A 48,509-nucleotide genomic window follows, 5' to 3' on the forward strand; every position below is an offset into this window, starting at 1 on the left:
GAATTATATAATGTATTGCAAATAGAAATAATAGAAGTAATGCGGAAAGGCGGTGGGGGGAAATGAAATATCCAGACCATTTAGTAAAACAAGTGCAAGAGCGCAGTGCTCCTTATCAACTAGAAGGTTTTTTAAGTGGACAAGGTCCTGAAAATCCCAAATTTATGTTGTTAGGAGAAGCACCTGGTGAAACAGAAATTCATAATGGGATTCCGTTTAGCGGGAGGGCGGGAAAACAATTAATGGATTTTTTAGAGCGTATTGATGTTACAAGGGAAGAAGTATATATTACGAGCGCTGTTCGAAGTAGACCTTATAAATGGCGAGAGAAAAAAGAAAGAAATGGTGAAATCATACAAAAAAAGTATAATAGAACGCCAAATCAGGGAGAAATAGTTGCCCATGCGCCTTTGTTAGATTATGAATTAGAGAAAATACATCCGAAGCTTATCGTCACGCTTGGAAATATCGGTCTTCAACGTTTAACAGGAAAAAATAAAAAAATCACAGATGTACACGGGCAATTATTAAAACAGCCCATTCAAAAATTAAAGGATATGCAAAGTGCAGAGTTTACATGGTCAGAGAAAGAATATCATGTTTTTCCGACTTTTCATCCAGCTTCCATTTTTTATAATCGGAGTTTATTGGAGCTTATTCATGAGGATTTTGAGAAGCTTAAAAGACTTGTAATAAAAAACTAGAAAAGCTAAGGCGCTTTTCTAGTTACATTTAATTATGTAAAGGGTTTTTATTTTCATCTAACGTAAATCCTTCACCAACTACATCATGTACATCACTTACAGCGACAAAAGCATGAGGATCTACAGAAGTAATGATATTCTTTAATTTCACGATTTCATTTTTAGCAACAACGCAATACAATACGTTACGTTCCACTTTTGTATACGATCCAACAGCTTTTAAAAAGGTTGCTCCGCGCTCCATTTCAGATAAAATTTTGGCAGCAATTTCATCGTTTTTCTCTGAGATAATAGTCGCTCCTTTGGCAGCATAAGCTCCTTCTTGCATAAAATCAATGACTTTAGCACCGATAAAAACAGCAACTAGCGTATACATGCCCTCGCGGTATGATAAATAGGTAAGAATAGAGACTACGATAACGACAGCATCAAACATAAACATTGTTTTCCCCATACTCCAGCCAACATATTTGTGAGCTAGTCGTGCGATAATATCTACACCGCCAGTAGTCCCGCCATATTTAAATATTATTCCAAGGCCGATACCGATAAATGCCCCGGCGAATAAAGCTGCGAGTGTCATATCATTTTGCAAGTTTAAATGTAAGTTGAGTACTTCGTAACGCTGGAAAATCCATAGAAATAAAGATACGCTAAAGGTGCCAATTAATGTATATAAAAATGTTGTTCTGCCAAGTAACCTCCAACCAATAAAAAATATAGGGATATTTAAAATTAAGTTTGAGTAGGAAGGATCAAACTTAAATAAAAAATACACTAATAGTGTAATACCAGTAAACCCACCCTCTGCAAGGTGGTTTTCAATATTGATATTGACAATACCGAAAGAAAATATAGCGGAACCGATTAAAATAAAAATAATATTTCGCATCTTCAATTTTGATGTCATATAGAAATCCCCCTAATTATGTAATGATTGCATTGCTCCGCTGAAACAGTAAAACATAATAATAAGTAATTTCTAGTTGCTAGTGAAAATAGTAAGAACTTGATTGATGTGGGCTGATCTTTTGTGAAAAGCACAAAAGAAGGTTTCACTTTATCCCGCTCTAACGGCTGATAGGAGATGAAGCAAAGAAGAGGGGCAAACCAGCCGTAGGAACCCGATTAGTTCAACTAATCTTTTGCAAAAAAACGCAAAAGAAGTTTCACTTTATTATAGTCTATCCAAAAATGGGTCGCAAATAGGTGTTTGACGGGGAATAATATTTGTCAAATCGCGATGAATTGGCTAACATGAAAGAGGAAGGATTAGAGGTGAATAGTATGGAAGCAAAAACGATGAAAGATATGCAGAAAGAAGTAGATGCATATATTGGTCAGTTTAAAGAAGGTTATTTCAGTCCGCTTGCAATGATGGCTCGTTTAACGGAAGAAATGGGAGAGCTTGCAAGAGAGGTAAATCATTATTATGGTGAGAAACCGAAGAAAACAACTGAAAAAGAAAGAAGTATTGAAGAAGAGCTTGGAGATGTATTATTTGTTATGATTTGTATGGCAAATAGTTTAAATATTGATTTAGAGACAGCACATAACATTGTAATGAATAAATTTAATACACGTGATAAAGATCGCTGGACACGTATTGATGAGGGAGAGAAAGAATAATGAAAGAAATTAAAGTAATTATCGCCGGACCAAGAGGACGTATGGGACATGAAGCAGTTCTTCTTATGGAAAGAACGGAACATTTTAATTTAGTAGCAGCAGTGGATTATAAGCATGGTGGTGAGAAGATTTCTGATTTACCTGGCATGCCAGCATTACATGCACCGATTTACGCTGATTTACATACTTGTTTAGATGAAGTAGAAGCAGATGTGTTGTTAGATTTAACAACACCAGAAGTGGGGAAACAACACGTTACACTTGCAGTTGAGCGTGGACTTCGTTCGGTTATTGGTACAACTGGATTTACAGAAGAAGAATTGGCACGTTTAACAGAGAATGCAAAAGAAAAAGCAGTAGGAACAATTATTGCTCCAAACTTTGCAATTGGTGCAGTTCTTATGATGAAATTCTCACAAATGGCAGCGAAATATTTCCAAGATGTTGAGGTAATTGAATTACATCATGATCAAAAATTAGACGCACCATCTGGTACAGCTGTAAAAACGGTAGAGTTAATTCGTCAAAATCGTGAATCAAAGCAGCAAGGTCATCCAAAAGAAGTAGAGCAACTAGCAGGTGCACGTGGTGCAAATGTAGACGGTATTCACATTCATAGTGTACGTTTGCCAGGGCTTATTGCACACCAAGAAGTAATGTTCGGTGGAGATGGACAAATGTTAACAGTTCGTCATGATTCATTCAATCGTGCATCATTTATGTCAGGTGTAAAACTATCAATTGAGACAGTAATGAACCTTGATCATCTTGTGTACGGTTTAGAAAATATTATCGACTAAAGGGGAGACAACGGATGAAAATTGCCTTAATCGCACATGACAAAAAGAAAAATGATATGGTTTCGTTTGCATACGCATATAAACCAATTTTTGAACAACATGAATTATTTGCAACAGGAACGACAGGGCTTCGTATTATGGAAGCGACTGGATTAGTTGTAACAAGATATCAATCTGGCCCTCTTGGTGGAGATCAAGAAATTGGTGCAATGATTGCAAAGAACGACTTAGATATGGTGATTTTCTTCCGCGATCCATTAACAGCACAGCCGCATGAACCGGATGTGAATGCATTGCTTCGTTTATGTGATGTATATGCGATTCCACTTGCAACGAATATGGCAAGTGCTGAAATGTTAATGCACGCATTAGAGCGAGGAGATTTAGATTATCGTAAGTTAAGAAAATGAGGGGAACAATTATGAGTGGATTACATATATTAGCGTTTGGTGCTCATGCCGATGATGTTGAAATCGGCATGGCTGGTACCATCGCTAAATATACAAAGCAAGGGTATGAAGTAGGTATTTGTGATTTAACAGAAGCTGATCTTTCTTCAAATGGAACGATAGAGTTGAGAAAAGAAGAAGCGAAGGTTGCAGCTCGTATAATGGGAGTAAAAACGAGGCTGAATTTAGCGATGCCAGACCGTGGTTTGTATATGAAAGAAGAGTATATACGTGAAATTGTCAAGGTGATCCGTACATATAAACCAAAACTAGTTTTTGCACCGTACTATGAAGATCGCCATCCAGATCATGCAAATTGTGCAAAGCTTGTGGAAGAGGCTATTTTTTCAGCAGGAATCCGTAAATATATGCCGGAACTTTCACCACATCGTGTGGAGTCTTTTTATAATTATATGATTAATGGTTTTCATAAACCGAATTTTTGTATAGATATAAGTGAGTACCTCTCTATAAAGGTGGAAGCATTAGAAGCGTATGAAAGTCAGTTTTCAACAGGGAGCGATGGTGTTAAGACACCGTTAACAGAAGGTTACGTTGAAACTGTAATCGCTCGTGAGAAGATGTTTGGAAAAGAAGTTGGAGTCTTGTATGCCGAGGGATTTATGAGTAAGAAACCGGTTTTATTACATGCTGATTTATTAGGGGGATGTAAATGAAATTAAAAATAGGTATTACATGTTATCCTTCTGTAGGTGGTTCTGGAGTTGTTGGAACAGAATTAGGAAAGCAATTGGCGGAACGTGGGCATGAAATTCACTTTATTACATCGGGTTTACCATTCCGGTTAAATAAAGTATATCCAAACATTTATTTTCATGAAGTGACGGTAAATCAATACTCTGTATTTCAATATCCACCATACGATTTAGCGTTAGCAAGTAAAATGGCCGAGGTTGCACAAAGAGAAAACTTAGACATTTTACATGTGCATTACGCAATACCACATGCAATTTGTGCATATTTAGCAAAACAAATGATCGGAGAGCGTATTAAAATTGTTACAACCTTACATGGAACAGATATTACTGTGTTAGGTTCCGACCCTTCGTTAAATAATTTAATTCGTTTTGGTATTGAGCAATCAGATGTTGTCACTGCTGTCTCGCATTCATTAATTAACGAAACACATGAGCTTGTAAAACCAAGTAAAGAAATTCAAACGGTATATAACTTTATAGACGAACGTGTATATTTCAAGCGTAATATGTCTCAATTAAAGAAAGAATACGGTATAAGTGAGAGTGAAAAAGTACTTATTCATATTTCGAATTTCCGTAAAGTGAAACGTGTGCAGGATGTTGTTCAGGCATTTGCTAAAATTGTTAAAGAAGTAGATGCGAAGTTGCTTCTTGTTGGAGACGGACCAGAATTCTGTACGATTTTACAGATAGTGAAGAATTTACATATTGAAGATCGCGTTTTATTCCTAGGGAAGCAAGATAATGTTGCAGAACTACTTGCGATGAGTGATTTAATGTTGCTTCTATCAGAGAAGGAAAGTTTTGGTCTTGTTTTATTAGAAGCAATGGCGTGTGGTGTACCTTGTATCGGAACGCGGGTTGGAGGTATTCCAGAGGTTATTCAACACGGGGAAACAGGATATTTATGTGAAGTTGGCGATACAACAGGAGTGGCAAATCAAGCTATTCAGCTATTAAAGGACGAGGAACTTCACCGTAATATGGGAGAACGAGCAAGAGAAAGTGTTTATGAGCAATTTCGCTCAGAAAAAATTGTTTCACAATATGAAACGATTTACTATGACGTACTAAGGGATGACAAAAATGGAAAGATTTAAAAAAGCTAGTTCTATTATTGAGACATTAAAGCAACAAGGACATGAGGCTTACTTTGTTGGTGGGAGCGTACGAGATCTTATTATCGATAGGCCGATTGGAGATATTGATATTGCGACATCTGCTCTACCAGAAGAAGTGATGGCTATATTCCCAAGAAATGTTCCTGTTGGTCTTGAGCATGGAACTGTAATTGTTGTAGAAAATGGTGAGCCTTATGAGGTAACTACTTTTCGAACAGAAAGCGAATATGAAGATTTTCGAAGACCTAGTAGTGTTCAATTTGTTCGTTCATTAGAAGAGGATTTAAAACGTCGTGATTTCACGATGAATGCAATTGCTATGACAGAAGAAGGCAAAATGGTTGATTTATTTGCTGGACAGGAAGCCATTCAACAGAGAAAAATTGTGACAGTTGGAAATGCTGCGGATCGTTTTCAAGAAGATGCCCTGCGAATGATGCGTGGTATTCGGTTTGTAAGCACGTTAGGTTTTTCATTAGAAATGAAAACGAAGCAAGCGATTGAAACGCATGGGCATTTGCTAGAACATATAGCAATTGAGCGTATTACAGTAGAGTTTGAGAAACTGTTAACTGGTACATATTGTGTGAAAGGTCTCAAAGAATTAGTAGAGACGAAGCTATTTTCTCATTTGCCATATTTACAAATGTCAGAAGAGAGACTGTTAAAAGCTACGCAGTATAAATGGGATTCTTTCGAAACGGATATTGAGGCGTGGGCATTTTTCTTATATTGTATCGGAGAAGAACATCCATCTGTCTTTTTACGTCAATGGAAGTTTTCGAATAAAAAAATAAAAGATATTGTTGCAGTTTTATTGGCAATTCGTACTAGAAAGGAGAAGGATTGGGATACAGTCCTTCTTTATAAAACGGGAATTCATATCGCTGAAATGGCAGAGAGAGTACATGAAGCGATGATTGAAAGCTATGACCCTACATCTGTTGAACGAGTACAATTAATGTTTCATGCATTGCCAATCCAGGAACGTCAAGAAATGAATGTGACTGGTAATGATTTATTAAACTGGGCAAACAAAAAGCCTGGTCCGTGGGTTGCTGAAATGCTTCAGAAAATCGAAGAAGCAATCGTACAAGGAAACGTAGTTAATGAGAAAGAGCGTATAAGGGAGTGGCTGCAAGGATGCAATCTACTATAAGAAAGCAGTTATTGCAAGTTTTTTCTGAAGCGGATGGCGAGTTTGTATCCGGCCAAACAATTAGTGATAAACTTGGTTGTTCAAGAACTGCTGTGTGGAAACATATGGAGGATCTCCGGAGTGAGGGATATGAACTTGAAGCTGTGCGCCGATTAGGTTACCGAATTGCAAGTAAGCCAGACAAAGTGACTGCTAATGAAATTCAGTTAGGGCTACAAACGAAGCGGATTGGTAGAACAGTGTATTTTGAAGAAACTGTTGAATCAACGCAGCACATTGCAGCAAAACTTGCTTATGAAGGTGCAGAAGAAGGAACTGTCGTTGTAGCAGAAGAACAAACAGCGGGAAGAGGTCGTTTAAGCAGAAAATGGCATTCACCAAAAGGAACAGGGATTTGGATGAGTATTATTTTACGCCCGTCAATCCCAGTTCATCATGCACCGCAACTTACTTTGTTAGCGGCTGTTAGTGTTGCACAGGCAATTGAAAAATGTACAGGTGTAAACGTAGGAATAAAATGGCCAAATGATATTTTAATTCAAGGTAAAAAGGCTGTAGGTATATTAACAGAAATGCAAGCGGATCCTGATAAAATTAATGCTGTCATTATGGGCATCGGTATTAATGCGAATCAAAAGCAAGAACATTTTGATGAAGAAATTCAGCACATCGCTACTTCATTAGCGATTGAATCAGGTAAGCCGATTGTTCGTGCAGAACTTATGCAACAAATCTATTTACAACTAGAAAAATTATATGAAGAATATTTACAAAATGGTTTCTCTGTCATTAAAATTCTTTGGGAAAGTTACGCTGTGAGCATCGGGAAAGAAATTACCGCTCGAACGATGAGAGAGACAATTACGGGGTTAGCAAAAGGAATCACAGAGGATGGTGTATTACTTCTGGAGGATCATGAGGGGAAAGTACATCATATTCATTCTGCAGATATCGAAATTAAGTAAAAGAAGTTCCTCTTTTGGAACTTCTTTTTATTTCAATAGTTTTGAGTTGAATTTGTAACATGATAATAAATTCTTTTCATATTTAAAGTTCATTTCAAAATAGCTTCCGTCGAGTTGACCTGGCATGTTATTTGACGATTACTTTGCCTGTCATTCCTTTAAGAAGATGGTATCGACATATTAATTCATATGTACCAGTATTTTTAGGTTTCACGGTAATATTCTTTTCTTTTCCTGACTGGACTACGACGTCAATACCGAGTTTTTTCACTGTAAAGGTGTGCTCGTTTTTACCTTTATTTTTCAATAGTAATGTTGTTGATCCTTCAAGCGGAATCGTGATGACATTTGGATTAAAGTAATCATCATTTAGTTCAACCTCAATCACTTTCGTTAAATCGGTGGGTTGTGTTACGACATGAACTGAGGCAAATACTTGGGAGGATCCTAAAGACATCCACCATACAATCATTACAAGCAAACTGCTGAATCGAAATAACCACCTGTTCATAGACATCTGCAATTCTCCTTTGTTAAGTACTTTCCTCAATTAACCTGCATCATTAGTTTAAGAGTTATACTATATAGTTAAATTGATTACAGAAAAAATTAACTTGGACTTTTTTAACATGCGTTGAAAAAACATGTATCTTTTCAGGATTGAATTATCCATAAAAACTGTATAGCATATATACTCTCTTGTTAAATTTCATATACCGTAATAAGAATAAAAAATTATTTTTTCGGAAAAATGTAGTAATTCCTTTTTGTAGTTTGCTATAATTAGTTCGAATGTGGGCAGTATCAGAGCGAACTGCACCATGATTCGAAGTCATACGAAAAATAATAACTTGGATTCTGCCTTGATCCAATAACGGACTGGGACAGAGGGATGAATAATGCCGACTAACACACAACCCTTCTGCCCTTTTATGGCCAGAGGGGTTTTTTTATATGATTTCGGCCATCTCCTCTCTCCTGCATAAAGGAGGAGTAGTTTTTGAAAACAAAAACAGATTTTTTGAAGATGAAAGAGCAAGGTGAGCCGATTACAATGCTAACGGCGTATGATTATCCATCTGCTAAATTAGCAGAAGAAGCTAAAGTTGATATGATTCTAGTTGGAGATTCTCTTGGAATGGTTGTACTCGGATACGATTCAACAGTACCTGTAACAGTAGAGGATATGATTCATCATACGAAAGCTGTACGCCGCGGAGCGAAAGAGACGTTTATTGTAACTGATATGCCATTTATGTCGTATCACGTATCATTACAAGAAACGATGGTGAATGCACGCCGCATCGTTCAAGAGAGCGGGGCACACGCACTGAAGGTAGAAGGTGCTGGAGAAGTTATATCGACGATTCAATATTTGACGAACGCAGGAATTCCTGTTGTAGCGCATTTAGGTTTAACCCCTCAATCTGTAGGAGTGTTGGGTGGATATAAAGTGCAAGGAAAAGATGCGGAGAGTGCAAAAAAATTAATAGAAGATGCAAAGAAATGTGAAGAAGCTGGTGCAATAGCGCTTGTGTTAGAATGTGTACCAATGCAGTTAGCAGAACTTATTTCAGAGCAACTAACAATACCGACAATTGGGATTGGTGCAGGACAAAAAGTAGATGGGCAAGTGCTTGTTTATCATGATCTTATCTCATACGGCGTAAATCGTGTTCCGAAATTTGTGAAGCAATATACGTCTGTTCAAGAGGAGATTGTGCGTGGGATTTCACAATATGTTACTGAAGTAAAGACAAGGCAATTTCCTGAAGAAAAACATTCGTTCACAATGAAAGAGGAAGAATGCTTAGCGTTATACGGAGGAAAACAATAATGAAAATCGTAACTACAGTGCAAGAGATGCAGCAAATTACGAGCGAACTTCGTGCAAGTGGAAAGAGTATTGGTTTTGTTCCAACAATGGGTTATTTACATGAAGGCCATGCTACTTTATTACGTAAGGCAAGAGAAGAAAATGAAATTGTAGTTTTAAGTGTATTTGTAAACCCACTACAATTTGGCCCAAATGAAGATTTAGATCGATATCCTCGTGATATTGATAGAGATGAAAATGTAGCAAAAGAAAACGGTGTAGATTATTTATTTTATCCGAGTGTAGAAGAAATGTATCCAGCAGAACAAACAACAACGGTAGAAGTTGTGAAGCGCACGGACGTATTATGCGGTCAACAAAGACCTGGTCATTTTGCTGGTGTTGCAACTGTACTAATGAAACTATTTAATATTACGCTGCCAAAGCGTGCTTATTTCGGTATGAAAGATGCTCAACAAGTTGCAGTAATTGAAGGGTTTGTAACTGATTTCAATATTCCAGTTACAATCGTACCAGTTGATATTGTAAGGGAAGAAGATGGTTTAGCGAAAAGTTCTCGTAACGTGTACCTATCACAAGATGAACGTGAAGAAGCTCTTCATTTATACCGCAGCCTATGTATAGCGAAAGAAAGAATTGAGGCAGGTGAACGTAATCCCGAAATCATTACAAATCTTGTGAAAGAGTATATTGAGACGCATACGAAAGGCACTGTAGATTATGCAGATTTATATGCATATCCGTCATTAACAATGGTAGAGAAAGTCAAAGGAAGAATCATTTTAGCTATTGCAGTTAAGTTTGAAAATGTAAGATTAATTGACAATATAACATTAACAGTTAAATAAGGGGGAGCATCTATGTTTCGCACAATGATGAGAGCAAAGTTACATCGTGCAACTGTAACGGAGGCAAATTTAAATTATGTAGGTAGTATTACAATTGATGAAGACTTAATGGATGCAGTAAATATTGTAGAAAACGAAAAAGTCCAAATTGTAAATAATAATAATGGTGCTCGCTTAGAGACATACGTTATTAAAGGGGAACGCGGTAGTGGTGTTGTTTGTTTAAACGGTGCTGCGGCAAGGCTTGTACAACCAGGGGACAAAGTAATTATTATTTGTTATGGGCTAGTTACGGAAGAAGAGATTCATAAACAAGAACCAAAAATTGCAGTATTAGACGATAATAATCAAATTATTGAAATGTTAGGTGCTGAAAAAGCGGGTACGATATTATAAGTAGAAAGGCTATCTCCATTGCGGAGATAGCTTTTTTGTGCATCTTTTCATTAAGATGAGATAAAACGTGGTATAGTAACATTATATAAATTATTGTTGTTTGAAAGGTAAGAAATTGAGGTGTTACATATATGAGTAAGCGTTATGTCGTTGTTGATTTAGAGACGACAGGGAACTCCTGGAAAGATGGGAAGGATAAAATTACCCAAATTGCAGCTGTTGTAGTAGAAGATGGAGAGATATTGGAGATTTTTTCGTCTTTTGTTAACCCAAAGAGAGAGATCCCACCATTTATTACAGAATTAACAGGGATTGATGAAAGTCTTGTAAAACAAGCCCCGTTATTTCAAGATGTAGCCCCGATGATTGTTGAGCTATTACAAGGTGCGGCTTTCGTTGCGCATAATGTTCACTTTGATTGGAATTTTTTAAATGAAGAATTAAGGCAAGCTGGATATACAGAAATACATTGTCCGAAAATCGACACGGTTGAATTGGCTCAAATTCTTTTGCCGACAGCCGATAGTTATAAATTACGTGATTTAGCTAAGAAGCATGAACTAGAGCACGATCAACCACATCGTGCGGATAGTGATGCTCTTGCAACAGCGGAATTATTTTTACAATTTTTAAATGAAATTGAAAAGTTACCACTTGTCACGTTGCAATCGCTTTATGAATTAAGTGATGTGTTCCAAAGCGATATAGCTGATGTGCTTTCTGAAAATATTTTAAAGAAAGTAATGCACGGTAAAGAAGATATAGCGGAGTATGAAATACATCGAAATATTGCGCTGAAAAAGCGGAACTATTCCTTAAACCTTGGAGAAACGTGTTCATCAAAGTTTGATGCTTTCTTGAATAAAACGATGGATAAATTGGAATCACATATGCCAAAATTTGAAAGAAGAGAAAGTCAACAACTGATGATGAAAGAGATATATACGGCGTTAAGAGATTCTCGTTTTTCACTAATTGAAGCGGGTACAGGAACAGGAAAGACTCTTGCTTATTTGCTTCCTAGTCTTTATTTTGCAAAGAGAAAAGAAGAACCTGTCATTATAAGTACACAAACGGTACAACTCCAACAACAAATATTAGAAAAAGAAATTCCGTTATTACAAAAAATAATGCCATTTTCATTTGAGGCAGCTCTTCTAAAAGGAAGAAAGCATTATTTATGCTTACATAAATTTGAGTATGCTTTGCAAGAGGAAGAAAAAAATTATGATATGGCACTTACGAAGGCGAAGATTTTAGTTTGGCTATTGCAAACTGAAACAGGTGATCGAGACGAATTAAATATTCCTGAGGGCGGAAAGTTACTTTGGAATCGTATTTGTAGCGATGCGTATAGTCCAGGCGGTATGCAAAGTAATTGGTTTAGTCGTTGTTTTTATCAGCGAGCGAAGAATAAAGCTTTATTTGCAGATATCGTTATTACAAATCATGCGTTATTATTTCAAGATTTTTCAAGTGAAGAACCGTTGTTTGCTTCATGCGAACATATTATTTTTGATGAAGCTCACCATATTGAAGAAGCTGCGAGTAGAACATTGGGTGAACAGTTCTCTTGTATGTATTTTCAATTGGTTATATCTCGTCTTGGGACGCTAGAAACAGAAGATGTACTCTCCAAAGTATATAAAATGATGAAAAAATCAGAGCAAGCATCTCGTTCAACTTTCCGTATGATAAGTTATAGTTTGAAGGAACTTAAGTTTGATGCGGATGAACTCTTCCAAATGTTACGTACTTTTATATTTAAACAAACAAAGCAAGAGCAAGGAACGAATAATATGCCGCTCATCTATAGGTATAACGCAGAACTAGAAAAAGGTAAGTTGTGGGATAGTATCGTCGAATTAACAAATCGTTTTATATATGAATTAAGAAGGGTAGTAACTGCTCTTGAGAAGCAAGTGGATATATTGCAAAGTAAGTTAGAATGGGAGATGCATGTTGTAACAGGTGAATTTATGCATTTAATTGAGTTGCTGAGAAAGATGGCAGAATCATTACAGTTACTCGTATTAGAAAAGAATTCGTATGTAACTTGGATGGAGACTGAAACGAAAGGGACGATTCATTCAACAGTTCTATACGCACAGCCTGTCCATATTGGTGAAAGATTTGCTGATGAATTTTTAACAGAAAAAAAGAGTGTTATTTTTACATCCGCAACACTAACAGTTAACGATACGTTTGATTATATAAAAGAGGAACTTGGTTTACATGATTTCGCTCCAAATACATTAAAGGTTCCGTCACCATTTCGTTATGATGAACAGATGAAATTAATGGTTTCAACGGATGTACCTTTTATTAAGCAAGTAAGTAATGAGCGATATATTGAATCTGTATCGGAACATATTGCAAAGATAGCAAAAGCCACAAAAGGCAGAATGCTCGTTTTATTCACTTCGTATGAAATGTTAAAAGAAGCGTATGTGAATTTAAAAAATAATGATGAATTAGAGGGTTATTTATTACTCACCCAAAGTGTGAATAATAGAAGTCGAAGCCGCTTAATTCGAAAGTTTCAAGAGTTCGACAAATCAATTTTATTAGGGACGAGCAGTTTCTGGGAAGGAATAGATATTCCTGGAGATGCCTTAAGTTGTCTTGTTATAGTCCGTCTACCATTTACACCTCCTCATCAGCCGATGATGGAAGCGAAAGGTGAGTGGCTAAAAAATCAAGGTGAAGATGTATTCGCTAAATTAGCGCTCCCACAAGCAATATTACGTTTCAAACAAGGATTCGGCCGCTTAATTCGAACGAATACAGATACAGGAACGGTAGTAGTGTTAGATCGTCGTTTGACGAGTTCTTCCTATGGAAAACGATTTCTACAATCGATTCCTAACGTACCTCTTTATGAAGGACCATTAGAAGAATTGTTAGTACAATTAGAAGAACCATCAAATGAATAAAAATGGAAGAAAAATACGCCTGAAGTACTTATAAACTTCAGGCGTAAAAAATGTGGGTAGGAGGAATTTTATTTTTCTTACTTCTTGTATACAAAATGTGTTGGTTTTCGACTTGAAACCTTTTTTTGCTGTACATGTCCTGCTATAATAGATGGGTGATGAAGCAGGGGTTGTAAAGAATGTACTCTTATTGTAACCGCATTGCGTTCTTCTATAATTAGAAATTTTTGTGTAACGGAGGAGTTTTTTCATGGATAAGAAAATCGAAGTACTATCAACGACGCGTATTAAATATTCGTCGGATTTGTATAAAATTGTTGATAGTTTAAATCGTACGTTAAAAGAGCAGGACCTCATGTTCGGACTAGCATTAGACGAAAAAGATAAAGAAACAGCTGTATTTACGATTTACAGAACGTAGTGATACAATGAAAAAGTGGATCTTTGCAATCATTATTGTTATCGTTGCTAGCGGAATATATGGGGCGTATGTTTATAATAAAGCGATGGGAAAGAAAATTCCAAAAGAGTCGAAATTTGTAGAAATTGCTAAAGAAAAAGCAAAGCTTACAAAGGTGAAATCTGTTGATTATTACAACGGAAAATCTGCATATATAGTCGTGCAAGGTACAGATGAAAAGGGAGAACAACTTATCGTTTGGGTGCCTGAGAAAAAAGGGGATACTGTAGTAAGGAAAAAGAGCGAAGGTATTTCTGAAAAAGAGGCTATACAAAGAACAATAGAGCAAGTCGGCAATGAAAGTAAGGAATCAAAAAGTAAGCCGAAAGAGATTATGAAAGTGAAATTAGGCTTTGAAAATGATGTACCACTATGGGAAGTTACATATATTGATGATGACAATCGTTATAGTTATTACTATCTTGAATTTAAAGATGGAAAATTTTTAAGACGATATAGCATTGAAAAATAGATGTAGGGGGAACTACAAATGAAATTAGCAAAGCGAGTAGCTGCTTTAACACCGTCTTCAACTTTAGAAATTACAGCAAAGGCACAAGCATTAAAAGCAGAGGGTCATGATGTAATTGCATTAGGGGCAGGGGAACCTGACTTTAATACACCAGAGCATATTATGGATGCTGCACATAAAGCGATGTTAGAAGGGCATACGAAGTATACACCAACAGGTGGATTACAATCGTTAAAACAAGAAATTGTGAAGAAATTTACTCGCGATCAAGGTATTGCGTATGATCCATCTGAAATTATTGTATGTAATGGTGCAAAGCATGCATTATATACATTATTCCAAGTATTACTTGATGAGGGAGATGAAGTTATCATCCCAACTCCTTACTGGGTAAGCTATCCAGAGCAAGTAAAGCTTGCTGGCGGTAAGCCGGTTTATGTAGAAGGTTTAGAAGACAATGAGTACAAAATTACAGCAAAGCAGCTGCGTGAGGCAATTACAGAGAAAACGAAAGCAGTTATTATTAATTCACCGAGCAATCCAACAGGAATGATTTATAGCAAAGAAGAATTACAACAGCTTGGAGAAGTATGTTTAGAACATGATATTTTAATCGTTTCTGATGAAATTTATGAAAAATTAATTTATGGTGGCGTAGAATATACTTCAATTGCCCAGCTTTCTAATGCATTAAAAGAACAAACACTTATTATTAATGGTGTATCTAAATCTCATTCTATGACAGGATGGCGTATTGGATATGCTGCAGGAAATAAGCAGCTTATTAAAGCAATGACGAATTTAGCGAGTCATAGTACGTCAAACCCTACTTCAATCGCTCAATACGGCGCAATTGCGGCATATGCAGGCTCACAAGAACCTGTGGAAACAATGCGTCAAGCCTTTGAAGAGAGATTAAACATCATTTATGATAAATTAATTCAAATCCCTGGCTTTACTTGTATTAAACCGCAAGGGGCATTTTACTTATTCCCTAACGTAAAAGAAGCTGTAGCTTTATCAGGATATGCAACAGTTGATGATTGGGCAAAAGCTCTATTAGAAGAGGAAAAAGTGGCTCTTGTACCAGGTACAGGATTTGGTGCTCCAAATAATGTTCGTTTATCATATGCGACATCTCTTGAACAAGTAGAGAAAGCATTAGAGCGCATCCATACATTTATGAAAAGTAAAGTGCAAGCTTAATTTTATATTTCATTCATGTAATATAAAAAACCTCCCTATTAATGGGGAGGTTTTTTTGACGGATTGTGGCAAAAAGAAATAGCTAAAGGTGTGTTATACTAGAGAGCGAGGTGTTTGGTGATGAAAAAGAAAATGATGTTACAGTGGTTTGAGCAGGGAAGCATTGCAATTCCAAAATTGCTTATGATGCATTATAAAAAATTAGGTTTAAATGAGACGGAATTTATGGTTGTACTTCATGTACACACATTTTTAGAATCAGGTAATTCGTTTCCGACTCCTTCAGAGATTTCTGAACGGATGACGATAACGGAAATGAAATGTATGGAAGTAATTCAGACGTTGATTCAAAAAGGTTTTTTATCACTAGAAGGTGGACAAAGATCAGAAGCGATGATGTGCGAAAGTTATTCTTTACAACCGTTATGGGAAAAAATATTACATTTCTTAATGGATGAATCAATAGAGGAAGAGCAAAAAGAAAAAAAACAGCTACAAGTAAATTTATATACAGTATTTGAAAAAGAATTTGGAAGACCACTTTCGCCGTTCGAATGTGAAACGTTAGGGATGTGGGAGGACCAAGATCAACATCATCCAAATTTAATTCAAGCGGCTCTTAGAGAAGCTGTAATGAGTGGAAAACTAAATTTCCGATATATTGATCGTATTTTATTTGAGTGGAAAAAGAATGGAATTAAAACGGTAGATCAGGCTCAAAATCAAGGTCAAAAATTTAGAGCGAATCAACAAAGGGCACAACAAATGACAAAACAAGAGACGAAATTTACTGGAAAAGTGCCTTTTTATAATTGGTTGGAGCAGTAATATAGGAGGAAAAATATGCTTAACAAAACGCAAATCCGTTATTGTTTAGACACAATGGCGGATATGTATCCAGAAGCACATTGTGAATTGGTTCATGATAATCCATTTGAACTTGTAATCGCGGTGGCGTTATCTGCACAATGTACGGATGTACTTGTAAATAAAGTGACAAGAAATTTATTTCAAAAATATAAAACACCAGAAGATTATTTAAGTGTTTCTCTAGAAGAATTACAACAAGATATACGCTCTATCGGATTGTATAGAAATAAAGCAAAAAACATTCAAAAATTATGCCGAATGTTATTAGATGACTATAATGGAGAAGTACCGAACGATCGAGATGAACTTACGAAATTACCAGGTGTAGGAAGGAAAACAGCGAATGTTGTAGTTTCCGTAGCGTTTGGAATTCCGGCAATTGCTGTTGATACACATGTGGAGCGAGTGAGTAAACGATTAGCTATGTGTAGATGGAAAGACTCTGTGTTAGAAGTAGAAAAAACATTAATGAAGAAAGTACCAATGGATGAGTGGGGAGTTACACATCATCGTATGATTTTCTTTGGACGTTATCATTGTAAAGCACAACGACCGCAATGTGAGGAATGCAGACTGTTAGAAGTATGTCGTGAAGGAAAGAAGCGAATGAAGGTGAAATAAAGGATGGAACGAGTTATAGAAATACCGAAAGAATTTCACTGTTTACCATTTTTTAAAGAAAGTGTAAATTTAATTAAGTATCATACAGACAATTCTTTTGAAGAAATAATACAAAATACTTACTTTATATTTGATATTGAAAGACAGTATGAGCCATGGAAGGAAATTGAAAACAGCATTCCAGTGATGTTGAATGTATGGAAAAATAAGCATGAAGACATTGCTATACTGTTTCGAAATAGAAATAAGCAAGAGGCTGAGGGACCAATGATTCTTTTTTCAGCTCACTTGTTATCGGTTGTCTATTGGCTAAATGAACAACCTGTTCATAGTTTGAATGAAATGCAAATAAATACGAATAAATTAAAAGTGCAACCTGTTAATTTTATGGAAAGATATTCATTCATTATAAAGAAACCGAGTAATTATCATTCTTATATTCAATTAGCGCAGTTGTATATCGAAATAGAAAAGCTGTATGTAAAGAAAATGATAACAAAAAAGAAGTCCGCTTCTCGTTAAGAGAAACGGACTTCTTTTTTTGTATATTAGGACTCTGTTGTAACAACAGCACCGTCTGCGTGAGGTGTATCTCCTCCGGGATTTTGGTGTTGCTGTTCTTGTTGTTTCTTAGCCTCTTCTTCAGCTTTTTTCTTGGCCTCTTCTTCAGCTTTCTTCTTAGCTTCTTCTTCAGCTTTTTTCTTAGCTTCTTCTTCAGCTTTCCTTCTAGCTTCCTCATCAGCTTTCTTTTGAGCTTCTTCTTGCTGTTTACGTTGTTGTTCTTGCTGTTGCTGTTCTTGTTGTTTCTTAGCCTCTTCTTCAGCCTTTTTCTTAGCTTCGTCTTGTTTTACTTTATCTTCATTAGCCTTTTTCTGGGCTTCCTCATCAGCTTTTTTCTTAGCTTCTTCATCGGCCTTTTTCTTAGCCTCTTCTTCAGCTTTTTTTGCATCTGGAGTTCCGCCAGGCGCAGTGAAGGATGCACCAACTGCTGGGCTTGTGCCAGTACCTTTTTTCGCTACTACAGAGAAGCTGTAAGTAACACCTGGTTTAATACCACCAAGAGTAGCTGTCGTACCACTTATTGATAGGCTACCACTTGAACCGTCAGTTGCTTTATAGCTGGCTGCATATGCATCAACTTCTGCTGGTCCAGACCAGTTTAGTGTAACTGTGCTAGCGCCATCAAAAGTGACATTCAGACCACTAGGGGCATCTACTTTAATTTGTTTAATTGCATCTTTTTTCGCACCTTTTACGTATAACTCTCCGTTTATTTCTTGTACAGAAGAAGGACGTTCAAAGCGTGATTTATCTGTAGCGAATTTGCTCATCATTACTTGGAACATTTGCTGTGCAATTCTAGTGGAGCGATCGCTAACATAATTTTTTGGACCATCTTTTTCGTAACCGGTCCAAACAGCCATTGTGTATTGTGGCGTATATCCAGCAAACCAGCTATCTCTGTTTGCATCAGCTGGGATGTCATATTTTTGAAGAACTGATTCATCAAAGTTTTGTGTTCCTGTTTTACCTGCTACGTCAACACCTGAAACGTATGCTGTTGGACCTGTACCACCAGAACCAGGTTTTACTACGTCACGAAGAACGTCAGTAACCATATATGCTGTATAGTCTTGCATTGCGCGATGTTCTTTCGGTTTAAAGCTTTTCTTTTTCCCGTCCGGGAAGGTTACTTCTTTTACGAAGTGTGGTTTATTATAGTTACCACTATTACCAAAGGTTGCATATGCACCTGCTACTTCTAATGGAGAACTATCGTTACTACCGATTGCTGTTGATTCATAGACTTTTCCTTCTTTAAAGGTCATGCCTAAACCTTCAGCAAATTCTTTTGACTTATTAAGACCAACTGTTTGTGCTGTCTTTAAAGCTGGAATGTTTAATGACTTTTTCAAAGCTTCACGTAGTGAAACGTCACCTTTGTAACTCTTTGTTGCATTTTGTATTTTCTTACCATTGGAATACGTATACTCTGAGTCGTTTAATTGATGGTATGTAGACCATTGTAAATTTTCAATTGCCGGACCGTAGTCGAAAATTGGTTTCATTGTTGAACCAACTTGGCGTTTTAAATCAGTTGCCATATTATGACCTTTGAAAGTAGACTTACTTTCTTTACGTCCAGCACCAATTGCTCGAACTTCTCCAGACTGTGTATCCATAAATACGAATGACCCTTGGAATTGATCGTCCGGATACTTAATAAGATTGCCATCCATAATTTTGTCGGCGTAATCTTGAGCATCTTGATCAAGTGTTGTATGAATCGTTAAACCATCTGAACCGATATTTACATCAGGATATTCTTTTTCAACTTCTTTTACAACCGCATCTAAAAATGCTTGATACTTCATCTCAGTTACTTCTGAAGACGGTTGAAGGCCCTCAGTTACTGGAATCTTAACGGCGTTATTCATTTCTTCTTTTGTTATATAACCATGTCGATTCATTAATGATAATACGACATTACGACGATTTGTTGCTCGTTCAACATTTTCCTTTTTTGTTGGATCATAAATGTTTGGACCTTGGGGTAAACCAGCGAGCATAGCAGCTTCATGTAATTGCAAGTCTTTTAAATCTTTACCATAATATTTTTGCGCTGCTGTCGCAATACCGTATGAACGGTTACCTAAATTAATCTTATTTAAGTACATTTCTAAAATCTCATGTTTAGAGTATTGTTGCTCTAATTTGTAAGATAAGTACCATTCTTGCACTTTTCTTTTAGCAGTTTTGTCCATCGTTAGAAAGTAGTTTTTAACGACTTGCTGTGTAATCGTACTACCACCTTGGGAACCGAAACCACCAGTGACATTTTCCATAACTGCTTTTGTAGTTCGTTTAAAATCAATTCCATTATGATCATAGAAACGCGAATCCTCAGTTGCAAGAAATGCATTTTCAACTACTTTTGGAATTTGATCATAAGTAACATGTGTTCGTTTTTCAGCACCGTATTCATAGAAGAAATTTCCGTTTTTATCGAGAAACTTTGTTGATAAAGGATTAACAAGTTTGGATTTGTCTAATTTTGGAGCGTCCTTTACCATAACAAAGAAAGCGGAAACGCCGGCTACAAGACCAACGATACCAAGAAGTAGACAACCTATAAGGAATTTCTTGAAAAAGGAGCCTTTTTTCTTTGGTTTTTCTTCTTTATGTGTTTTTTTCTCTTGATTTTTCACATGATTTCGTTCTGTACGAGAACGATAATTATCTGACATTATACTTTCTCCTACCTTTCATTCTCTCCCCCAAAAGTCGAAAAAAGAGCCTTAGTGATGACTCTATCACGAAAAATAAACCATGTCTAGTACACGGATATAGTCAATCCGAGGGTGATAACCGCATGATAATAAGGATCCATGCTCTTCTATTTCTTCTTTCGTAATCGACTTGCGTCCACCAGTATTTTGACGATTCCAAAATGCAATAATATGTTTTGCATCTAGTAAATAAAATTCATCAAAAAGTGTAAATTTAATAATAACAAATGCAATTCCATTATGAGCAACCACTTGCTTCATATGTTCAATTTGATGAAGGTGGAAGTTTTGAAGTGGGAAACTAGTTTTATTTTTGGTTTCCTTTGCTTCAAAATCGATGTATTTCCCTTTGTATACACCGTTGTAATCTGTTGTAGAAGGTTGTTTAAAATACGCTTCTTTTACCACTGCAGCACTTCGAGCGGGGTAATCTACTTTTACAATTTGAAGAGGTGTAGGCTTTTTATGTACACATGCAATATTATGGGTTAAGTAATATTGATTTGTTTCATTCAATTCCTCTTCAAGGGACATACCTCTATTACTATAAGTATGTGTTTTTATAGGTGTTTTTTGAGGTTGTGAAGCTTGATTATACCTTTTTCCATTTGGGTAACGAATGGTCATAGTGTGTCCACCCCCAACTTGCTAAGAATTACTTACAAAGGTGATTATATCAAAAAATGAAAAAAGATGTGACCTTTTTGATGAAAGGTATGATGACTTATTTATGTTTACATGGAATGATTATATGAAAATTAAACAAAATCGAGAAAAAAATTTTTGTACAGAGGAAGAAAAAGCAATCATTCACAATATTAAAAAGAAAACAGAAATAGCTAATGTGGACAATATTTCTCGGACACAATCTTATCAAGAATATTATTTAAGAAATAGTGAAATCAGGTGGGCCTTTTTAGCGAGTATGGTTTCGAGAAATGCGGGCTGGAATATGACTGATTTAGAAGGGAGATATTATGCTACTGTTTTACCTAGAACGGTAAAAAAACATTTATTTCTTCTGTACGAACAGGCTAATTGGATTATTTTTTTAGATGCATTTCCTCAGCTATTATTGTATGAGGAAAGTAAGAAGAGACATGCACCTCTCTTTCATTTGTTGCAATACTTCAATGTATCAATTTTTATGGAAAAAGAATGGTTACTTTTCTGGGAAAGAAGAGATATGAATAGACTTATGACAGCGCTTATTATAAATGAACAAAATAAAATTCAAAAACCAGTCATTGAGAACACATATTTTAAAAAACATGTATTCCATACTGCGCTTTTTAAAGTACAAGAAAGACTTCATATTAGTGCAGTTATCTTCCCAACAATTGAAGGGAGAATGTATGGGTTTTCGGTTTATCAATTTGAAACGTTACAAAAGCGTATAGAACTAGGAAAAAAATTAGCATGGTTATTGTTTCATCCAATTTATAATGGTTCGTTTTATAAGTTTGCACTGCAAACTACACATACTGGGTCTAGAGAAGATTATGAAGTTTACGCAAAGGAAACTCGAAAGTCTTATACGCCAACACTTAGAGATATTTATCCTGTTATTTTACATGAAGAAATAAAAATGAGAGATTGGTTTTGTGCAAATATGAAAATGAATGTGCTATTTGTACTTGAAGAACCTAAAGGGGAAGTTAATATAACAGAATGGTATAGAAGAAAGAGAGAACAAATCTATAGGCTATCTATCGTAAACCGTTTTGCTAAAAGAATCGATGAGTTCATGATATAATAAAAAAGAAGTCCCGTCTTCCATTTTGAAGACGGGACTTCTTAATTTGAAAAAATCCTGCTATGCGTGCTACAACTTTAATTTCAAAACGTAATGCTAGTAGGAGATTAAGGATGATTTGAAATTTAAATGTTCGTAATAAAGTCTCGCTTTATGTAGCAGGGAAGTTTGGACCATCTAGCTTTGGATTGCCAGTCTCGGGTTTATTTTGTTGTTTGTTTTGGTTTTTCTTTTTTTCATTTTTGTTCTTTGCCATTGTAATACACCTCCTTTTTGTATTGTTACCATTTCTATAAATGACATACGAAATGATTTCTTTGACGAATAACAACTAGTTTTGTCATGTGGGCAGGAGTGGTGAATCATTCGGCGAAATTACATGACAAAGGAAAAGCAAAGAAGGAGGCGTTTTGTATATGGCGATGGTTCAGAAAGAAGATGTAATGAAAAAAATGGATCAAATGTTAAGTTCTCTCGATTTGCTGGAAATGAATATAGGGATTAGAATGAATCATGCGTTAAAGGATGCGAGTGAAAAAATATGTAATAAGATAGAAATAACAGAAATGCATATTGAACATATGGAAAATAAATTAGTGCATCACGAAGAAAAAGGGAATTGGGTGAAGACATTTCAAAACGTCGTAGTGAGTGCATAATAAGGTGGGAAAGAAATGAAGAATGAAGCATTAATACAGTCTTCAGAAAAACTCATGCAGTATAATAATGAAGCGAATGTAAAAAAAAGAGAACTAACTGAATACGACTTTTATAAGGATATGAAACCGTTTGTAGATATAGTAGATGAGGAATTAAAGAAGTGGAAAGAACTAGCTTATAAGTGGATTAAAGAAGAAAAGCCAAAGTATATACATGTACAGCAAATTGATCAAGTATACGATAATTTACAAACGAATGTGTTGCAATGCTTTGTAAATAAAGGTAAAGGTAAACGATTCTTTGAAACACACCAAGCCATTTCGTATACTTTGCAAAATATAGTTGAGCAATGTAAATAACAAGAGGGAGAGCCCTCTTGTTATTTTTATGCTTCTGTCATTGTTGTAGGTTTTGTTGCGCCGTTTATTTCTAATTCTTTTATTAATGTTCGATAATCTGATATGCATATTTTTCCTTCGAGATACCAATGTCTCGCAAAGTCTAATAATTCATTTGCATTCTCTGTGCAATACCCCTTTTTTTGAGAAAACGCTTGTTTTAAATCCCCTAATACCATGTTGATTCCTCCCCCATGAGAATCTTCTTCTTAATTATCATAGCATGGAAGGGTTTTCTTTTTTAATTTTTTAAAAATTTAAACTTCCGACAAAAATAGACATATATTCCATCACACATATTATTTTATAGGTACATATTATATATGTAGAAACTTATGTGAAGGAGGAGAGAATGCATGTTTCAACAACCTAACGTATATCAGCAAACGAATCCATATGCACAGCAAAATATGTACCAATATAATACGGATACATATTTACGGTATAATATGTATCCTTTCGAGCCTTATTATGGAAATCAAAATTATTATCAACCGTTTGAAGTGTCCTTTATGAATCAAGCTCAACAACCACAACAGCAGCAACCTTATGTGAATCAAGCTCAACAACCACAACAGCAGCAACCTTATGTGAATCAAGCTCAACAACCACAACAGCAGCAACCTTATGTGAGTCAAGTTCAACAACCACAACAGCAGCAGCCTTATATGAATTCGCAATATTATATGCCACCACCATCGCCGTATGCTAATCAACAAGCGATGTTTTATCCACCAAAACAACCGTACCCGACGCAGGGTAAGCAAAAGCAACAACAGCCAAGCCAGTTTTCTAGTTTTGTTTCTCAATTTAAAACATCAGATGGTAACTATGATGTAAATAAAATGATGAATACAGCTGGACAAATGATGAATGCGATGAATCAAGTGACAGGTATTGTAAAGCAAGTTGGAGGCTTTTTTGGTAAGTGATGTTGAAGGATTGTCTATAAAAACAATGTAAATGAAATAAAGGACTAGACAAATTTCCTTGTAATAAATGGGTATATATAACAAACGGCTTTCTCTCTTTTCTCATACTGTAAAGTGTAATCAGATTTTTTTAACGAGAGAGGAGAGAAAAAACTATGCATCATTGTCATCCTTGCTTTGGAGGGCATAAGCCTACAGGACCTATTTGTACGACTGCTCCTGTCATTCATCCGACGAAACAATGCGTAACACACTCTTTTTCAACAACGGTGGTGCCACACATTTTCCCAACACATACAACACATGTACATCATCAACAAATTAAAAACCAAAACTTCTTCCCACAAACAAATTCAAATGTAAATGTTGTGGACCCAATCGACCCAGGATTCGGTGGCGGATGTGGACCGTGTGGTCATGGACATCACGTATCACCATTTGGTCCAGGACCAAATGTATCTCCGTTTGGACCAAACGTATCACCATTCGGACCGAATATTGGACCAAACGTATCACCATTCGGTCCAAATATCGGACCAAACGTTGGTGGAATGTTTAAAAAGTAAATGATATGTTAGAACTAGCGAAATGCTAGTTCTTTTTTTGTAATTGGAGTGTTGATATGAAAGTTATTGCAGTAACAGGATATAAGCCATTTGAACTTGGAATATTTAAAAATGATCATCCAGGGGTGGAGTGTATAAAGAAAGCGTTACACCGTAAATTAACCAATTTTGTAGAAGATGGTTTAGAGTGGGTTATAATAAGTGGCCAATTAGGTGTAGAATTATGGGCTGCTGAAGTTGTTTTTGAAATTCAAGTAGAATATCCAGATTTAAAATTAGCGGTATTCACTCCGTTTTTAGAACAAGAAGAAAATTGGAAAGAAGATAATCGTGAATATTACGAATTTATCCTTTCTCAAGCAGACCATGTTGATAGTATCACGAAACGGAAGTATGAAAGTCCAGAGCAATTTAAATTAAAAAATCACTTTTTTATTGAAAAAAGTGATGCGCTTTTAGCGGTATATGATGAAGAAAAACCAGGAAGTCCCAAATATATTGTAGAAGCAGCAAAGAAAAAAGGAGAAATAGAAAATTATCACAGTTATTTCATTCTTTTTTCTGATTTACAAGATATAATAGAAGAGGAACAGTGGAATAATGCAGAGTAAATATGTAATATAGTACTCGTATATATGATTGACAAAAAGCATTGTTTCTGAAAAAATTTAGTTAATGAAAGTTTTGGTAAAAATTTGAGGTGAAGAAAATGATTTCGGATAAAATTAAATTAACAGCGAAAGATATTTTAGAAAAAGAATTTAAAACAGGTATGAGAGGTTATCAGCAAGAAGAAGTAGACAAGTTTCTTGATATGATCATTAAAGACTATGAAGCTTTCCACAAAGAGTTTGAGCAATTAAAGCAACAAAATGCTCGTTTAAAGCGTGAATTAGAGGAACAAAAACTAGCAGTAACGCAAGTTCCACAACAACCTGTACAAACACCAGTTGCACAACCAGTTTATAACAACACGAATACGGATATTTTAAAACGCTTATCTAACTTAGAAAAAGCTGTATTTGGAAGTAAGTTATACGAATGATGTAAGGTGGGAAAAGGTTTAAGCATTTTACATAGAAAAAAACGTTGCAAAATCTTTTTGTTTCCACTATACTAATGGATGTCATAACGTTTGGGTAATCGCTGCAACGCCAACGTTGTAGAGGAAAGTCCATGCTCGCACGGCCTGAGATGGCTGTAGTGTTCGTGCCTAGCCAATTCATAAGCTAGGGTATTCTGGCTGTAAGGCTGGTTTAACGGCAGGGAAAAAACCTAAGTCCTTTCGGATATGGTTTGACTACCTTTAAAGTGCCACAGTGACGAAGTCCTTGAAGAAATGATAGGAGTGGAACGAGGTAAACCCCACGAGCGAGAAACCCAAATAATGGTAGGGGAATCTTTTCCAAGGAAATGAACGACGGGAAAGGACAGGTTTTATAACCTGTAGATAGATGATTGCCACCGGAGTACGAGGCGTGGGCCGTTTGTAGTACAAAGGAACAGAACATGGCTTACAGAACGTTATGAACCAACTATGAAATAACTCAGCTCTCCTTTGTTAGAGGAGGGCTTTTTATTTGTATGAAGTTATAAAGTATGAGTTAAAATGGTTAATGAGAAAATTTTTCGTAAAATGTAATGATTAATAGGACCAATTGCTATTAATTATTGTTTGAATATACATAAGAGGTGAATGCAAATGGGAAAAGTTACTTTAATTGCAACAGCGGCAATGGGTATTGAAGCGTTAGTTGCCCGAGAAGTTCGCGATCTTGGTTATGAATGTCAAGTAGAAAACAGCAAAGTAACATTTGAAGCAGATGAAAAGGCGATTTGTCGTACGAATTTATGGTTACGTACTGCGGACCGTGTAAAAATTAAAGTTGGCGAATTTAAAGCAACAACATTTGATGAGCTATTTGAAAAAACGAAAGCATTAAACTGGGGAGATTATATTCCAGAGAATGGTGAATTCCCTGTTATTGGTAAATCTTTAAAATCTGAATTATTCAGTGTTTCGGATTGCCAACGTATCGTTAAAAAAGCTGTCGTTGAAAAATTAAAAACAACATATAAACGTACAACTTGGTTTGAAGAAGATGGTCCATTATTCCGTATTGAGATTGCAATGCTCAAGGATATTGCAACATTAACAATTGATGCGAGCGGTGTTGGACTTCATAAACGTGGATACCGTATGGATCAAGGGGAAGCTCCGTTAAAAGAAACATTAGCTGCGTCTTTAATTAAATTAACAAACTGGAAGCCAGATCGTCCATTTGTTGATCCATTCTGTGGATCAGGTACAATTCCGATTGAAGCAGCATTAATTGGACAAAACATCGCACCAGGATTTAACCGTGGTTTCGCATCTGACGAGTGGGGCTGGGTAGGTAAACAAAACTGGCGTGAAGCTCGTCAAGAAGCTGAAGATTTAGCGAACTATGATCAACGATTACAAATCATTGGATCAGATATTGATCATCGTATGATTCGAGTTGCTCAAGATAATGCAGAAGAAGTAGGCTTAGGCGATTTAATTACATTTAAACAAATGCAAGTAAAAGATTTCACAACAAAAGAGGATTATGGCTATGTTGTAACGAATCCTCCATACGGAGAACGTTTAAGTGAAAAAGCACTTGTTGAACAATTGTACAAAGAAATGGGACAAGTATTCCGCCCATTAGATACATGGTCAGCGTATGTATTAACAAGTTACGAAGCATTTGAGAAGTGCTATGGAAAAGATGCATCGAAGAAACGTAAACTGTTTAACGGATTTATCCGTACAGATTACTATCAGTACTTCGGAAAACGTCCACCGCGTAATTCATAGTATAAAACTCCTCCAGCGCGCATATACTGGCTATTATGTAATGCGTAAAGGAGGAAGTGATATGGATAATTTCCAATTATCAATGATTCAAAAAGCTATTCACCGTACGTATGATGAGCTCGGAAAAGAAGTGGATAGTCAAGATGCGATTGTAGATGAAATACAAAAAGCACAAGAAGAATATTTGTCAGCTCTTTCACATGAAACAGCGATTGATAAAAGGTATTTAAAGTCATTAATATAGAAGAAAATTTTCCTTTTTCGAAAGGAAAATTTTTTTTCGTGTATTTATATGTATGGCAACAGGGGAAAGTAGCTGCACACATATGAGTAGCGGTTACTATATCTTTTTATAGAAAAACTTTTTGGTTGGAGGCTAAGGATGTTTACTGAGAAGAGATTACCATTTGAAGTAGGAAAACAAGACAATTTTTATGATAAGTTGAATGAGTGGATTGGAGATGTGTTTTACGACATCCTTCCGGAAAAAGGTTTTGAAGAGCGTGATGAACAAATTTTTATGGCGTTTCAATTAGAGCGTGCTTTCCAAGAAAAGAAAGTTATGTTCGCAGAAGCGGGTGTAGGAACAGGGAAAACTATTGTATATCTTCTATATGCAATTTGCTATGCTCGTTATACTGGAAAACCAGCTATAATTGCTTGTGCAGATGAAACGTTAATTGAGCAGCTTGTGAAAGAAGAAGGAGACATTGCGAAATTATCTGAAGCGTTAGGCTTATCTGTAGATGTAAGACTTGCAAAATCAATGGATAATTATTTATGTTTACGTAAGCTTGAAGATGTTATGAGTGGACGAGCTCCAGAAGTAATTGAAGACGTATATTATGAATTACCACAATTCGTATTTGATCATGGTACGATGCAAAACTTTACTCACTATGGTGACCGAAAAGAATTTCCACTTTTAAATGACGAAGAATGGTCAAAAGTAAATTGGGATTACTTCCAAGATTGCTTTACTTGTGATTCTCGTCATCGTTGTGGACAAACTCTTTCTCGTGAACATTATCGTAAAGCAGCAGATTTAATTATTTGTTCTCAAGATTTCTATATGGATCATATTTGGACGTACGATGCTCGAAAGCGTGAAGGACAAATTCCATTATTACCAGAAAGTAGTTGTGTTGTATTCGATGAAGGACATCTTGTAGAATATGCAGCTCAAAAAGCTTTAACATATCGTTTAAAGCAAACGATGATGGAGCAACTTTTAACGAGATTATTACAAAACGATATTCGTGAAGAGTTTGCACATTTAGTAGAAGAAACAATTTGGCAAACAGAGCGATTCTTTGATGTGTTACAAGAAAACAAAAAAGAAATTGCCGGTTCTGATCGTTTAGAAATTACTGTGACAGAAAAAGTAACAGCTGAAGCAAAACGACTTTATGCGAAAATTGGTGAAGTCGGTGATGCGTTAGTATTTGAAAGTGAAATGCATACAGTAAATACGTATGATTTAAATATCGTTGATGAACATTTAGATGTATTAGAACATTCACTTCGTCTATTCATGCATGAGAAAAATGTAATTACATGGGGTGAAGAAGGTGATGGAGCCTTCACGTTAGTAATTATGCCACGTGCAGTTGAAGAAGTATTACAAGAGAAAGTATTCTCGAAGAAAATCCCGTATATCTTCTCATCTGCTACATTATCTAATAACGATTCATTCGCATTTACAGCAAATAGCCTAGGGGTAAAAGATTACTTATCATTCTCAGTTGCCTCACCATTTGATTATGAAGAGCAAATGGCAGTAAACTTACTATCGCATACGAAAGAAAATGAGTGGGAAAGAAAGTGTCAATATACACTTGAAAATATACAGAAAACAAACGGACGTACACTTGTATTATTCCGTACAACGCAAGAACTTGCAGCGTTTAAAGAATATGTAAGTAAAGAACAAATGTCAGTTCCGTTCTTATATGAAGGGGATCAAGAAATTAGTCAGCTCGTTTCTCGTTTCCAAAATGAAGAAGAGACTGTACTTTGTGCCGTTCATTTATGGGAAGGTTTAGATATTCCTGGTTCATCATTATCACATGTTATCATTTGGTCATTACCATTCCCTCCAAACGATCCTGTGTTTGAAGCGAAACGTAAGCACGTAAATGATCCATTCTGGGATGTAGATGTACCGTATATGATTTTACGTCTTCGTCAAGGGATTGGCCGTTTAATTCGTACGAGCGACGATAAAGGTGCTATATCAATCTTCTTATCTGATACAGAAGATGAGAAAGTGATAGAAGCGGTGAAAAACGTACTACCAGTAGAAGGTAAAGAATTATAAGGAGAAAGCTTGGCGCTTGCCAAGCTTTTTTTCTATTATAAAAGGAAATTAGATTTTCATGTCGAATTAAGTTTGAGGTAGAAAAAGGAGGTTTTTATACAATGACAGTAGCTACATATGAAGTAGAAAAACAATTTTTAACATACGTGAAGAAGATACAAAATTACGGAGAAGCATTAAGCTTAATGTTTTGGGACTTGAGAACAGGGGCGCCTAAAAAAGGTGTAGACCAGCGTTCAGAAGTAATTGGCATGCTTTCATCAGAAGTATTTGCCATGTCGACTTCAGATGAGATGGGAAACTATTTAACAGAGCTTGAAGCTTTAATACGTGAAGATAAACTTTCTGAAACGACGAAGAAAATGGTTGAAGAGTGTCGTAAAGAATATGATAGAAATAAGAAAATTCCACAAGCGGAATACGAAGCGTATGTGAAATTAGAAGCGAAAGCAGAGAGTGTGTGGGAAGAAGCTCGCGAAAAATCTGATTTCGAAATGTTCCGCCCGTACTTAGAAAAAATTGTTGAATTTAAAAAGAAATTTATTACATATTGGGGTTACGAAACATATAAATACAATACATTATTAGACATGTATGAGCCAGGTATTACAGTAGAAGTTTTAGATCACGTATTTGGTCAACTTCGTGAGCGCATCGTGCCGCTTGTAAAAGAAATCTCTGAGTCTAAAAAAGGATTAAAAACAAGTGCTTTATCGGAAAAATTTTCAAAAGAAAAACAAAAGAACTTTACATTAGAACTATTAAAGCAATTGAATTATGACTTTGAAGCAGGTCGTCTTGATGAAACAGTACATCCATTCGAGATTACATTAAATAGAGGGGATGTTCGTATTACGACACGCTATGACGAAAAGGATTTCCGCATGGCTGTGTTTGGAACAATTCATGAATGTGGTCATGCTGTATATGAACAAAATATTGCAGAGAAATTTGAAGGTACACCGTTATGTAGTGGAACATCTATGGGTATTCATGAGTCTCAATCGTTATTCTTTGAGAACTTTATCGGCCGTAATAAATCATTCTGGAAGAAAAATTATGATTTATTAAAAGAGTATAGCAATGGTCAATTTGATGATATGTCAGTCGATGAATTTTATGATGCAATTAACGAATCAAAGCCGTCATTCATTCGTATAGAAGCAGATGAGCTTACATACCCGCTTCATGTTATGGTGCGTTATGAATTAGAGAAAGAATTATTTGATGGTACATTACAAGTGAAGGACTTACCAGCAGCTTGGAATGATAAGATGGAAGCATATTTAGGAATTCGTCCGGAAAATGATGCGCAAGGTGTATTGCAAGATGTTCACTGGGCTGGTGGCTCATTTGGATACTTCCCATCTTATGCGCTTGGTTACATGTATGCAGCGCAATTTAAGCAAAGAATGTTAAAAGACATTCCGAACTTTGATGCATTGTTAGAAGAAGGAAACGTAACACCAATTCGTGAATGGTTAACAGAACATATTCACCAATATGGTAAAACGAAAAAGCCACTTGAAATTTTAGAAGATGTAACAGGCGAAGGGCTAAATGCAAATTACTTAGCAGATTATTTAGAAACGAAATATAAAGAGATTTATGAGTTGTAAAAAAAGAGCTGCTTAATTGCAGCTCTTTTTATTAAAGGGGATGAGAGAATGGGGTATACATATACAGTAATGAAGCAAGAAGAAGCGGAGGAAATCGCGTATAACTGGCATTATAAAGGGGAATATTCCTTTTACGATATAAAGGCAGATGAAGAAGATTTAGCTGAGTTTTTAGAGGGTGAGAGTAGAGGGAATCATACATTTTCTGTGAAGGAAAATGGCACTCTCATTGGTTTTTTTACTGTTTGTAAAATAAATGATGGAACGGTTGATATAGGTCTTGGAATGAAACCTAATAGAACTGGAAATGGATTTGGATTACAGTTCGTAAACGCTGGACTAGCTTTTAGTAAAGAAAAATACGGATGTAATTATATAACGTTATCAGTAGCAAAATTTAATGAGAGAGCGATAAAAGTGTATAAAAGGGCGGGATTTGAAGCGGTTGGAACGTTTATACAGAAAACAAATGGTGGTTGTTTTGAGTTCTTGAAAATGAACTATATATGTAAACGTGATTAAAAAACAGAGGGATCTTCTGTTTTTTTATTTTGATTTAGAAATATATGATACATATTTTTTTACTTGTTGTAATTGAGGCTTTTGAAATTTTGGTAGAGGGTGTGTATGATAGAAGTTTAGTAGCAAATAGTAGGTTTAGCAAGGAAAGGTAGAGGTAGTATGATTACAATTAAAACGAAAAATGAAATAGATTTGATGCATGAATCTGGAAAATTACTTGCTTCATGTCATAAAGAAATTGCGAAAATGATAAAGCCAGGTATAACGACACAAAAGATTGATACGTTTGTTGAAATGTATTTAAAAAAGCATGGTGCCACATCTGAACAGAAAGGTTACAACGGGTATCCATATGCGATATGTGCATCTGTAAACGATGAAATGTGTCATGCGTTTCCGGCCGATGTTCCTTTAACTGAGGGTAATATTGTAACAATTGACACGGTAGTAAACTTAAATGGTGGTCTTTCAGATTCTGCTTGGACGTATAGAGTTGGAAATGTTTCTGAAGAAGCAGAAAGGTTAATGGTAGTAGCTGAGAATGCATTATATAAAGGGATTGATCAGGCGGTAATCGGTAATCATGTAGGAGATATTGGTTATGCAATTGAAAGTTATGTAGCAAATGAAGGTTTTTCTGTCGCAAGAGACTTTACAGGACATGGAATCGGTAAAGAGATTCATGAAGAACCAGCAATTTTTCATTTTGGGAAACGAGGACAAGGGCCTGAGTTGCAAGAAGGAATGGTAATTACAATTGAGCCCATTGTCAATGCAGGTATGCGATATTCTAAAGTAGATTTAAATGGGTGGACTGTACGAACGATGGACGGGAAATTATCAGCTCAATATGAGCATACAATTGCGATTACAAAAGATGGGCCAATCATTTTAACGAAGTTGTAATTGGGAATGAAAGAGTTTGCAAAACTCGAACAAAAATAGTGGTTTTTAAAAATTTGTACGTGTTTTTTTGATAAATGCTTTTCAAAGCATAAAAAGTACGTTATAATCCTTCTATAAAATAAATAGTTAGCTACACTCATATAATCGCGGGGATATGGCCTGCAAGTTTCTACCGAAGTACCGTAAATACTTTGACTATGAGTGAGGACGAATATAATTGCTTGTTTAGCATTCTTTTTTTGCGAAACTCCAAAAGCGCGTCTCTCACTTGTAACGAGTGGTGGCGGCTTTTGGAGTTTTTTTATTGCATAAGAGGGGGAACAAACATGAAAGTATTACAAGAAAAGATTTTGAACGAAGGAAAGGTTTTATCTGGTGACGTATTAAAGGTAGATGCTTTTTTAAATCATCAAATTGATCCAGTACTTATGCAAGAAATCGGAAAAGAATTTGCTAAACGTTTTAAAGAAGAGAACATTACAAAAATCGTGACGATTGAATCTTCAGGCATTGCACCAGCGGTTATGGCTGCATTAGAGCTTGGTGTAAAAGTAATTTTTGCACGAAAACGTAAATCGTTAACGTTACAAGATAATATGTACGTTGCAAACGTATATTCATTTACAAAACAAGAAACAAATGAAATTTCATTATCTCGAAATCATATCGATGAAAATGATCGTGTATTAATCATCGATGACTTTTTAGCAAACGGTCAGGCTGCTTTAGGTTTAATGAGTTTAGTAGAGCAAGCTGGAGCGAGTATTGCAGGAATTGGAATTGTTATTGAAAAAGCATTTCAAGATGGAGGAAAGAAGCTTCGTGAACAAGGCGTTCGTGTTGAATCACTAGCAGAAATTGCATCACTTGATAACGGCACAGTTACATTTGTACAGCAAGAAACTGCGGAGGTGAAATAAACGATGAAGCAGCATCCATTTAAAATTGCATCGCTTGGTATGCAGCATATGCTGGCAATGTATGCTGGAGCAATTATCGTTCCGCTTATTGTGGGCGGTGGACTTGGTTTGAATCAAAAAGAGTTAACATATTTAGTCTCAATTGATTTATTAATGTGCGGCGTTGCGACAATTTTACAAGCATTATCAAATCGCTTTTTCGGTATTGGGCTTCCAGTTGTGCTTGGTTGTACATTTACAGCGGTTGGACCGATGATTGCAATCGGGAAACAATACGGCGTGTCTTCTATTTATGGAGCAATTATTGCTGCCGGGTTATTCGTTGTTATTTTTGCAAAATTATTTGGAAAGCTTGTAAAACTGTTTCCCCCTGTTGTAACAGGATCTGTCGTTACAGTAATTGGAGTTACACTTGTTCCAGCTGCTATTAATGATATGGCTGGCGGAGTAGGAAGCAAAGATTTCGGAAGTCTTGAAAACTTAGCGTTAGCATTTGGTGTGTTACTATTTATCATCATTATGTATCGTTTCTTCGACGGATTTATTCGTTCGATCTCTATTTTACTCGGCCTATTGTTCGGTACAATCGTTGCAGCATTTATGGGGAAAGTAAGCTTGCAAGCAGTTGGAGAAGCAGATTGGTTCCATGGTATTCAGCCATTTTACTTCGGTACACCAACATTTGAATTGACGCCAATTATTACGATGATTTTAGTTGCTTGCGTAGGGATTGTAGAAGCAACAGGTGTATACTTTGCATTATCTGATATTTGCAATAAAAAGATTGGTGAAAAAGAATTAACAAAAGGCTATCGAGCAGAAGGATTAGCGATGGTGTTAGGTGGTATTTTCAACGCGTTCCCATATACAACATATTCTCAAAACGTAGGGCTTGTTCAATTAACTGGAGTAAGAAATCGCGTTATTATTTATACTTGTGGTGGTATGTTAATCGTTCTTGGATTCATTCCAAAAATCGCAGCTATTACAACGATCATTCCGAAATCAGTACTGGGCGGTGCGATGTTAGCAATGTTCGGTATGGTAATGGCATATGGTATTAAAATGTTAAGTAGCGTTGATTTTGGTAAACAAGAAAATTTATTAATCGTTGCATGTTCTGTCGGAATCGGACTTGGAGTTACAGTCGTTCCTACTTTATTCTCACAACTTCCTGAAAATATTCGTATTTTAACAGATAACGGAATTGTACTTGGAAGTGCGTCAGCAGTACTTTTAAATATCGTATTTAATATGGTGCCGCAGCGTAAAGTGAAAATAAAAGAAGAGCCGGTGTCTATGCAAAATGCGGTAAGAGAAGCGTAAAAAAGCAAGGTCTCATTATGAGACCTTGCTTTTCTTTTTAAGTGGCATCATTTTCCCGTACGTACCAAGACGCCAAATGTACTCAAGTGGCCCGTATTGATAATGTGAAAGCCACCAGCGGCTAATAAAGATTTGTAACGTGTAGAAACTAATGCAGAATATTGGTCCAACCCATAATGGAGCAGGATAATAATTTTTAAGGAATAGACCAAATACAAGTAATGTAACAATTGTATGCGAGATGTAATTTGTTAATGCCATTCGTCCAACGTATTGGAATGGACGTAATAACGTTTGCCATTTTTCTTTTTGTAATAAACGCATTAGCGTGAAAATGTAGAATATGAATAACGTTTTTCCGCTAAACATTGTAAAGACCTGCATATAAATTGGTTCATAAAATGGTTTTGATAAGAAGTAACGGACCATGAAGAACCACATTGGTAATGTTAAAAGGAACATAATAATTTGCCATTTTTTAAGTTTTAGATCTAACTCTTTCGTGCGGCGGAAAATATCCTTTTTGCCGGCGTATAAACCAAGCAAAAATAGCCCAACTGTTTCTGGAAGCATAAGTAAATTTAATCCAATTCCATCAGCGTAAAATGCATGGAAACGATTTTGTATTTGTGACGGCCAGTCTTCTAATGGCATGATAGGTAAGGAAAAACCTAGCTCTTCCTTTGGTACCAATGCAACTGTAATACCAGCCATTAGCATAATGAATTGAAAAATACTCAATAAAACGATAGCCCATATTAAAATAGTACGAGGTTCTCTCTTATAAAATAAAAATAAGAAAAATCCAGCAATCGCATAAGTATGTAAAATGTCTCCGTCCCATAAAAGAACGTAATGTAAGAAACCGAATAATAATAAAATAAGTAAGCGGCGAACAAATAAAATTTTCGGATGATCTGTTTTTGCTTCAGCACGAGTCATAAAAATGTAAAAGCCTAGGCCAAATAAAAACGAAAAGATAGTATAAAACTTTGTTTGAATAAACATATCGTAAAATAGACGGATATAGCTATCTAGCCCTTCATAAACTCCTGAAATATCACGTGAGTCAATCCCAGCGATAACAGGCCAGTTCACAAGAAAAATACCTAGTACAGCTATTCCTCTAATAATATCGATGGAGTGTATCCTCTCGCCTTGTGAAATATTTTGTGTCATTATTTTCCTCCCTGTTAAGTAATTCCCTTTTATTATACAAAATGTAAGATGGAGGGTATAGGGTGGATTTCCATTTTTTTTAACTATTAAGTTATGTAAGATGCGATATAATAAGAGGGCACAACAAGTTTTAACCTTTTTCAAAACAGGCAGTAAAGCTCCTTCTTATAAGGAGCTTTCTTTATGAAAAGTGTTGATAATGATTCTCTTTAATGATAAAATATATTTAAAATTGATAATCATTATCAAAAAGGTTGGTGTGTAAGTATGGTATATGCATTAGTAGCAGGTACAGTCGCTGTATATGCAGTTATTGCAAAGTATGTTTTAAATGGAGTAGGAACAGCAAAATGAGTGATATGACATAAAATCCCTTTCATTTGTAAAAAGAATGAAAGGGATTTTTTATTTTTAATGAGAATATGCTGAAAATTTAGTATGATAGTAAAGTGAAACTGTAATCAATGGGTAGGTGTAACTCTCACTGGTTATGAGCTCGCAAATAGCGGGGAAAAGTATATACATCTTGGATAAAGGGGAACAAGGGGATGACAAACATAGTACAGACAAACGGTATGAAAAAACTTGTTTGTTTTTATGAAGAGTGGCAAAAACACGGCGATGCAGAGAATAGTTTAAAGTTGTTTGAGGTGATTCAAAAATATAAACAAGAACAGCTTATGATAGCGTTCTGTGGTCACTTCTCTGCAGGGAAATCAACGATGATGAATCATCTATATAAAGCGCAGTTGTTACCAACAAGTCCAATTCCGACAAGCGCTAACGTTGTCAAAATTGAAAAAGGAATGGATCGTGTTGTTGTAACGGTTAAATCTGGAGAACAGTACGAGTATGACGGTGCATATTCAGCTGAAGAATTAAAACAAATTTGTAAAGATGGTGATGAGGTAATTGGTGTTCACATTTATCGGAATGATGCGCCAATTCCTGAAGGGGTTATGTTAGTAGATACACCAGGGATTGACTCAACAGATGATGCCCACCAATTAGCGACAGAATCAACGCTACATCTAGCAGACGTAATTTTTTATATGATGGATTATAATCACGTCCAATCGGAAGTGAATTTGCAATTTGTTAAAGAATTGAAACAACGTAATAAAACGGTTTATCTCGTTGTCAATCAAATAGATAAACATAAAGAAAATGAATTGTCGTTTGAGAATTATAAAGATAGTGTAAAGCAATCGTTCTTTAACTGGGATATTGAAGTAGATGGAGTATATTATACGTCATTACGAATGATGAACCATCCACATAATGAAATTGGAAGCTTAGAAACGTTAATTACTTCTATTATGAAAGAAAAAGAGCAGTATGTAAGGACTGGAATGGAGCGAGAAACAGAATATTTAATGGGGGAACATTTCTCGTTTATTGTTTCTGAAAATGAAAAAGCTCTTTTGAAATATGAGGAAGAGTTAGCATCACCACTTTCTATTTCAGAGGTAGTTGAAAAGAAGGAAGAGTTAACGGAAGCGAAAAATCGTGAGGCAAGTAAAGAGTCTCATGTGAGAAATGAATTTATAAAAGGCCTACAAGCTATATTAGATAACGCGTATTTAATGCCATTTGAAATGAGAGAATTGGCAAATGCGTACTTAGAAACGAAATTAACAAAGTTTAAAGTCGGTTTGCTATTTGCGAAAGGAAAGACGGAGCAAGAAAAACAAAGGCGTGTAGAGGCGTTTTATTCTGCCCTTCAAAAGACTGTTGAAACGCAGCTTGATTTTCATGTGAAGGAATTTATTGTAGCCTTCTTAAAAGAAGAAGGATTGTTCACGGAGGAAATTGGGAAAGACATATATGGGTTAGAAATTGCTTTCGGACCAGAAATGTTGGCTGAGGTAATTAAACAAGGCGCAGGTTTCACAGGTGATTACTTACTTCTTTATACAGCGGATGTAGCGAATGAACTAAAGAAGCGTTATTTTATAAAAGCACAGCAAATTTTTGATAAAAGTGCGGTCGTTTTAAAGCAAAAGGTGAGGGAAGCAGTTGCTCGTATTGAAGAAGAGATTGAAACATATACGATGTTGCAAACGGCGAAAGAAACACAATTACAATACAATAACAATTTGGCGGCATATGAAGACTATTTACGAAATGTTTGGCACGATCATGTTGCTACGCCTGAAGGTTTGCAAATAGATGAGATATTGCAAAGGGAAAAGCAAATTGTTAGTGAGAAATTTACACTACAAGAGCAGGAAATCGTAAATGATAACGTAGCGATTCATGAAGAAGAGCTGAAAGGAACGGCGGCTTTAAATATTCAGCGGATATTAGAGAAAGTGAAAAAAGCTGAAACGATATTAGAGCCATTGCCAGCGCTGAAACATGTACAGCAAGAGGTAATAGAGAAAAGAAGACGTGTAGAAACAAAACAATTTACAGTAGCGTTATTCGGGGCATTTAGTGCTGGAAAATCATCATTTGCCAATGCCTTACTCGGTGAGAAAGTACTTCCTGTATCACCAAACCCGACGACGGCAACGATTAATCAAATTTTGCCGGTTACAGAGGAAAAACCACATGGAACAGTAATTGTTCAGTTTAAATCAAAGCAAGCGTTATTAGAAGATATGAAAGCTGTTTATAAGCTGTTTCATTATGAGATTGCTACGTTAGATGAAGCGTTAGCACAAATTGATAAAGTTATGAAATATCCTTCACCAACTGGGAAGCAAAAAACAACATTTAGCTTTTTACGAGCGGTACAAAAAGGGTATGATGCAGTTTCTACTTATTTAGGAGAACAAGTACAAGTTACATTAGAAGAGTTCTCTGATTATGTAGCGAATGAAGAGAAATCATGCTTCGTTGAGTATATGGAACTTTATTATGATTGTGCTTTAACAAGGCAGGGAGTAGCGCTTGTAGACACACCTGGAGCGGATTCTATCAATGCTCGCCATACGGATGTTGCATTTCAGTATATTAAAAACGCAGATGCTATTTTATTTGTAACATATTATAACCATGTATTCTCTCGTGCTGACCGTGAATTTTTAATTCAGCTTGGTCGTGTAAAGGATACTTTTGCCCTTGATAAAATGTTCTTCTTAATTAATGCGGCGGATTTAGCAGAGTCTGAAGAAGAACTTGAAATGGTAAAAGGTTATATCGCAGATCAGCTACTGCAATACGGTATTAGAAATCCGCGTTTATTTGCAATTTCAAGTTTATGTGCGCTTGAAGAGAAACAAGGAAAGAATGTTGAAAAAGAGAAGTATGGTATTTTACAAAACTCTGGGATTACTAAGTTTGAGGAATCATTTACGTCCTTTATGATGAGAGATTTAATGCTTGTTTCTGTGCATGCTCTATATGGTGCGTTGCAAGGGGCAGATCAGCTTTTAGTAAACATGATAAAGGGTGCAAAGCAGGGGAATGAAGAGAAAGAGAAGCAAACGAAAAAATATGAAGCAGAGCGTGATCAACTACTTCATATCATTTCTTCATATAGTGTACTTGCTGAAGAACAGGCGATGCAAAATGAAGTGAAAGAGTTGCTTTATTACGTGCAACAGCGTCTATTCCTCCGCTATAATGATGTGTTTACTGAATTTATTAATCCGGCATCACTTCGAACGGATGGAAATGTGAAAACACAATTGCAACAGTGTGTTATGGAATTAGTAGCATTTATTCAGCATGATTTATTACAAGAAATGCGTGCGACATCATTACGCCTTGAAAAATGGATAGACGAAGCGATGAAGCGTGCAAAGGATGAAATTGTAGTGAACTGTAAAGTAGAAAATGAATCAATTTCTATGAATGGAACAGTGGAGTATGAATACAAAGATATTACACATAAAGAACCGTTCCCTTCAGTTGAAATAAAAGATTTCAAAAAAGCACTGGCACATTTTAAAAATGAGAAAAGCTTTTTTGAAAAGAATGACAAGGCTTTTATGCAAGAAGACGCTAAATCTGTATTAGAACCGCTCGTATCAAACTATGTAGCTGATGAAAAACATTTATTTGTTCATCATTATAAGCAAGAGTGGGATATGAAGTGGAATTTATTCGAAAAAGTGATGCAGCAAGATGTGATGAACTATTATGAAAGTATATTGTTTGCATTGGCTGAAACGATCGATGTATCTCTCTATGAACAAAGTAAAGAACAATTGCAAAAGCAGTTAGTAGAGATTGAAAAAGAAATTTATGTTATATAGTCGTTATGAGAAAAAGATTCGTTCAATTTTCTTTTGAAGTACAGTATCTAAAGATTTTACAAATCCAGCAAATTCATCGGTAGAAATCATATGAGTAAGAACGAGTCGTCTGCCATCTGGTGTTTCACCGCATAAGACGAATGAAGAAAATTCATATGTTTTGTTTTCAACTACTAATTTTGGATAGGAATACGTGTCGCTTTTCTTCTTCTTTCCATCAATAGAGATGACGTTGCATTTTTTCTCATTGTTGTCCATGGTGAATCCCTCCTTTCTATTATTTATGGTAGACAAGGAGGGTTTAGAACAATAGAGAAGGGGGAATTTTTTATGTCTGTTGTAATAGAACGTATTCCAAAAGAGGCTATACCGAAGGCTTTATTGTTACTTGCTGATCCAAGTGAACGGCAAATAGCTACGTATGTACAAAGAGGATTAACATACGTAGCTAAGCAGGGGGGGAGCGTTATCGGTGTATATGTTCTTTTGGAAACAAGGCCAAAGACGATGGAAATCATGAATATTGCGGTTGCAGAGCATTTGCAAGGAAAAGGGATTGGGAAGAAGCTATTAAGGCATGCTGTAGAAACTGCTAAAGGATATGGTATGTCAAAACTTGAAGTTGGTACAGGCAATTCTAGTGTTTCACAACTTGCTTTATATCAAAAATGTGGATTTCGTATTTTTTCTATTGATTTTGATTACTTTTCGAAGCATTATGAAGAAGAGATTATTGAAAATGGAATTGTATGTCGTGATATGATCCGCCTTGCAATGGAATTGAATAAAAACGTATAACTATTTAGGGGGAAGAGAAGATGGAAGTACATAAAGCAATTACAGCACATTCTCGTAAACAAAATGAAAGTGTAAAAGCATGTTTACAATTAGATGCACAGCGTGAAGCAGCTATTGAAGCTGCCGTATCTCTTGCGTCAAATGGGAAAGAATTTTCGGTTGATGTAATTAATGTTGTAACGAAGCAGATTAATGATCTTGCAAAAAATGGTGTTACCTTGCAGCGTAAATATGTTACAGAAGAAATGGTTATGGAGTATGTAAGTCGTTTGAAAGAGAAAGAAGGTCGTTAAAGATGATAGTTACAGTCGAATGGTTACGTGAGCATATAGAAGATGAGAATGTCCGTATAATCGATTGTCGTTTTGATTTAGCGAATCCTAATTGGGGTAGAGAAAAGTATGAAGAAGGACATATTCCTCATGCGTTATATTTTGATTTGAATTTAGATTTATCAAGTCCTATAGCAGAACATGGTGGCCGCCATCCTTTACCAAATATTGAGGAGTTTGCAGACAAGCTTTCGAAGGCTGGTATTGATGAACATACGACAGTAATTGCGTATGACAGTCAAGCCGGTGCAAATGCTGCTCGTTTATGGTGGTTATGTAACTATGTAGGACATGAGAAAGTATATATATTAGATGGTGGTTTCCAGGCTTGGAAAGAGAATGGACTACCGACAACAGCGGAAATTCCTGTTGCTATACGAAAAACATTCAAAGCTAATATACAAGATCATATGCTTGTAACGATGGAAACGGTCAGAGAGAATATCCGTGCAGGTGCGGATGTTACATTAATTGATTCAAGAGAGCCGAAACGTTATGCTGGTGTAGAGGAACTTGTCGATCATAAAGCAGGACATATTCCAACAGCAGTAAACCATTTTTGGAAGGATGGAATGTTGCAATCAGGACAATTTAAGAATAAAGCTGAGCAACAAGAACGATTCCAAAACCTGTCGAAAGATAAGGAAACCATTGTATATTGTGGTTCTGGTGTTACAGCGTGTCCAAACATCCTTGCATTAAAATTAGCTGGATTCCAAAATGTTAAATTGTATGCAGGTAGCTGGAGTGATTGGATTTCTTATCCAGAAAATCAAATTGCAAAAGAAGAAGATTAATCACTTGCATGCAAAAATAATTTGTATTAAAATAAGGTCACAAGCAAGAGATTGCTCGAAAAACTTTGTATTTTACACATTGGAAACAATGTGATAATATAACGACAAGTAAATAATACATCCTGCGGTGTGCGTAACTTATTTATGTCTAAAACCGATGTTAGTTATACGGAAGCTCAATATTTAGCGACCATCATCAAGCCTTCCTTGTGGAGGAAGATGTACGGTAACTGTGAGGGCATCCACCTGCGAGTAGCGGGTTTTTGGACATTTACGAGGAGCGGCACGTGCGGGGGTCTTATTTCAACTAACCTTATATAAAATTCCTACGGTGTACGTAGCTTATGCATGTCTTAAACCAATAAGTTTAATATGGAAGTTCAATATTTAAATGTAGCTAACATGCCATCTTTTTAAGAAGGAAGTTACAAACATTTGTGAGGGCATCCACCTGTGAGAGCAGGTTTATGGACATCTAGAGAGAACGGCATATGTGGGGCTATATAAAAACCTTACGTTTTATACGTAAGGTTTTTTTGTTGCATAGATATATTAATATTATCTTGATTCACCTGTGAAGTTTCCGTAATAAATGTAGCACTTTCTGTCTTCATCAATCTCTCTTGAATCCAAGGAGAATTCCATAGACATGCCGTCTCGCTGAATATATATAATATCTGAATGAAGAGATGGTAAAATTTCTTCGTAGTTCCATACATCTTGACTATCTACTAAGCTTGAACTCGTTTCACTTAGTTCTCTAATTTCAAAACCGATGTGGGAGTATGTAGGGTCTGAAGGGTCATTGGCGAAAACTTCTTTTTGAATATAAATAACTGCTGTTCCGTCTGGATCAACCGAAGTTGCAGTAACAACATAAGTATTTTTCTCTTTAATAAAATATTCACAAGTCATGCGTGCGATAATTTCAGAATTAGAAATATTGGCGTAGTTCCATAAAGCAGGATACCCTTTCGTTTCATCATTAAGTCGATATTCTAAGCGCATTTAATCCCTCTTCTTCCTTTTTCTTCTACTTTATCATGCCATCCTATATAATAGGAATAGAATTTAAAAAGGGGAGTGCGAAGGTGACAAAAACGAAATGGTTAGTAGGTGGTGTCGTAACGTCTTTAATGACTGGCACTTTATTTGGTTGCGCACAAGATCTTCCCCCAAAACCGAATGATAATAGTTGTTCTGATTGGGATTGGGATGATGAACTTGGGGTATGGCAGTGTGATGATAGTAGTTCAGGTTATCGTGGGCATTATTTCTATGGTGGGCGATACTATCAAAATAAATCCACTTTTAAAAATTCATCGGCGTTTAAATCGTATCAATCGTCTGCTGAATTTAAAGGTGGAATTGGAAGCGGTTCAAAGGGAGGATTTGGGGGCTAAAATATGTCGCAATACATAAGGGATCGAAAAGAATTTTATTTAAAATATCCGAATTTTTGGTCGGATTTATATGAATGTGAGTATAGTTTGTTTCATGTTTTTTCTATAACAAATCAGACTTTGGACCAATTACACTTAGCGACTGAACGAATGGGGAAAATATTTTTTAAGACTGCTAGACTGCTGCGTAATTTAAGTGACGAACAGCTTCTAGATCTTGGCTTTCCATCCGCGAGTTTATCATTCATTAGAATGAAAGGGCTTTATCCTGAATCTGTAATTTCGCGATTTGATTTTGCTGTAACAGAGGATAACAAAATTAAAATGCTTGAGTTTAATAGTGATACACCAACTTTTATTGTGGAATGTTTTCAAATGAATGGAAAAGTTTGTGAAAATCTAGGCTATGATGATCCAAACTCAGATCAAGAACGATTGCTATCTTCTGGTGTTACGAAAGCTGTAATGGAAGCGACAAAGGAATTAGACAATCCAAATGTTGTTTTTACAGCACATCATGAACATATCGAGGATTGGAATACGACTATGTATTTGAGTCAGCTATGCCATGTTGAAAATAAAGTAGTGCCAATGTCAGAACTTAGAATTACAAAAGATGCTCTAGTTGATAAAGATGGGGCGAAGATTGATGTTTTATATCGCCAAACATATCCGATAGAAGATTTAATTGAGGATCAAGATCCTGAAACAGGAGATTTGGTAGGTGTGGAACTGCTGCAACTTGTAAAAGCCGGAAAGCTTTTTATAATAAATCCTTTGTCAGCATTTTTACTTCAGCCAAAATCGATTCAGTGTCTTATTTGGGGGTTAGCAGAAGAAGAGGTCTTTTATACAAACGAGGAACAACAGTGGATTAAAGAATATATGTTACCTACATATTTAGAACCAGATTTATTTTTAGGAAAAGGTTCTTTCGTTCAAAAACCTTCATTTGGTAGAGAAGGAGATACAATTACGATTCGCGATAAGGATGAAAATATTATGCTTCAAAATGCACATCAAACGTATAAAACTGCACTGCCGATATTTCAAAAGTATACAGAACTGCCAGTCGTATCCTTGGAAACAGAAAAGGGGATGGAGAAACTGTCCTATGTGTTTGGTTCTTTTTTAATTGCTGGAAAAGCGAGTAGTATCGGTATTCGCGCGGGAGAAAAGATTACAGGAAATGAATCGTACTATTTACCGGTAGGTATAAAAAGGAGGAGGAAAAATGATTAATTTTTTATTATATTTAGCAGTAACACTTGGACTTTTATGTATTGGTCTGTTCTTGATGGAAGTGACAACGAAAGTTAAGGAATTTAAGTTAATGGCTCAAGGGAATAAGGCGGTAAGCTATGTGCTTGGAGGGCGATTACTTGGGTTAGCTATCGTTTTATATTCGACAGCAGCTAATTCAATTTCACTTCTTGATATGATTTCGTGGGGAGCAGTTGGGATTTTGGCTCAAATTATCGTCTTTTATTTAGCTGAGTGGCTTACACCACGCTTTAATATAAACAAAAGTCTTGAAGAAGATAATCAAGCAGTCGGTCTTTTTCTTATGTTTTTATCGCTTTCAATTGGGATTGTAATCGCTGGTTGTATAACTTATTAAAAACTTTACGTTTAAACGTAAAGTTTTTTATTTTATACCGCTATTTGCCGGACAGCCCGATTGGTGAGGGCTAATAATCAGTGGCGGATGAACAAAACCCCCACTGATGAAAGTTTCACTTTATATACGTTAGTTTGCCATACCATTTGAAAAAATTGTAGGCTACGGTTGACATCTATTTTAAATAAGAGTAACATTTTCAATGTAATGAAAATAAGTCTCTGTTAGGTGAGGCTCCTGTATAGAGAAATGCTACTGCCCAAAAATGTCGAGAGACGCCAATGGGTCAACAGGAATGATCGAATTAAGGTTTTTCTTAACGTAGCTGGTAATGTACCTATGCTATACAGTGCTAAAACTCGGTGAGGGAGAGGTCCGTAGATTTCTAATTATATTAGAAATCGTTTATTTGTGTATGTAATGGCCGCTACTCTCTTAAGGGTAGGGGTCTTTTTTGTTACCAAGCTATGAGTAATTTCATATTATAAACTATAAAATTAAACGAGGAGGTGAGGAGCATGTCAAATTCTGACTCGGTTCCGTTACCCATATACTTCAAATCAAAAATATATGATGTAGGCAGGAAACGATTTGTTCCTCCCTCTATATTTATCACAATGTAGCGTTTATAAAGCGCGAGACACTTTCACAGTAAAGTGGATAAATTGAGAAACAAAGCGTTTCTTCCTATGTTGTAAAGGAGGAGACGATAATATGTTATATGCAAACAAAACTGTGGGTAACACGTCATATAAACTAAGTAAAAAATCAATAAAAGAACAAACAATGCTCCAAAAAAATAAAGATTTATTAATTGAAATTGCAACAAGAGATGTAAAATCTGTATTTGCATATTTTAAAACAACAAGAGACGGACTATCAATGAAAGAGGCACAAAAACGTATTCAAGTATATGGCCGAAATGAACTAACTTCAAAAAGAGCACTTCTTGCGGAAGTAATGATGAAGCTAGGTGGCATGATTCCAGGTTTTTCAAAACAACGTGTGTGTGATGAATTACAACGTGAAACGATTACTGTATCTAGAGTAGAATATTCTAGTAGTACAGGGCTAAATAGTGAACTGAAAATGATGGAGATACCTGTGCAAGAACTTGTACCTGGAGATATGATTTTTCTTTCGGCTGGAGATGCTGTGCCAGCTGATGTACGTATTATTTATGCAGATGATTTATTAGTGAATGAGTCTGTGTTAACGGGAAACGAAGCGAATATAGAGAAGTTTGAGAGCTGCTATCACCTTGAACGTAAACGATTTATTCCATTAAAACGGATGAAAGATTATAATCCACTTGAGCTTGAAAATGTATGTTTTAAAGGTTCGCATATCGTTAGTGGAAATGCAAAAGCTATCGTTGTTTCTACTGGAAAAAATACGTATTCAGGTATCTTGCATACTTGTTGTAGTAGAACGTCTTAATGTGTTAATGATGCTAAATATACAAAAACAATGTATAATAGACAAAGTTGAGCAAAAACGTAGAATGGTAATCTATTTATATAACCTTACGTGATAACGTAAGGTTATTATTTTTTTAATAGGAGAGGAATTATGAAAAAAGTATTATTAGTTGATGGTATGGCACTATTATTTCGTGCTTTTTACGCAACAAGTGTCTACGGACAATTTATGAAACGACAAGATGGAACCCCTACGAACGGGATTCATGGTTATATGAAACACTTATTAACAGCTACGCAAGCGATCGAACCAACACATATCGTTACATGCTGGGATATGGGAAGTACGACATTTAGAACAGAATCGTTCTCGAATTATAAAGCAAATCGTGCAGCGCCACCAGAAGAATTAATTCCTCAATTTAATTTAGTGCAAGAAATGACTGCAAAATTATCCATTCCAGTTATCGGTATGAAAGGCTACGAAGCCGATGATTGTATCGGTACGCTTGCAAAACAATATTGCAATGAAGCTGAAGTTTATATTTTAACAGGTGATACGGATTTGCTTCAACTTGTTGATAAGAACGTTACAGTTATGCTTCTGCGTAAAGGAATTGGAAATTACGAATATTACACACCGGAGAAAATCATGGAAGAAAAAGGTGTAGAGCCGTGGCAAATCGTCCATGCAAAAGCTTTCATGGGAGATACAAGTGATAATTATCCAGGTGTAAAAGGTATCGGTGAAAAAACAGCGTATAAGCTTATTCAAGAGCACGGAACAGTATCCGCTGTACTAGAAAATGTAGAATCATTAACAAAAGCGCAGCGTACGAAGATTGAAAGTGATTTAGAGAACTTAAATATTTCGTTGCAATTAGCACAAATTCACTGTGAAGTTCCAATTTCATGTTTACTAGAAGAGGGATTACACACAATGGATGAAGAAAAACTTAGATTTGTTTGTGAAGAAATGAATTGGGGAAGACCTGAAATATTAATAAATATGCTATAAATAGTTTGGAAAGAGGGATGTTGCATAAGTCGAAATTTGACTTGGTGACACCTTCTTTTTGTTTTTGTAAACAGTATTATAGTAAATAAAATTATGTCGAACTCAATTTTAAATATATAAATGTTTCGACAAGATATAATGATAAAAGTTGAGGGGAATAGTAATTTTTATAATGAAGTGAATTAATTTCAACATAGTTTTAGAGAGTCTTTTTTTCGTGTTCACAAAGTTGTCAGAAAATAAACGGAATTTTCATATGAAGTTCAAATAGAATTCACAACAATCAATTATTATAAGGACACACAGATAATTCTTTATCTTTTATATAAACCATCCCCCAAGGAGGACAATGAAAATGAGAAAAAAAGTGAGAAAATCTTTTAAACAATTATTAATTGAAAATAAACAATCACTATTAAATAATAAAGAAAATATGAAAGAAATTGAAGAGAGAATTGAGAAACGACATGTAGCATATAGTGG

At 35.8% G+C, this 48,509-nt stretch carries 52 protein-coding genes, 3 other RNA genes and 2 riboswitches; of the genes, 46 read left to right on the plus strand and 9 right to left on the minus strand.

All coding sequences use genetic code 11. The features are described 5' to 3' along the window. Positions 1-62: 62 nt before the first annotated feature. Entirely contained in the window at positions 63-704 is a 642-nt protein-coding gene (locus tag GBN78_RS14530) for a uracil-DNA glycosylase (RefSeq protein ID WP_000876871.1), read from the plus strand. Between the two features lie 28 nt (positions 705-732). Here GBN78_RS14530 and GBN78_RS14535 read toward each other — a convergent pair whose 3' ends face one another. Further along, complete coding sequence (locus tag GBN78_RS14535; RefSeq protein WP_152127486.1) at positions 733-1,614, minus strand: YitT family protein; 882 nt, start codon at positions 1,612-1,614, stop codon at positions 733-735. 377 nt (positions 1,615-1,991) lie between these two features. Between GBN78_RS14535 and GBN78_RS14545 the strand changes: the two genes are divergently transcribed. The 7 genes from GBN78_RS14545 to GBN78_RS14575 are packed head-to-tail and all read left to right on the plus strand — an operon-like array spanning position 1,992 to position 7,546. Further along, positions 1,992-2,333: a nucleotide pyrophosphohydrolase gene (locus GBN78_RS14545; protein WP_002108639.1), complete on the plus strand. Its 342-nt coding sequence runs from the start codon at positions 1,992-1,994 to the stop codon at positions 2,331-2,333. Beyond that, entirely contained in the window at positions 2,333-3,133 is an 801-nt protein-coding gene (gene dapB, locus GBN78_RS14550; protein ID WP_000658809.1) for a dihydrodipicolinate reductase, read from the plus strand. Before GBN78_RS14545 ends, dapB begins: the two co-directional genes overlap by 1 nt. Before the next feature lie 14 nt (positions 3,134-3,147). Continuing rightward, positions 3,148-3,543 (plus strand): methylglyoxal synthase, encoded by a 396-nt coding sequence (mgsA, locus tag GBN78_RS14555; protein ID WP_000684765.1) that lies wholly within the window; start codon positions 3,148-3,150, stop codon positions 3,541-3,543. 11 nt (positions 3,544-3,554) lie between these two features. Then, positions 3,555-4,259: a bacillithiol biosynthesis deacetylase BshB1 gene (gene bshB1, locus GBN78_RS14560; RefSeq protein WP_000015673.1), complete on the plus strand. Its 705-nt coding sequence runs from the start codon at positions 3,555-3,557 to the stop codon at positions 4,257-4,259. After that, positions 4,256-5,401 carry an N-acetyl-alpha-D-glucosaminyl L-malate synthase BshA gene (gene bshA, locus GBN78_RS14565; protein ID WP_000768305.1) on the plus strand — a complete coding sequence of 382 codons (1,146 nt, stop codon included), beginning with the start codon at positions 4,256-4,258 and terminating at the stop codon, positions 5,399-5,401. The genes bshB1 and bshA overlap by 4 nt, the downstream gene beginning before the upstream one ends. Then, positions 5,388-6,581 carry a CCA tRNA nucleotidyltransferase gene (locus GBN78_RS14570; protein WP_025967076.1) on the plus strand — a complete coding sequence of 398 codons (1,194 nt, stop codon included), beginning with the start codon at positions 5,388-5,390 and terminating at the stop codon, positions 6,579-6,581. The genes bshA and GBN78_RS14570 overlap by 14 nt, the downstream gene beginning before the upstream one ends. Further along, positions 6,566-7,546 (plus strand): biotin--[acetyl-CoA-carboxylase] ligase, encoded by a 981-nt coding sequence (locus GBN78_RS14575; RefSeq protein WP_001192063.1) that lies wholly within the window; start codon positions 6,566-6,568, stop codon positions 7,544-7,546. The genes GBN78_RS14570 and GBN78_RS14575 overlap by 16 nt, the downstream gene beginning before the upstream one ends. 127 nt (positions 7,547-7,673) lie before the next feature. On the opposite strand, the gene GBN78_RS14580 is transcribed toward GBN78_RS14575, so the two are convergent. Further along, the gene (locus GBN78_RS14580) at positions 7,674-8,063 is read right to left on the minus strand and encodes a cupredoxin domain-containing protein (RefSeq protein WP_000062393.1); all 390 of its coding nucleotides are present in this window, start codon (positions 8,061-8,063) and stop codon (positions 7,674-7,676) included. A gap of 483 nt (positions 8,064-8,546) precedes the next feature. On the opposite strand from GBN78_RS14580, the gene panB reads away from it, so the two are divergent. The 10 genes from panB (at position 8,547) to GBN78_RS14635 (ending at position 17,714) form a co-directional block, all read left to right on the plus strand. Then, a complete protein-coding gene (gene panB, locus GBN78_RS14590) occupies positions 8,547-9,383 on the plus strand; it encodes a 3-methyl-2-oxobutanoate hydroxymethyltransferase (RefSeq protein ID WP_000853122.1) in 837 nt (278 codons plus the stop codon). Continuing rightward, a complete protein-coding gene (gene panC, locus GBN78_RS14595; RefSeq protein ID WP_025967077.1) occupies positions 9,383-10,231 on the plus strand; it encodes a pantoate--beta-alanine ligase in 849 nt (282 codons plus the stop codon). Before panB ends, panC begins: the two co-directional genes overlap by 1 nt. Positions 10,232-10,243: 12 nt before the next feature. Next, on the plus strand, positions 10,244-10,627 hold the full coding sequence (gene panD / locus GBN78_RS14600; RefSeq protein WP_000490182.1) for an aspartate 1-decarboxylase: 384 nt from the start codon (positions 10,244-10,246) through the stop codon (positions 10,625-10,627). A 131-nt stretch (positions 10,628-10,758) separates the two neighbouring features. Beyond that, entirely contained in the window at positions 10,759-13,563 is a 2,805-nt protein-coding gene (gene dinG, locus GBN78_RS14605) for an ATP-dependent DNA helicase DinG (RefSeq protein ID WP_025967078.1), read from the plus strand. A gap of 250 nt (positions 13,564-13,813) precedes the next feature. Then, the gene (locus GBN78_RS14610) at positions 13,814-13,984 is read left to right on the plus strand and encodes a YpmA family protein (protein WP_000358352.1); all 171 of its coding nucleotides are present in this window, start codon (positions 13,814-13,816) and stop codon (positions 13,982-13,984) included. Between the two features lie 7 nt (positions 13,985-13,991). After that, the gene (locus GBN78_RS14615; RefSeq protein WP_000758739.1) at positions 13,992-14,495 is read left to right on the plus strand and encodes a cell wall elongation regulator TseB-like domain-containing protein; all 504 of its coding nucleotides are present in this window, start codon (positions 13,992-13,994) and stop codon (positions 14,493-14,495) included. A gap of 18 nt (positions 14,496-14,513) precedes the next feature. Then, the gene (gene aspB / locus GBN78_RS14620) at positions 14,514-15,701 is read left to right on the plus strand and encodes an aspartate transaminase AspB (RefSeq protein WP_000761560.1); all 1,188 of its coding nucleotides are present in this window, start codon (positions 14,514-14,516) and stop codon (positions 15,699-15,701) included. 120 nt (positions 15,702-15,821) lie between these two features. Further along, a complete protein-coding gene (gene dnaD, locus GBN78_RS14625; protein ID WP_000728552.1) occupies positions 15,822-16,529 on the plus strand; it encodes a DNA replication protein DnaD in 708 nt (235 codons plus the stop codon). Positions 16,530-16,544: 15 nt separating this feature from the next. Next, positions 16,545-17,192, plus strand: a complete 648-nt coding sequence (gene nth / locus GBN78_RS14630) for an endonuclease III (protein WP_000933034.1) — start codon at positions 16,545-16,547, stop codon at positions 17,190-17,192. A 3-nt stretch (positions 17,193-17,195) separates the two neighbouring features. Further along, positions 17,196-17,714 (plus strand): YpoC family protein, encoded by a 519-nt coding sequence (locus GBN78_RS14635; protein WP_000442653.1) that lies wholly within the window; start codon positions 17,196-17,198, stop codon positions 17,712-17,714. A 26-nt stretch (positions 17,715-17,740) separates the two neighbouring features. On the opposite strand, the gene GBN78_RS14640 is transcribed toward GBN78_RS14635, so the two are convergent. Together GBN78_RS14640 and recU are read right to left on the minus strand one after the other, a co-directional pair. After that, entirely contained in the window at positions 17,741-20,440 is a 2,700-nt protein-coding gene (locus tag GBN78_RS14640) for a PBP1A family penicillin-binding protein (RefSeq protein ID WP_001283099.1), read from the minus strand. Positions 20,441-20,506: 66 nt separating this feature from the next. Next, a complete protein-coding gene (gene recU / locus GBN78_RS14645) occupies positions 20,507-21,109 on the minus strand; it encodes a Holliday junction resolvase RecU (RefSeq protein ID WP_000155598.1) in 603 nt (200 codons plus the stop codon). Positions 21,110-21,212: 103 nt separating this feature from the next. Between recU and GBN78_RS14650 the strand changes: the two genes are divergently transcribed. Next, complete coding sequence (locus tag GBN78_RS14650) at positions 21,213-22,238, plus strand: DUF2515 domain-containing protein (RefSeq protein WP_000495653.1); 1,026 nt, start codon at positions 21,213-21,215, stop codon at positions 22,236-22,238. 151 nt (positions 22,239-22,389) lie between these two features. On the opposite strand, the gene GBN78_RS31005 is transcribed toward GBN78_RS14650, so the two are convergent. Continuing rightward, positions 22,390-22,569, minus strand: a complete 180-nt coding sequence (locus GBN78_RS31005) for a hypothetical protein (protein ID WP_001987054.1) — start codon at positions 22,567-22,569, stop codon at positions 22,390-22,392. 85 nt (positions 22,570-22,654) lie between these two features. Between GBN78_RS31005 and GBN78_RS14655 the strand changes: the two genes are divergently transcribed. Then, the gene (locus GBN78_RS14655) at positions 22,655-22,897 is read left to right on the plus strand and encodes a hypothetical protein (RefSeq protein ID WP_001252036.1); all 243 of its coding nucleotides are present in this window, start codon (positions 22,655-22,657) and stop codon (positions 22,895-22,897) included. Positions 22,898-22,912: 15 nt separating this feature from the next. After that, positions 22,913-23,257 (plus strand): YppE family protein, encoded by a 345-nt coding sequence (locus GBN78_RS14660; RefSeq protein ID WP_000786938.1) that lies wholly within the window; start codon positions 22,913-22,915, stop codon positions 23,255-23,257. A gap of 26 nt (positions 23,258-23,283) precedes the next feature. Here the strand turns inward: GBN78_RS14660 and GBN78_RS14665 are convergent, their stop codons facing one another. Then, positions 23,284-23,475: a YppF family protein gene (locus tag GBN78_RS14665; RefSeq protein WP_000242652.1), complete on the minus strand. Its 192-nt coding sequence runs from the start codon at positions 23,473-23,475 to the stop codon at positions 23,284-23,286. A 177-nt stretch (positions 23,476-23,652) separates the two neighbouring features. Between GBN78_RS14665 and GBN78_RS14670 the strand changes: the two genes are divergently transcribed. The 13 genes from GBN78_RS14670 to pbuX all read left to right on the plus strand — a co-directional run bounded on the left by GBN78_RS14670 (position 23,653) and on the right by pbuX (position 35,249). Next, positions 23,653-24,228, plus strand: a complete 576-nt coding sequence (locus tag GBN78_RS14670; RefSeq protein ID WP_025967080.1) for a YppG family protein — start codon at positions 23,653-23,655, stop codon at positions 24,226-24,228. Between the two features lie 155 nt (positions 24,229-24,383). Then, complete coding sequence (locus tag GBN78_RS14675; protein ID WP_087948098.1) at positions 24,384-24,794, plus strand: spore coat protein; 411 nt, start codon at positions 24,384-24,386, stop codon at positions 24,792-24,794. A 56-nt stretch (positions 24,795-24,850) separates the two neighbouring features. Further along, on the plus strand, positions 24,851-25,405 hold the full coding sequence (locus GBN78_RS14680; RefSeq protein WP_000862911.1) for an SLOG family protein: 555 nt from the start codon (positions 24,851-24,853) through the stop codon (positions 25,403-25,405). A 98-nt stretch (positions 25,406-25,503) separates the two neighbouring features. Continuing rightward, positions 25,504-25,839 carry a cell division regulator GpsB gene (gene gpsB, locus GBN78_RS14685; protein ID WP_000622431.1) on the plus strand — a complete coding sequence of 112 codons (336 nt, stop codon included), beginning with the start codon at positions 25,504-25,506 and terminating at the stop codon, positions 25,837-25,839. Positions 25,840-25,925: 86 nt separating this feature from the next. Then, positions 25,926-26,316: RNase P RNA component class B (gene rnpB, locus GBN78_RS14690), an RNA gene on the plus strand. A 180-nt stretch (positions 26,317-26,496) separates the two neighbouring features. After that, positions 26,497-27,636 carry a THUMP domain-containing class I SAM-dependent RNA methyltransferase gene (locus tag GBN78_RS14695; RefSeq protein WP_000521224.1) on the plus strand — a complete coding sequence of 380 codons (1,140 nt, stop codon included), beginning with the start codon at positions 26,497-26,499 and terminating at the stop codon, positions 27,634-27,636. Positions 27,637-27,697: 61 nt separating this feature from the next. Continuing rightward, a complete protein-coding gene (locus tag GBN78_RS14700) occupies positions 27,698-27,880 on the plus strand; it encodes a DUF3921 family protein (protein ID WP_000368569.1) in 183 nt (60 codons plus the stop codon). A 138-nt stretch (positions 27,881-28,018) separates the two neighbouring features. Further along, the gene (locus tag GBN78_RS14705; protein ID WP_000493698.1) at positions 28,019-29,956 is read left to right on the plus strand and encodes an ATP-dependent DNA helicase; all 1,938 of its coding nucleotides are present in this window, start codon (positions 28,019-28,021) and stop codon (positions 29,954-29,956) included. Positions 29,957-30,057: 101 nt separating this feature from the next. Next, the gene (ypwA, locus tag GBN78_RS14710) at positions 30,058-31,575 is read left to right on the plus strand and encodes a carboxypeptidase (protein WP_000215068.1); all 1,518 of its coding nucleotides are present in this window, start codon (positions 30,058-30,060) and stop codon (positions 31,573-31,575) included. A gap of 48 nt (positions 31,576-31,623) precedes the next feature. Next, on the plus strand, positions 31,624-32,097 hold the full coding sequence (locus GBN78_RS14715) for a GNAT family N-acetyltransferase (protein WP_144608133.1): 474 nt from the start codon (positions 31,624-31,626) through the stop codon (positions 32,095-32,097). Positions 32,098-32,256: 159 nt separating this feature from the next. After that, complete coding sequence (locus GBN78_RS14720; protein ID WP_025967081.1) at positions 32,257-33,003, plus strand: type I methionyl aminopeptidase; 747 nt, start codon at positions 32,257-32,259, stop codon at positions 33,001-33,003. Positions 33,004-33,119: 116 nt separating this feature from the next. Next, positions 33,120-33,221, plus strand: a riboswitch (purine riboswitch). Between the two features lie 108 nt (positions 33,222-33,329). Next, on the plus strand, positions 33,330-33,923 hold the full coding sequence (locus tag GBN78_RS14730; RefSeq protein WP_000866483.1) for a xanthine phosphoribosyltransferase: 594 nt from the start codon (positions 33,330-33,332) through the stop codon (positions 33,921-33,923). 3 nt (positions 33,924-33,926) lie between these two features. Then, positions 33,927-35,249 (plus strand): xanthine permease PbuX, encoded by a 1,323-nt coding sequence (pbuX, locus tag GBN78_RS14735; protein ID WP_152127487.1) that lies wholly within the window; start codon positions 33,927-33,929, stop codon positions 35,247-35,249. A gap of 15 nt (positions 35,250-35,264) precedes the next feature. Here pbuX and GBN78_RS14740 read toward each other — a convergent pair whose 3' ends face one another. Then, positions 35,265-36,428, minus strand: a complete 1,164-nt coding sequence (locus GBN78_RS14740; RefSeq protein WP_144608131.1) for a DUF418 domain-containing protein — start codon at positions 36,426-36,428, stop codon at positions 35,265-35,267. A 548-nt stretch (positions 36,429-36,976) separates the two neighbouring features. Between GBN78_RS14740 and GBN78_RS14745 the strand changes: the two genes are divergently transcribed. Then, on the plus strand, positions 36,977-40,636 hold the full coding sequence (locus GBN78_RS14745; protein WP_025967083.1) for a dynamin family protein: 3,660 nt from the start codon (positions 36,977-36,979) through the stop codon (positions 40,634-40,636). A 3-nt stretch (positions 40,637-40,639) separates the two neighbouring features. Here the strand turns inward: GBN78_RS14745 and GBN78_RS14750 are convergent, their stop codons facing one another. Beyond that, positions 40,640-40,894, minus strand: a complete 255-nt coding sequence (locus GBN78_RS14750) for a DUF3931 domain-containing protein (RefSeq protein WP_000369740.1) — start codon at positions 40,892-40,894, stop codon at positions 40,640-40,642. Positions 40,895-40,966: 72 nt separating this feature from the next. Between GBN78_RS14750 and GBN78_RS14755 the strand changes: the two genes are divergently transcribed. The 5 genes from GBN78_RS14755 (at position 40,967) to ssrS (GBN78_RS14775) (ending at position 43,067) form a co-directional block, all read left to right on the plus strand. Continuing rightward, positions 40,967-41,434: a GNAT family N-acetyltransferase gene (locus GBN78_RS14755; RefSeq protein WP_000117686.1), complete on the plus strand. Its 468-nt coding sequence runs from the start codon at positions 40,967-40,969 to the stop codon at positions 41,432-41,434. A 20-nt stretch (positions 41,435-41,454) separates the two neighbouring features. Further along, on the plus strand, positions 41,455-41,727 hold the full coding sequence (locus GBN78_RS14760; RefSeq protein WP_000451818.1) for a YpbS family protein: 273 nt from the start codon (positions 41,455-41,457) through the stop codon (positions 41,725-41,727). A 2-nt stretch (positions 41,728-41,729) separates the two neighbouring features. Beyond that, positions 41,730-42,563: a sulfurtransferase gene (locus GBN78_RS14765; protein WP_000637564.1), complete on the plus strand. Its 834-nt coding sequence runs from the start codon at positions 41,730-41,732 to the stop codon at positions 42,561-42,563. 116 nt (positions 42,564-42,679) lie between these two features. Then, positions 42,680-42,862: non-coding RNA, 6S RNA (gene ssrS / locus GBN78_RS14770), on the plus strand. A gap of 21 nt (positions 42,863-42,883) precedes the next feature. Continuing rightward, positions 42,884-43,067, plus strand: a non-coding RNA gene (gene ssrS, locus GBN78_RS14775) — 6S RNA. A gap of 54 nt (positions 43,068-43,121) precedes the next feature. On the opposite strand, the gene GBN78_RS14780 is transcribed toward ssrS (GBN78_RS14775), so the two are convergent. Continuing rightward, complete coding sequence (locus GBN78_RS14780) at positions 43,122-43,571, minus strand: hypothetical protein (protein ID WP_001235522.1); 450 nt, start codon at positions 43,569-43,571, stop codon at positions 43,122-43,124. An 83-nt stretch (positions 43,572-43,654) separates the two neighbouring features. On the opposite strand from GBN78_RS14780, the gene GBN78_RS14785 reads away from it, so the two are divergent. The 6 genes from GBN78_RS14785 to GBN78_RS14810 all read left to right on the plus strand — a co-directional run. Then, positions 43,655-43,966, plus strand: coding sequence for a hypothetical protein (locus GBN78_RS14785; RefSeq protein ID WP_000169030.1), 312 nt, complete (start codon positions 43,655-43,657; stop codon positions 43,964-43,966). Between the two features lie 3 nt (positions 43,967-43,969). Further along, positions 43,970-45,208: a glutathionylspermidine synthase family protein gene (locus tag GBN78_RS14790; protein WP_000084935.1), complete on the plus strand. Its 1,239-nt coding sequence runs from the start codon at positions 43,970-43,972 to the stop codon at positions 45,206-45,208. Next, entirely contained in the window at positions 45,201-45,587 is a 387-nt protein-coding gene (locus GBN78_RS14795) for a DUF350 domain-containing protein (RefSeq protein ID WP_000606857.1), read from the plus strand. Before GBN78_RS14790 ends, GBN78_RS14795 begins: the two co-directional genes overlap by 8 nt. A gap of 213 nt (positions 45,588-45,800) precedes the next feature. Beyond that, positions 45,801-45,966: riboswitch (M-box (ykoK) riboswitch) on the plus strand. A gap of 335 nt (positions 45,967-46,301) precedes the next feature. Beyond that, positions 46,302-47,027, plus strand: coding sequence for a P-type ATPase actuator domain-containing protein (locus tag GBN78_RS14800; protein ID WP_000964951.1), 726 nt, complete (start codon positions 46,302-46,304; stop codon positions 47,025-47,027). A gap of 132 nt (positions 47,028-47,159) precedes the next feature. Then, complete coding sequence (locus GBN78_RS14805; RefSeq protein WP_152127488.1) at positions 47,160-48,026, plus strand: 5'-3' exonuclease; 867 nt, start codon at positions 47,160-47,162, stop codon at positions 48,024-48,026. Between the two features lie 355 nt (positions 48,027-48,381). Further along, the coding region (locus GBN78_RS14810) for an FbpB family small basic protein (protein WP_075720304.1) at positions 48,382-48,509 on the plus strand (128 nt) is incomplete at its 3' end.

Origin of the sequence: Bacillus sp. B2-WWTP-C-10-Post-4, from assembly GCF_009183805.1 — a bacterium.
GTDB classification, from domain to species: domain Bacteria; phylum Bacillota; class Bacilli; order Bacillales; family Bacillaceae_G; genus Bacillus_A; species Bacillus_A cereus.

Bases quoted from the DNA above. Each gene is read 5' to 3' on its own strand.
- GBN78_RS14530 (WP_000876871.1), top strand. From the start codon at position 63: ATGAAATATCCAGACCATTTAGTAAAACAAGTGCAAGAGCGCAGTGCT.
- GBN78_RS14535 (WP_152127486.1), bottom strand. From the start codon at position 1,614: ATGACATCAAAATTGAAGATGCGAAATATTATTTTTATTTTAATCGGT.
- GBN78_RS14545 (WP_002108639.1), top strand. From the start codon at position 1,992: ATGGAAGCAAAAACGATGAAAGATATGCAGAAAGAAGTAGATGCATAT.
- dapB (WP_000658809.1), top strand. From the start codon at position 2,333: ATGAAAGAAATTAAAGTAATTATCGCCGGACCAAGAGGACGTATGGGA.
- mgsA (WP_000684765.1), top strand. From the start codon at position 3,148: ATGAAAATTGCCTTAATCGCACATGACAAAAAGAAAAATGATATGGTT.
- bshB1 (WP_000015673.1), top strand. From the start codon at position 3,555: ATGAGTGGATTACATATATTAGCGTTTGGTGCTCATGCCGATGATGTT.
- bshA (WP_000768305.1), top strand. From the start codon at position 4,256: ATGAAATTAAAAATAGGTATTACATGTTATCCTTCTGTAGGTGGTTCT.
- GBN78_RS14570 (WP_025967076.1), top strand. From the start codon at position 5,388: ATGGAAAGATTTAAAAAAGCTAGTTCTATTATTGAGACATTAAAGCAA.
- GBN78_RS14575 (WP_001192063.1), top strand. From the start codon at position 6,566: ATGCAATCTACTATAAGAAAGCAGTTATTGCAAGTTTTTTCTGAAGCG.
- GBN78_RS14580 (WP_000062393.1), bottom strand. From the start codon at position 8,063: ATGTCTATGAACAGGTGGTTATTTCGATTCAGCAGTTTGCTTGTAATG.
- panC (WP_025967077.1), top strand. From the start codon at position 9,383: ATGAAAATCGTAACTACAGTGCAAGAGATGCAGCAAATTACGAGCGAA.
- panD (WP_000490182.1), top strand. From the start codon at position 10,244: ATGTTTCGCACAATGATGAGAGCAAAGTTACATCGTGCAACTGTAACG.
- dinG (WP_025967078.1), top strand. From the start codon at position 10,759: ATGAGTAAGCGTTATGTCGTTGTTGATTTAGAGACGACAGGGAACTCC.
- GBN78_RS14610 (WP_000358352.1), top strand. From the start codon at position 13,814: ATGGATAAGAAAATCGAAGTACTATCAACGACGCGTATTAAATATTCG.
- GBN78_RS14615 (WP_000758739.1), top strand. From the start codon at position 13,992: ATGAAAAAGTGGATCTTTGCAATCATTATTGTTATCGTTGCTAGCGGA.
- aspB (WP_000761560.1), top strand. From the start codon at position 14,514: ATGAAATTAGCAAAGCGAGTAGCTGCTTTAACACCGTCTTCAACTTTA.
- dnaD (WP_000728552.1), top strand. From the start codon at position 15,822: ATGAAAAAGAAAATGATGTTACAGTGGTTTGAGCAGGGAAGCATTGCA.
- nth (WP_000933034.1), top strand. From the start codon at position 16,545: ATGCTTAACAAAACGCAAATCCGTTATTGTTTAGACACAATGGCGGAT.
- GBN78_RS14635 (WP_000442653.1), top strand. From the start codon at position 17,196: ATGGAACGAGTTATAGAAATACCGAAAGAATTTCACTGTTTACCATTT.
- GBN78_RS14640 (WP_001283099.1), bottom strand. From the start codon at position 20,440: ATGTCAGATAATTATCGTTCTCGTACAGAACGAAATCATGTGAAAAAT.
- recU (WP_000155598.1), bottom strand. From the start codon at position 21,109: ATGACCATTCGTTACCCAAATGGAAAAAGGTATAATCAAGCTTCACAA.
- GBN78_RS14650 (WP_000495653.1), top strand. From the start codon at position 21,213: ATGTTTACATGGAATGATTATATGAAAATTAAACAAAATCGAGAAAAA.
- GBN78_RS14655 (WP_001252036.1), top strand. From the start codon at position 22,655: ATGGCGATGGTTCAGAAAGAAGATGTAATGAAAAAAATGGATCAAATG.
- GBN78_RS14660 (WP_000786938.1), top strand. From the start codon at position 22,913: ATGAAGAATGAAGCATTAATACAGTCTTCAGAAAAACTCATGCAGTAT.
- GBN78_RS14665 (WP_000242652.1), bottom strand. From the start codon at position 23,475: ATGGTATTAGGGGATTTAAAACAAGCGTTTTCTCAAAAAAAGGGGTAT.
- GBN78_RS14670 (WP_025967080.1), top strand. From the start codon at position 23,653: ATGTTTCAACAACCTAACGTATATCAGCAAACGAATCCATATGCACAG.
- GBN78_RS14675 (WP_087948098.1), top strand. From the start codon at position 24,384: ATGCATCATTGTCATCCTTGCTTTGGAGGGCATAAGCCTACAGGACCT.
- GBN78_RS14680 (WP_000862911.1), top strand. From the start codon at position 24,851: ATGAAAGTTATTGCAGTAACAGGATATAAGCCATTTGAACTTGGAATA.
- gpsB (WP_000622431.1), top strand. From the start codon at position 25,504: ATGATTTCGGATAAAATTAAATTAACAGCGAAAGATATTTTAGAAAAA.
- GBN78_RS14695 (WP_000521224.1), top strand. From the start codon at position 26,497: ATGGGAAAAGTTACTTTAATTGCAACAGCGGCAATGGGTATTGAAGCG.
- GBN78_RS14700 (WP_000368569.1), top strand. From the start codon at position 27,698: ATGGATAATTTCCAATTATCAATGATTCAAAAAGCTATTCACCGTACG.
- GBN78_RS14705 (WP_000493698.1), top strand. From the start codon at position 28,019: ATGTTTACTGAGAAGAGATTACCATTTGAAGTAGGAAAACAAGACAAT.
- ypwA (WP_000215068.1), top strand. From the start codon at position 30,058: ATGACAGTAGCTACATATGAAGTAGAAAAACAATTTTTAACATACGTG.
- GBN78_RS14715 (WP_144608133.1), top strand. From the start codon at position 31,624: ATGGGGTATACATATACAGTAATGAAGCAAGAAGAAGCGGAGGAAATC.
- GBN78_RS14720 (WP_025967081.1), top strand. From the start codon at position 32,257: ATGATTACAATTAAAACGAAAAATGAAATAGATTTGATGCATGAATCT.
- GBN78_RS14730 (WP_000866483.1), top strand. From the start codon at position 33,330: ATGAAAGTATTACAAGAAAAGATTTTGAACGAAGGAAAGGTTTTATCT.
- pbuX (WP_152127487.1), top strand. From the start codon at position 33,927: ATGAAGCAGCATCCATTTAAAATTGCATCGCTTGGTATGCAGCATATG.
- GBN78_RS14740 (WP_144608131.1), bottom strand. From the start codon at position 36,428: ATGACACAAAATATTTCACAAGGCGAGAGGATACACTCCATCGATATT.
- GBN78_RS14745 (WP_025967083.1), top strand. From the start codon at position 36,977: ATGACAAACATAGTACAGACAAACGGTATGAAAAAACTTGTTTGTTTT.
- GBN78_RS14750 (WP_000369740.1), bottom strand. From the start codon at position 40,894: ATGGACAACAATGAGAAAAAATGCAACGTCATCTCTATTGATGGAAAG.
- GBN78_RS14755 (WP_000117686.1), top strand. From the start codon at position 40,967: ATGTCTGTTGTAATAGAACGTATTCCAAAAGAGGCTATACCGAAGGCT.
- GBN78_RS14760 (WP_000451818.1), top strand. From the start codon at position 41,455: ATGGAAGTACATAAAGCAATTACAGCACATTCTCGTAAACAAAATGAA.
- GBN78_RS14765 (WP_000637564.1), top strand. From the start codon at position 41,730: ATGATAGTTACAGTCGAATGGTTACGTGAGCATATAGAAGATGAGAAT.
- GBN78_RS14780 (WP_001235522.1), bottom strand. From the start codon at position 43,571: ATGCGCTTAGAATATCGACTTAATGATGAAACGAAAGGGTATCCTGCT.
- GBN78_RS14790 (WP_000084935.1), top strand. From the start codon at position 43,970: ATGTCGCAATACATAAGGGATCGAAAAGAATTTTATTTAAAATATCCG.
- GBN78_RS14795 (WP_000606857.1), top strand. From the start codon at position 45,201: ATGATTAATTTTTTATTATATTTAGCAGTAACACTTGGACTTTTATGT.
- GBN78_RS14800 (WP_000964951.1), top strand. From the start codon at position 46,302: ATGTTATATGCAAACAAAACTGTGGGTAACACGTCATATAAACTAAGT.
- GBN78_RS14805 (WP_152127488.1), top strand. From the start codon at position 47,160: ATGAAAAAAGTATTATTAGTTGATGGTATGGCACTATTATTTCGTGCT.